50 protein-coding genes and 2 pseudogenes (1 of these 52 cut by a window edge) are annotated in these 55,924 nt (G+C 75.4%); 27 read left to right on the top strand and 25 right to left on the bottom strand.

All coding sequences use genetic code 11. The features are described 5' to 3' along the window. Window positions 1-91: 91 nt before the first annotated feature. The 3 genes from AB0D01_RS23885 to nadE all read right to left on the bottom strand — a co-directional run bounded on the left by AB0D01_RS23885 (window position 92) and on the right by nadE (window position 3,311). Window positions 92-1,609 (bottom strand): carotenoid oxygenase family protein, encoded by a 1,518-nt coding sequence (locus AB0D01_RS23885; protein WP_363058444.1) that lies wholly within the window; start codon window positions 1,607-1,609, stop codon window positions 92-94. A 146-nt stretch (window positions 1,610-1,755) separates the two neighbouring features. Then, a complete protein-coding gene (locus AB0D01_RS23890) occupies window positions 1,756-2,301 on the bottom strand; it encodes a DUF4232 domain-containing protein (protein ID WP_363058446.1) in 546 nt (181 codons plus the stop codon). 179 nt (window positions 2,302-2,480) lie between these two features. Next, window positions 2,481-3,311 (bottom strand): ammonia-dependent NAD(+) synthetase, encoded by an 831-nt coding sequence (nadE, locus tag AB0D01_RS23895; RefSeq protein WP_363058448.1) that lies wholly within the window; start codon window positions 3,309-3,311, stop codon window positions 2,481-2,483. Window positions 3,312-3,572: 261 nt separating this feature from the next. Between nadE and AB0D01_RS23900 the strand changes: the two genes are divergently transcribed. Next, entirely contained in the window at window positions 3,573-4,613 is a 1,041-nt protein-coding gene (locus tag AB0D01_RS23900) for an alcohol dehydrogenase catalytic domain-containing protein (RefSeq protein ID WP_363058450.1), read from the top strand. Between the two features lie 99 nt (window positions 4,614-4,712). Here AB0D01_RS23900 and AB0D01_RS23905 read toward each other — a convergent pair whose 3' ends face one another. Next, window positions 4,713-5,627 (bottom strand): LysR family transcriptional regulator, encoded by a 915-nt coding sequence (locus tag AB0D01_RS23905; RefSeq protein ID WP_363058452.1) that lies wholly within the window; start codon window positions 5,625-5,627, stop codon window positions 4,713-4,715. 171 nt (window positions 5,628-5,798) lie between these two features. Between AB0D01_RS23905 and AB0D01_RS23910 the strand changes: the two genes are divergently transcribed. From AB0D01_RS23910 to AB0D01_RS23920, 3 genes are read left to right on the top strand one after another with little or no spacing between them, the layout of a single operon-like run. After that, window positions 5,799-6,698, top strand: coding sequence for an NAD-dependent epimerase/dehydratase family protein (locus tag AB0D01_RS23910; protein ID WP_363058454.1), 900 nt, complete (start codon window positions 5,799-5,801; stop codon window positions 6,696-6,698). Then, entirely contained in the window at window positions 6,695-7,609 is a 915-nt protein-coding gene (locus tag AB0D01_RS23915; RefSeq protein ID WP_363058456.1) for an aldo/keto reductase, read from the top strand. Before AB0D01_RS23910 ends, AB0D01_RS23915 begins: the two co-directional genes overlap by 4 nt. 57 nt (window positions 7,610-7,666) lie before the next feature. Further along, window positions 7,667-8,326, top strand: coding sequence for a maleylpyruvate isomerase N-terminal domain-containing protein (locus tag AB0D01_RS23920; protein WP_363058677.1), 660 nt, complete (start codon window positions 7,667-7,669; stop codon window positions 8,324-8,326). A gap of 27 nt (window positions 8,327-8,353) precedes the next feature. Here the strand turns inward: AB0D01_RS23920 and AB0D01_RS23925 are convergent, their stop codons facing one another. From AB0D01_RS23925 to AB0D01_RS23940, 4 genes and pseudogenes are all read right to left on the bottom strand, one after another. Continuing rightward, on the bottom strand, window positions 8,354-8,929 hold the full coding sequence (locus AB0D01_RS23925) for a hypothetical protein (protein WP_363058458.1): 576 nt from the start codon (window positions 8,927-8,929) through the stop codon (window positions 8,354-8,356). Window positions 8,930-9,045: 116 nt separating this feature from the next. Beyond that, window positions 9,046-9,324: pseudogene (locus AB0D01_RS23930) on the bottom strand (hypothetical protein); the annotation flags it as partial. Between the two features lie 158 nt (window positions 9,325-9,482). Next, window positions 9,483-9,743: pseudogene (locus AB0D01_RS23935) on the bottom strand (hypothetical protein); the annotation flags it as partial. Next, on the bottom strand, window positions 9,740-10,402 hold the full coding sequence (locus AB0D01_RS23940) for a TetR/AcrR family transcriptional regulator (protein ID WP_363058460.1): 663 nt from the start codon (window positions 10,400-10,402) through the stop codon (window positions 9,740-9,742). The pseudogene AB0D01_RS23935 and the gene AB0D01_RS23940, both read right to left, overlap by 4 nt. A 49-nt stretch (window positions 10,403-10,451) precedes the next feature. Between AB0D01_RS23940 and AB0D01_RS23945 the strand changes: the two genes are divergently transcribed. Then, window positions 10,452-11,018, top strand: a complete 567-nt coding sequence (locus tag AB0D01_RS23945; protein WP_363058462.1) for a GNAT family protein — start codon at window positions 10,452-10,454, stop codon at window positions 11,016-11,018. A 68-nt stretch (window positions 11,019-11,086) separates the two neighbouring features. Then, window positions 11,087-12,271, top strand: a complete 1,185-nt coding sequence (locus AB0D01_RS23950) for an alpha/beta hydrolase (RefSeq protein ID WP_363058464.1) — start codon at window positions 11,087-11,089, stop codon at window positions 12,269-12,271. A 526-nt stretch (window positions 12,272-12,797) separates the two neighbouring features. Here AB0D01_RS23950 and AB0D01_RS23955 read toward each other — a convergent pair. After that, window positions 12,798-13,604, bottom strand: a complete 807-nt coding sequence (locus tag AB0D01_RS23955; protein WP_363058466.1) for a TIGR04222 domain-containing membrane protein — start codon at window positions 13,602-13,604, stop codon at window positions 12,798-12,800. Window positions 13,605-13,762: 158 nt separating this feature from the next. Here AB0D01_RS23955 and AB0D01_RS23960 point away from each other — a divergent pair, with 158 nt between their 5' ends. Both AB0D01_RS23960 and AB0D01_RS23965 read left to right on the top strand, forming a co-directional pair. Beyond that, window positions 13,763-14,995, top strand: a complete 1,233-nt coding sequence (locus AB0D01_RS23960) for an FAD-dependent oxidoreductase (protein ID WP_363058468.1) — start codon at window positions 13,763-13,765, stop codon at window positions 14,993-14,995. Between the two features lie 152 nt (window positions 14,996-15,147). Beyond that, window positions 15,148-16,389, top strand: a complete 1,242-nt coding sequence (locus AB0D01_RS23965) for a cytochrome P450 (protein WP_363058470.1) — start codon at window positions 15,148-15,150, stop codon at window positions 16,387-16,389. An 80-nt stretch (window positions 16,390-16,469) separates the two neighbouring features. Here AB0D01_RS23965 and AB0D01_RS23970 read toward each other — a convergent pair whose 3' ends face one another. After that, on the bottom strand, window positions 16,470-16,841 hold the full coding sequence (locus AB0D01_RS23970) for a hypothetical protein (RefSeq protein ID WP_363058472.1): 372 nt from the start codon (window positions 16,839-16,841) through the stop codon (window positions 16,470-16,472). A gap of 55 nt (window positions 16,842-16,896) precedes the next feature. Continuing rightward, the gene (locus AB0D01_RS23975) at window positions 16,897-17,280 is read right to left on the bottom strand and encodes a hypothetical protein (protein ID WP_363058474.1); all 384 of its coding nucleotides are present in this window, start codon (window positions 17,278-17,280) and stop codon (window positions 16,897-16,899) included. 223 nt (window positions 17,281-17,503) lie between these two features. Here AB0D01_RS23975 and AB0D01_RS23980 point away from each other — a divergent pair, with 223 nt between their 5' ends. Further along, complete coding sequence (locus tag AB0D01_RS23980) at window positions 17,504-17,911, top strand: MarR family winged helix-turn-helix transcriptional regulator (protein WP_363058679.1); 408 nt, start codon at window positions 17,504-17,506, stop codon at window positions 17,909-17,911. Window positions 17,912-18,497: 586 nt separating this feature from the next. Then, window positions 18,498-20,429 (top strand): ABC transporter ATP-binding protein, encoded by a 1,932-nt coding sequence (locus AB0D01_RS23985; RefSeq protein ID WP_363058476.1) that lies wholly within the window; start codon window positions 18,498-18,500, stop codon window positions 20,427-20,429. A 72-nt stretch (window positions 20,430-20,501) separates the two neighbouring features. On the opposite strand, the gene AB0D01_RS23990 is transcribed toward AB0D01_RS23985, so the two are convergent. After that, window positions 20,502-21,767 carry a phytase gene (locus AB0D01_RS23990; RefSeq protein WP_363058681.1) on the bottom strand — a complete coding sequence of 422 codons (1,266 nt, stop codon included), beginning with the start codon at window positions 21,765-21,767 and terminating at the stop codon, window positions 20,502-20,504. Between the two features lie 456 nt (window positions 21,768-22,223). After that, a complete protein-coding gene (locus tag AB0D01_RS23995) occupies window positions 22,224-23,453 on the bottom strand; it encodes a saccharopine dehydrogenase C-terminal domain-containing protein (protein WP_363058478.1) in 1,230 nt (409 codons plus the stop codon). A gap of 113 nt (window positions 23,454-23,566) precedes the next feature. Here AB0D01_RS23995 and AB0D01_RS24000 point away from each other — a divergent pair, with 113 nt between their 5' ends. Both AB0D01_RS24000 and AB0D01_RS24005 read left to right on the top strand, forming a co-directional pair. Next, window positions 23,567-24,277: a TetR/AcrR family transcriptional regulator gene (locus AB0D01_RS24000; protein WP_363058480.1), complete on the top strand. Its 711-nt coding sequence runs from the start codon at window positions 23,567-23,569 to the stop codon at window positions 24,275-24,277. A 142-nt stretch (window positions 24,278-24,419) separates the two neighbouring features. After that, window positions 24,420-25,982, top strand: a complete 1,563-nt coding sequence (locus AB0D01_RS24005; RefSeq protein ID WP_363058482.1) for an APC family permease — start codon at window positions 24,420-24,422, stop codon at window positions 25,980-25,982. 54 nt (window positions 25,983-26,036) lie between these two features. Here the strand turns inward: AB0D01_RS24005 and AB0D01_RS24010 are convergent, their stop codons facing one another. Then, on the bottom strand, window positions 26,037-27,029 hold the full coding sequence (locus AB0D01_RS24010) for an NAD(P)-dependent alcohol dehydrogenase (RefSeq protein ID WP_363058683.1): 993 nt from the start codon (window positions 27,027-27,029) through the stop codon (window positions 26,037-26,039). Between the two features lie 132 nt (window positions 27,030-27,161). On the opposite strand from AB0D01_RS24010, the gene AB0D01_RS24015 reads away from it, so the two are divergent. Beyond that, complete coding sequence (locus AB0D01_RS24015) at window positions 27,162-27,815, top strand: TetR/AcrR family transcriptional regulator (protein WP_363058484.1); 654 nt, start codon at window positions 27,162-27,164, stop codon at window positions 27,813-27,815. A 28-nt stretch (window positions 27,816-27,843) separates the two neighbouring features. On the opposite strand, the gene AB0D01_RS24020 is transcribed toward AB0D01_RS24015, so the two are convergent. Then, complete coding sequence (locus tag AB0D01_RS24020; RefSeq protein WP_363058486.1) at window positions 27,844-28,461, bottom strand: TOPRIM nucleotidyl transferase/hydrolase domain-containing protein; 618 nt, start codon at window positions 28,459-28,461, stop codon at window positions 27,844-27,846. Between the two features lie 204 nt (window positions 28,462-28,665). On the opposite strand from AB0D01_RS24020, the gene AB0D01_RS24025 reads away from it, so the two are divergent. Next, the gene (locus AB0D01_RS24025) at window positions 28,666-30,381 is read left to right on the top strand and encodes a WG repeat-containing protein (RefSeq protein WP_363058488.1); all 1,716 of its coding nucleotides are present in this window, start codon (window positions 28,666-28,668) and stop codon (window positions 30,379-30,381) included. 101 nt (window positions 30,382-30,482) lie between these two features. On the opposite strand, the gene AB0D01_RS24030 is transcribed toward AB0D01_RS24025, so the two are convergent. Beyond that, window positions 30,483-31,019 carry an NUDIX hydrolase family protein gene (locus AB0D01_RS24030; RefSeq protein WP_363058490.1) on the bottom strand — a complete coding sequence of 179 codons (537 nt, stop codon included), beginning with the start codon at window positions 31,017-31,019 and terminating at the stop codon, window positions 30,483-30,485. Window positions 31,020-31,188: 169 nt separating this feature from the next. Here AB0D01_RS24030 and AB0D01_RS24035 point away from each other — a divergent pair, with 169 nt between their 5' ends. The 4 genes from AB0D01_RS24035 (at window position 31,189) to AB0D01_RS24050 (ending at window position 35,912) form a co-directional block, all read left to right on the top strand. After that, a complete protein-coding gene (locus AB0D01_RS24035) occupies window positions 31,189-31,533 on the top strand; it encodes a hypothetical protein (RefSeq protein WP_363058492.1) in 345 nt (114 codons plus the stop codon). A 229-nt stretch (window positions 31,534-31,762) separates the two neighbouring features. Beyond that, a complete protein-coding gene (locus tag AB0D01_RS24040; protein WP_363058494.1) occupies window positions 31,763-33,802 on the top strand; it encodes a calcium-binding protein in 2,040 nt (679 codons plus the stop codon). Between the two features lie 275 nt (window positions 33,803-34,077). Then, on the top strand, window positions 34,078-34,359 hold the full coding sequence (locus tag AB0D01_RS24045) for a hypothetical protein (protein WP_363058496.1): 282 nt from the start codon (window positions 34,078-34,080) through the stop codon (window positions 34,357-34,359). A 92-nt stretch (window positions 34,360-34,451) separates the two neighbouring features. Then, window positions 34,452-35,912: an MFS transporter gene (locus AB0D01_RS24050; RefSeq protein ID WP_363058498.1), complete on the top strand. Its 1,461-nt coding sequence runs from the start codon at window positions 34,452-34,454 to the stop codon at window positions 35,910-35,912. Window positions 35,913-35,947: 35 nt separating this feature from the next. Here the strand turns inward: AB0D01_RS24050 and AB0D01_RS24055 are convergent, their stop codons facing one another. Beyond that, the gene (locus AB0D01_RS24055; protein ID WP_363058500.1) at window positions 35,948-36,355 is read right to left on the bottom strand and encodes a DUF3224 domain-containing protein; all 408 of its coding nucleotides are present in this window, start codon (window positions 36,353-36,355) and stop codon (window positions 35,948-35,950) included. A 106-nt stretch (window positions 36,356-36,461) separates the two neighbouring features. Between AB0D01_RS24055 and AB0D01_RS24060 the strand changes: the two genes are divergently transcribed. Beyond that, a complete protein-coding gene (locus AB0D01_RS24060; RefSeq protein ID WP_363058502.1) occupies window positions 36,462-37,439 on the top strand; it encodes a WYL domain-containing protein in 978 nt (325 codons plus the stop codon). A 102-nt stretch (window positions 37,440-37,541) separates the two neighbouring features. Here AB0D01_RS24060 and AB0D01_RS24065 read toward each other — a convergent pair whose 3' ends face one another. Together AB0D01_RS24065 and AB0D01_RS24070 are read right to left on the bottom strand one after the other, a co-directional pair. Then, window positions 37,542-38,195 carry a sigma-70 family RNA polymerase sigma factor gene (locus AB0D01_RS24065; protein WP_363058504.1) on the bottom strand — a complete coding sequence of 218 codons (654 nt, stop codon included), beginning with the start codon at window positions 38,193-38,195 and terminating at the stop codon, window positions 37,542-37,544. Window positions 38,196-38,353: 158 nt separating this feature from the next. Next, window positions 38,354-39,232 carry a hypothetical protein gene (locus AB0D01_RS24070; protein WP_363058506.1) on the bottom strand — a complete coding sequence of 293 codons (879 nt, stop codon included), beginning with the start codon at window positions 39,230-39,232 and terminating at the stop codon, window positions 38,354-38,356. 262 nt (window positions 39,233-39,494) lie between these two features. Here AB0D01_RS24070 and AB0D01_RS24075 point away from each other — a divergent pair, with 262 nt between their 5' ends. Together AB0D01_RS24075 and AB0D01_RS24080 are read left to right on the top strand one after the other, a co-directional pair. Further along, window positions 39,495-40,625, top strand: a complete 1,131-nt coding sequence (locus tag AB0D01_RS24075; protein WP_363058685.1) for an MFS transporter — start codon at window positions 39,495-39,497, stop codon at window positions 40,623-40,625. After that, window positions 40,622-41,698, top strand: a complete 1,077-nt coding sequence (locus AB0D01_RS24080; RefSeq protein WP_363058508.1) for a sugar ABC transporter permease — start codon at window positions 40,622-40,624, stop codon at window positions 41,696-41,698. The genes AB0D01_RS24075 and AB0D01_RS24080 overlap by 4 nt, the downstream gene beginning before the upstream one ends. 79 nt (window positions 41,699-41,777) lie before the next feature. Here AB0D01_RS24080 and AB0D01_RS24085 read toward each other — a convergent pair whose 3' ends face one another. Further along, window positions 41,778-42,986, bottom strand: coding sequence for an acyl-CoA dehydrogenase family protein (locus tag AB0D01_RS24085; RefSeq protein WP_363058510.1), 1,209 nt, complete (start codon window positions 42,984-42,986; stop codon window positions 41,778-41,780). A 148-nt stretch (window positions 42,987-43,134) separates the two neighbouring features. Here AB0D01_RS24085 and AB0D01_RS24090 point away from each other — a divergent pair, with 148 nt between their 5' ends. After that, window positions 43,135-45,024, top strand: a complete 1,890-nt coding sequence (locus AB0D01_RS24090) for a CoA transferase (RefSeq protein WP_363058512.1) — start codon at window positions 43,135-43,137, stop codon at window positions 45,022-45,024. Further along, window positions 45,021-46,709, top strand: coding sequence for a class I adenylate-forming enzyme family protein (locus AB0D01_RS24095; protein ID WP_363058514.1), 1,689 nt, complete (start codon window positions 45,021-45,023; stop codon window positions 46,707-46,709). The genes AB0D01_RS24090 and AB0D01_RS24095 overlap by 4 nt, the downstream gene beginning before the upstream one ends. A 79-nt stretch (window positions 46,710-46,788) precedes the next feature. Here AB0D01_RS24095 and AB0D01_RS24100 read toward each other — a convergent pair whose 3' ends face one another. From AB0D01_RS24100 to AB0D01_RS24110, 3 genes are read right to left on the bottom strand one after another with little or no spacing between them, the layout of a single operon-like run. Beyond that, window positions 46,789-47,601 carry a zinc ABC transporter substrate-binding protein gene (locus tag AB0D01_RS24100; protein WP_363058516.1) on the bottom strand — a complete coding sequence of 271 codons (813 nt, stop codon included), beginning with the start codon at window positions 47,599-47,601 and terminating at the stop codon, window positions 46,789-46,791. Continuing rightward, window positions 47,559-48,425, bottom strand: coding sequence for a metal ABC transporter permease (locus tag AB0D01_RS24105; RefSeq protein WP_363058518.1), 867 nt, complete (start codon window positions 48,423-48,425; stop codon window positions 47,559-47,561). Before AB0D01_RS24105 ends, AB0D01_RS24100 begins: the two co-directional genes overlap by 43 nt. Next, window positions 48,422-49,057, bottom strand: coding sequence for an ABC transporter ATP-binding protein (locus tag AB0D01_RS24110; protein WP_363058520.1), 636 nt, complete (start codon window positions 49,055-49,057; stop codon window positions 48,422-48,424). Before AB0D01_RS24110 ends, AB0D01_RS24105 begins: the two co-directional genes overlap by 4 nt. A 220-nt stretch (window positions 49,058-49,277) precedes the next feature. On the opposite strand from AB0D01_RS24110, the gene AB0D01_RS24115 reads away from it, so the two are divergent. From AB0D01_RS24115 to AB0D01_RS24130, 4 genes are all read left to right on the top strand, one after another. Beyond that, a complete protein-coding gene (locus AB0D01_RS24115; protein WP_363058522.1) occupies window positions 49,278-49,955 on the top strand; it encodes a DedA family protein in 678 nt (225 codons plus the stop codon). 173 nt (window positions 49,956-50,128) lie between these two features. Beyond that, on the top strand, window positions 50,129-51,361 hold the full coding sequence (locus AB0D01_RS24120) for a histidine kinase (RefSeq protein ID WP_363058524.1): 1,233 nt from the start codon (window positions 50,129-50,131) through the stop codon (window positions 51,359-51,361). Beyond that, a complete protein-coding gene (locus tag AB0D01_RS24125) occupies window positions 51,352-51,996 on the top strand; it encodes a response regulator transcription factor (protein WP_363058526.1) in 645 nt (214 codons plus the stop codon). Before AB0D01_RS24120 ends, AB0D01_RS24125 begins: the two co-directional genes overlap by 10 nt. Before the next feature lie 39 nt (window positions 51,997-52,035). Next, the gene (locus AB0D01_RS24130; RefSeq protein WP_363058528.1) at window positions 52,036-53,142 is read left to right on the top strand and encodes a hypothetical protein; all 1,107 of its coding nucleotides are present in this window, start codon (window positions 52,036-52,038) and stop codon (window positions 53,140-53,142) included. Window positions 53,143-53,158: 16 nt separating this feature from the next. Here AB0D01_RS24130 and AB0D01_RS24135 read toward each other — a convergent pair whose 3' ends face one another. Further along, window positions 53,159-54,766, bottom strand: coding sequence for an alpha/beta hydrolase (locus AB0D01_RS24135; RefSeq protein WP_363058530.1), 1,608 nt, complete (start codon window positions 54,764-54,766; stop codon window positions 53,159-53,161). Between the two features lie 272 nt (window positions 54,767-55,038). Beyond that, on the bottom strand, window positions 55,039-55,924 hold the 3' portion of the coding sequence (gene puuE, locus AB0D01_RS24140) for an allantoinase PuuE (RefSeq protein WP_363058532.1). It continues 23 nt past the right edge of the window; 886 of the gene's 909 nt are visible here — the last part of the coding sequence; its start codon lies beyond the right edge, outside the window; the stop codon is at window positions 55,039-55,041.

Below are 55,924 nucleotides of genomic sequence, written 5' to 3' on the forward strand. Positions count from 1 at the left end.
GCACGTGTACCGGTCGTACTCGGTCTTTCGCCCGGTGCGGCGAGAGCGCGTGCCAGGCGTCGCGGGGCAGGCAGGAGTTTGACGACAGGCCCTAGACCGCGCTCGGTTCCTCGGTCGGCAGCCAGGCGCCGTGCAGGCCCAGCGGCACCCGGACCGGGATCCGGACGCGGGCCTGGGGGCCGGCGGCCGGGTCCTCGTCCGGCAGGACCAGGAGCCAGCTGGTGCCGTCCGTACGGTCGGTGGCGAAGGTGAGCCAGTGCCCCTCGCCGTCGGCCCCGCCCGGGGTCGGCGCGTACACCGGTTCCCCCACCGACAGGTCCCCGGCCTCCCACAGCACGCTGCCGCCGCCCTGGACGTCGTACCAGCGCAGGGCGTCGTACTCGCCCGGCAGCAGGTCCGCCGTGCCCGCGCCGGCCGCCGCCGCGAGGCGCCGGTGGCGGCGCCCGACCAGCCGGTCGTCCACGCGCGGCAGCTCGATCCGGGCGTCGTCCAGGCGGGTGCGGCGCATGCTGCCCGCCTCCGGACTGATGACGGCGCGCGCCAGGCCGCCCGGGTTGGGGCCGGCGCCGGAGGGGCCGAGCGACAGGTGGTCCCACTGGACGTAGTCGAGGACGACGTCGTAGCCCCGTCCGCCGGCGACGCGCCCTCCGCCGTCCGGGCCGTCGGCCGCGGGCTCGTCCTCGCCCAGGTCGTAGGCGTTGACCGTGTGCCACATCCAGTAGGCGTCGTCGGAGGCTTCCCGCACCGGGCCGCCGTCGCGCGGGATCAGCAGGATCCGGGTGCCGCGCTCCGGCCGCCAGGCGATCAGCGAGCCCGTGCCGGACAGCGCCGCCTCGATGTCGAAGAACGCCGGTGCCAGGACGAGGACGACGAAACGGGTGGTGAGGGCCATGTCGTGGATCATCATCGGCTCGTCGACGCCCTCGACGGGCGTGGGCCCGCGCACCACCGAGCCCGTCGGGCCGATGACCGACCAGGTAAGGAAGGGCGGTTCGAGGCCGTAGCAGAACACCACCATCTCCCCGGTGCGCGGATCGATCTTCGGGTGCGCCGTGATCCCCGCGGGAAGCGCGCCGTCGAAGGTCTCGCGGCCCAGGGTGTCCAGCTCCGGCGACAGCCGGAAGGGGCAGGCGGCCTCCGCGAGCGCCAGCAGCCGGCCCGCGTGCCGCACCACGTTGATGTCCGGCAGGTCCTTGAAGGTGCCGGCGAGGTCGGCCGGTACGTCCGGCTCCCGGGGGGTCACCATGGACTGCAAGCCGCCCCACAGGGCCCGCCCGGCCCGCTCCTCGGCCAGGACTCCGGGCGTGCGCACGAACCGGTTGCGGTAACGGGCCCTGCCGTCGGACAGCCACACGCCGTGCACCATGCCGTCGCCGTCGATGGGGTAGAGGTACGAGCCGATCGGGCTGAAGCGGGGGTTCGGCCCGTTGCGCAGGTACGTTCCGTCCAGCCCGTCGGGCAGCCGCCCCTCCACCCGCAGGTCGGCCTCGTCGACCTCCTCGGTCACGGGGGCGAAGGCCCCGGAGAGGTGGGCGACCCGGGTCGGGTCGAACGGTGCGGGCGGTGCGGACGCGGACGTGCTGTGCGCGGTGGACGCGTGCGTGCTCATGACGGCCTCCGGAGCGCGCCGGGCGACGGGAGGTCACCCCGCGCACCACCTCCCAGTCAAGCCCGACCCCGCGGGCCCGGCAACGCGGGCGGACGGGCCGCGGGGACGGCCGGTACACGGCCGCCCGCACGGCCCGGTCGGGGAGCTCAGCGGAAGGCGGAGGCGGTCACCGCGGTGCCGCACAGCGCGAAGTCGCCGCCGTCGGCCGGTGCCAACTGGAGCGCGCCGCCCCCGACCCCCACGACCATCGACGGCGCCACGGTCGGCTCGGCGCCCGAGGGGCAGTAGCCGCCGGCCTCGCCCATGACCGGCTTGAAGCCGATCACCGTCGAGGCCCTGCCGCCGACCGGCAGGTCCACGGGCCGGGCCTGTCCCCGGCGGGAGACGGACAGCGGCAGGTTCTTGTCGGGCGATCCCTGCCCGGCCAGGGCCACGGTCGGGAAGCCCTGGAGCACGCACGCCTTCGGCCCGTCGTTGATCACCGTCACCCGGACCCCGGTGGCGCCGACCCGCTGCGCGCTGTCGGCGATCAGCTGGGTGTGCCGACAGGGGGCGGCCGGCGCGGTCGGGGCGGCCGCGGAACGGTCGGCCCGTACGTCGGCGAAGGCCGTGCCGGCCGCCGGCCCTCCGGCCAGGACGACCGCCGTCAGCAGCAGGGCCGGGGCCGCGCCACGGCTCCTCGTACGCCTCATACGCTTCGTGGGCCTCGTGCGTTCCATGCCTTCTCCAACCCCCGGTCGGGGCGGGGCGCCGGTGCACACCGGTGCGTCCCGCGCGGGACGGCACTGCCCCCTCCACCACCATCCCAACGGCGCGCGCGCCGCGCGACCGGACCCCGGCGGCCCGCGATCGGGACCGCCGGGGAGGGAAGTCACGGGGCGATCGGCAGCCGGCGCTTGTGGTCGGTGAGCCGGTAGCGGCGCACGATCGTCGCGAAGGCCTCCTCGGCGACGGGCTTGCCCTCCAGGAAGTCGTCGATGTCGTCGTACGTGACACCGAGCGCGTCCTCGTCGGCCTTGCCCGGGGCGAGGGTCTCCAGGTCCGCCGTGGGCGTCTTCCACACCAGCTCGGTCGGGGCGCCCAGGGCGTCCGCGACCGCGCGCACCCGGCGCTTGGTCAGACCCGTCAGCGGCACGACGTCCGCGGCGCCGTCGCCGAACTTCGTGAAGAAGCCGGAGACCGCCTCGGCCGCGTGGTCGGTGCCCACCACCAGGCCGTCGTGGGCGCCCGCCACCGCGTACTGGACGATCATGCGCTGACGGGCCTTGATGTTGCCCTGCACGAAGTCCTGGTGGTGGGCGTCGCGGAACACGGTGCCGCCGGCCACGCAGGCCTGGAGGGCGGCGTCGCTCGCCGGCTTCACGTCCACCGTGAGCACGCTGTCCGCGTCGATGAAACCGAGGGCGAGCTGCGCGTCGTGCTCGTCGGCCTGGACGCCGTAGGGCAGCCGCATGGCGTGGAACGTCGCCTCGTGCCCGGCCGCCCGGACCCGCTCCACCGCGAGCTGGCAGAGCCGGCCGGCCGTGGTGGAGTCCACGCCGCCGCTGATCCCGAGGACCAGGGAGCGCAGACCGGTGGAGGTGAGGCGCTCGGCGAGGAACGCCACCCGGCGCTCGATCTCCAGGGCGGCGTCGAAGCTCTCCGACACCTCCAGTTCCCGGGCGATCTCTTGCTGCAGGGTGATGGACCCGGGCGGGTTCACGGGCTGCTCCTCGTGCTCGTGCGGGGTACGCGGCGGTGCGCGCTGACCCTCCGACCTTAGTCCAAGCCCCGGCGGGCCCCGCCGGGGGCGGGGGAGCGCCGAACCGCCCGCCCGCCGCCGGAGGTGCGTGCGGCCCACACCGGTGGTGTGCTGGTCGAGGGCCGTGCCCACGGCCGGCGGGCCGGGCGGCGGGCGCCGGGGCGGGGTGGGCCCGCGGGCGGGGCAGCGTGATTTCGGCGAGCGAAAGGCGACGGCTTCCTCATGCGAGCGACACTGATCTACGGCGCCGGCGACGTCCGCGTCGAGGAAGTCCCGGACCCGACCGTCCGGGAACCCACCGACGCGGTGGTGCGCGTCCTGCGCGCGTGCGTGTGCGGCAGCGACCTGTGGCCCTACGGGTCCATGGCCGCGCAGGGGCACGGGGACCGGATCGGCCACGAGTTCCTCGGCGTCGTCGAGGACACCGGCCCCCGGGTGAACGGCCTGAAGCGCGGCGACGTCGTGGTGGCCCCCTTCGTCTGGGCGGACAACACCTGCGACTTCTGCCGCGAGGGCCTGCACACCTCCTGCCGCCACGGCGGGTTCTGGGGCGCGGACGGGGTGGACGGCGGCCAGGGCGAGGCCGTGCGCGTCCCGCAGGCCGAGGGCACCCTCGTCAGACTCCCCGTCGGGGAGGACTCCGAGCTGCTGCCCTCCCTGCTGACCCTCTCCGACGTGTTCCCCACCGGCCACCACTGCGCGGTCACCGCCGGGGTCGACGCGCGCACCACGGTCACCGTCATCGGGGACGGGGCCGTGGGCCTGTGCGCCGTCCTGGCCGCCGCCCGCCTCGGGGCGGAGCGGATCATCCTCATGGGCCGCCACCGGGACCGCACCGATCTGGGCCGCGACTTCGGCGCCACCGACGTCGTCCCCGAACGCGGGGCGGAGGGCGTCGAGAGGGTGCGCGAGCTGACGGGCGGCGACGGCACCCACACCGTGCTGGAGTGCGTGGGCCTGGAGCCCGCCATCGACACCGCCTTCGGCGTCGTGCGGTCCGGCGGCACGGTCTCGCGCGTCGGCGCGCCCCAGTACCCGACCGTGCGGATGGACTTCTCCCTCTTCTTCCGGAACATCACCCTCACCGGCGGTGTGGCACCGGCCCGCGCCTACATCGAGGAGCTGCTGCCCGACATCCTGGAGGGCCGGGTGCGGCCCGGCCGCGTCTTCGACCGCGCCGTCGGTCTCGACGGCGTGCCCGCCGGGTACCGGGCCATGGCCGACCGCGAGGCCCTGAAGGTCATGATCGACCCGTCCCGGTGAGCCGCCCGAGCCGGTGAGCGGCCCGTCCCGGTGAGCCGCCGTTTCCGTCGCGCCCGTCGGGGGCCACCCCGCCTGCTCCGCTGACCCCCCGGCCCCGCTTTACTGTTCCCGTGCCGTGAGCCGGGCCGCGAGGTCCTCGGCCAGGACGGCCGACGCGCCGCGCCGGCGGCGCGACAGCGCCAGCCCGAGCAGGCGGCGCGGACTCGGCGCGGCCGGCCGCAGCGAGAGCAGCTCCGGGTGCCGGCTCAGGCCGATCTCGGGGATCAGCGCGATCCCGACGCCGGCCCGCACGAGCGCCTGGGCGAACCCGTAGTCCGTCGCCGTACACGAGATCCGCAGTTCCACACCGGCCAGTTCGGCGTGGCGGGCGAGCTGGTCCGCCGACTTGCGGCAGCCCAGGATCCACCGCTCGTCCGCGAGTTCGGCCAGGTGCGGGGGCTCCGGCCGGTCGCGGAAGAGGGCCGCGGCCGGGTGGTCGCGCCGCAGGACCACGTGGAGCGGATCCGCGCCGAGGGGGGTCCAGTCCAGGCCGGACCGGTCGCCGGGCCGCGCGGGCGGCGGCCCGTCGAAGTGGTAGGCCAGCGCGAGGTCGGCCCTCCCCTCGCGGACGGCGGGCAGGCTCTCCTCCGGCTCCGCCTCCAGGATCGTCAACTCCACCTCGGGATGGTCCTCGACGAAGCCGGCCAGCGCGGGGGGCAACAGCCGCCGGCCCGCGCTGGCGAACGTCGCCACCGTGAGCGACGTCCGCCGCGCCGCCAGCGCGTCGATGCGCCGCTGGGCGTCGGCCAGCTCGGCGGCGATGGCGTCCGCGGCCTCCACCAGCAGGCGGCCCGCCCGCGTCAACGTCACGCCCCGCGTGGAGCGTTCGACCGCCGGCGACCCGAGCGCGCGCTCCAACGCCGCGATCTGCTGCGAGACGGCCGAGGGGGTGCAGCGCAGCGCCGACGCCGCGCGGTTGAAGCTGCCGTGGCGGGCGACCTCGCGCAACACGGCCAGACGTTGGACGTCGATCAACAGTTCTCCTTGTGACGAGGTGCGGTGATCGACACTACCGCTACCGACCAGGGCCGCCGAGACTGATCACCGAGGCCCTCCCGGAGCGGACCGGGCCGAAGGGGCCGTCACCGGGCCGCGAGGGCCGACGGCGGAAGACGAACAGCGATCCGAAGGAACGGGGTACGCGCCATGGACGTGTGTGTGATCGGGGGCAGCCGCTACTTCGGGCGCCGGCTGATCGAGGACCTGAGGGACGCGGGGGCGCGCGTGACGGTCCTCAACCGGGGCTCCACACCGGCCCCGCCGGGCGTGACCCACCTGCGCGCCGACCGCGACGACGAGGACGCGCTGCGCGCGGTCCTCGCGGGCCGCTCGTTCGACGTCGTCATCGACCAGGTCTGCTACTCGCCGCGCCAGGCGGCCGTCGCCGCCCGCGTCTTCGCCGGGCGCACCCGCCGTTACGTGATGACCTCCACCGTCGAGGTCTACGCGGCGCTCGCCCGGCCGGGGGCGACCGGGGGCCCCGCCTTCGCGGAGGAGGCCGTCGACCCGGCCGCCGTCCCGGTGGACCCGCACCTGCCCTGGACGGACGCCGCCTTCCTCGACGAGCACTACGGCGAGGGCAAGCGCCAGGCCGAAGCCGTGTTCACCCGGCGGGAGGCCTTCGACTTCGCCGCCGTCCGCACCGCGCACGTCCTGGGCGGCGACGACTTCACCGGGCGCCTCGCCCACTACGTCGAACGGATCGAACGCGGCCTGCCGATCGTCGTCCACGCCGCGCCGCGCCCCGCCTCCTTCGTCCACGAGCCGGAGATCGCCCGCTTCCTCGCCTGGACCGCCGCCGCCTCGTTCACCGGTCCCGTCAACGCGGCCTCGCGCGGGACGCTGGACGTCCACGAGCTGAGCGCCGAGATCGGCCGCGCCGCGGGCAGGGCGCCGCAGACCGTCGTACGGCCGGGCGAGCCCGTCTCCCCGTACTCCTTCGACCGCGGCTACGCGATGGACACCGGCCGGGCCGCCCGCCTGGGCTTCCCGTTCTCCTCGGTGACCGACTGGCTGCCCCGCGTCGTACGGGAGGCCCGCCGATGACGCACGACCCGACGGCCCGTGCCCGTACCGTCGGCCCCGTCACCGTGGGCCCGGTGGGCCTCGGCGCGATGCCGCTCTCCGTGGAGGGCCGCCCGGACACCGGGCAGGCCCTCGCCACGCTCCACGCGGCGCTCGACGCGGGAGTACGACTGATCGACACCGCCGACTGCTACCAGTGGCACGCCGACGAACGCGGCCACAACGAACGGCTGATCGCCCGCGCCCTCGCCGGCCACCCCGCCGCCGACGAGGTCCTGGTGGCGACCAAGGGCGGCCGGGGCCGGCCCGGCGACGGCTCGTGGACCGTCGACGGCGACCCGCGCCGGCTGCGCCGCGCGGCCGAGGACTCGGCGGCCCGGCTCGGCGTGGAGGCGATCGGCCTCTACCAGCTGCACAAGCCGGACCCGGCCGTCCCCTTCGCCGAATCGGTCGGCGCCCTGCGGGACCTGGCCGACGCCGGGACGATCCGGATGGTCGGCCTGTCCAACGTGGACACGGCGCGGATCCGTACGGCGCACGAGATCCTCGGCTCCCGCCTGGTGTCGGTGCAGAACCGGTTCTCTCCCGCCCACCCCTCCACCCGCGACACCCTCGACCTGTGCACCGAACTGGGCCTGGCCTTCCTGCCGTGGAGCCCGCTCGGCGGCCTCTCGCCCAGCGCCGTCGACGACCCGGACGACCCCGTACCAGCGGTCGGCGGCCCCTTCCGCGCCCTGGCCCGGGCCCGCGGCGTCAGCCCGCAACGGGTCTGCCTGGCCTGGCACCTGGCCCAGTCGCCCGTGGTCGTCCCGATCCCCGGCGCCCGTCGCCCGGCCTCCGTGCGCGACTCGGCGGCGGCGGGCACGCTCACCCTGTCACCGGCGGAGCTCGCGGCACTGGGCGGCACGGACACGCCGGCCCGCTCCGGTTGACCGTGCTTGTCCGCCGCGCCGGCGCCGCACTACGGTGCCGAGGTGGACCCTGCCGAGGTGGACCTCTTCTCCCGCTCCTGGACGGCGCTGCGCACGGCGGTCGCCGAGCTCCCGGACCCGGACTTCGCCCGGCCGTCGGGCTGCGCGGGCTGGCTCGTCCGGGACCTCGTGTGCCACCTGGTCATCGACGCCCAGGACGTCCTGATCACCCTGGCCACCCCCGCGTCGACGGAACCCACCGTCGACGCGGTGGGCTACTGGCACGTCGAGGACCGGCCCCCGACCGGCGAGGACCCGCTCGACGCCCTCACCGTCCGGCTGGCCGCCGCGTACGGGGACCCCCACCTGCTCCGGTTCCACCTCGACGACGTCGGCTCCGCCGCCGGGCGCGCCGCCGAACTCGCCGATCCGCGGGCCCGGGTGGCCACCCGCGACGAGGTCCTCACCGCGGGGGACTACCTCGGCGCCTACGTCCTGGAATGGACGCTGCACCACCTCGACCTGATCGCCCACCTCCCCGAAGCGCCGATCCGGCCGCCGGCGGAGGGCCTGGCCCGCGCCCGCGCCCTGCTGGAGCGGATCGGCGGGGCGGCCTTCCCCCCGTCGTTCACCGACCGGGACGCGCTCCTGGTCGGCACCGGACGGGCCGCGCCCACCGACGCCCAGCGGGCCGAACTGCGCGACGCGCGAGTGCGTTTCCCGCTCTTCCTGGGGTGAGCCGGGCGGCCCGGCCCGCCCCGCCGCTCAGGAGCCGTAGCGGCTCAGCCGGCTGCGGGCCGCGCCGGGGCTGATCCCGAGGCCCGTGGCCACCCGCTCGACCGGCACCTCGTCCTGGCCCAGGTAGTGCGCGGCCGTCCCCGCGACGCGGGCGCCCGTGCGCTCCAGCGCGGCGACGGCCCGCAGCGCCGCGAGGGGACCCGTGTCGGCGAGGGCCTCCAGCTCCGCGGTGACCCGTTCCAGCAGGTCCCGTACGTGTTCCGGCAGCGGTACCGCCCGGGCCTCGACCCCGGCGACGTGCTCCCGCCACTCGCCGAGCGGGCCGTCCGTGTCGAACGAGAAGGGCAGCGGCAGGTCGTTGCCGACCCGAGCCCAGTCGACGGCGTGGAGCCGTTCGCCGCGCCACCCGCAGGAACAGGCCGCCCGCACGCTCGCGGCGAGGGGCGTGCCGTGCGCGCCGTCGTAGTCCCACCAGTCGGTGCTCGTGTCGAAGTCGGCCCCGCTGCCCAGGTCGAAGAGCAGCGGCTTCGGTTCGCTCCCGTCGGCCAGGACCGCCGCCGGCCGTCCTTCGTGCTCGCCCGCGAACTCGCTGGTCTGCCACATCGGATGCTCCCAGGGGTACGTAGCGCCGTGGTCCTCCGCTGCGACGATGCCCCGCGCCCGCACCCCGAAACCGGCGGCCCCCGTTCGCACGACCGCTCGAACGGGCGGCCCGGGTGTCAGCCGAGCCCCTCCAACCAGGCGCCCACCACCGCGAAGTCGCCCTCGGTCAGCCCGCGCACGGGGTCGACGCGGTGCAGCAGGGCGGCCCCCGGATGGTGCGCCGCGACCCAGGCCCGGTCGGTGTCGGTGACCTCGTCGTCCACCCAGACGAACGGCGTCCCCGCGGCCCACCCGACGAGGGTGCGCGTCTTCCAGTGCAGCCCCGCCCGCTGGTCCCGGGCCTCGGCCTCGGGATCGTCCGGCCAGTGCACGACGGCCAGGGGTGGCAGGCCTAGGTCGTCTCTTTCGGATCTTGCCGGTTAAGCCCGCGTCGTTCGGTGCCGTGGATCGCAAGGCGGAGAGGCTCCCGATTACTGGACGTACTCGGGTGCCTCGACAACGCGGCGAGGCGCGGTGCCGGGCGGCGCGGGCCAGGCAAGATCCGGAAGAGACGGCCTAGGCGGGGCGCGACGCACGCGTTGGCGTCGGCCATCCACGTCGTGGCCCAGACCACCTCGCACGGCAGGGCCGCCAGGCGGGGCCCGTGGGCCGGATCGATCCTGCTCAACAGGGGGTTGGCGGGCGGGTCGAGGACATCGCCCGGCAGGCGGTGGGTCGGGTACGTCCCGGAGGGCGCGCCGAAGGGGATGAGGGGCCCGTCCACGTCGAGGAAGAGCCGGGGGAGGCGGCACGGGGGCGGTACGGAACCGGTCATCGGGTCACCCCGCGCGCGGCGCCGGCGTCCGCCCCGTCTCCGTTCGCGTCCGCCCCCTCGCGGTCCGCGGGCCGGTGGGCGGCCAGGGCCGCGAGGTGGTCGTCCAGGAGCCGCGCCTGACGCGCCGGGGGAAAGGCCGCGGGATCGAAGAGGGCCTGCACCGTCAGGCCCAGGACGAACGCCTGCGCGCCGGCGGCCACGTCTTCCGGATCGCCGGCCGGCAGTTCGCCGAGCCGCTGCGCCTCGGCGACCAGGTCGCGCAGCCCGGACCGGGCGCGCCCGTACTTGCGGGCGTGGTCCGCGCTCACCGCCGGGTCGGCCAGCGCCGTGTCCCAGGAGGAGACCCAGATGCGGTTGACGGCGCGGGCCTCGTCGGTCGTCGGGAGCACCGCGAGCAGGGCGGCCCGCAGGGCGGCGAGGCCCTGCCCGCCCGAGGGGCGGGGGCGGGCGGCGGTGCGTTCCGTCAGCAGGTCGAGGGCGTACGCGACCAGGTCGCGCTTGGTGGGGAAGTAGTGGGTGACCAGCCCGGTGGTGGCGCCGAGCTCGGCGGCGACGGCGCGCAGCGTCAGCCCGCCGAAGCCGTGCGCGGCGAGCACCCGCCAGACCGCCTCGGAGACGTCGCGGCGGCGGGCTTCGTGGTCTCCCTTGGTACGTGGCATGCTGCTACGGTACATAACCGTAACGCTTGTTGTGTGAATGGTGGGTCCGATGTTCTCCCTCCCCCTGCGCGGCGGGGCCCTGCTCCGCCCGCTCGAAGTCCGGCACGCCGAGGAGTTCGCCGCCCACATGGACCGGGCCCGCGAGCACATCCGCCCGTGGGTCGGAGCCGGTTTCGTGACCGAGGGCGTCGAAGGGGCGCGGGGCACGCTGAGCCGCTACGCCGAGCGCCAGGCCGCGGACGGCGCCCGGCTGTACGGGATCTGGCTCGCCGACGGCACGCTCGTCGGCGGTGTGATGTTCACCGACTTCGACGCGGCCGCGGGCACCTGCGAGGTCGGCTGCTGGACGGAGCCGGCCGGCGAAGGGCGCGGCCTGGTCACGCAGGCCTGCGGCGTGTTGTTGGACTGGGCGTTCGGTGAGCGGGCCGTGCACCGCGCGGAGTGGCACTGTCGCGCGGACAACGAGCGGAGCGCGGCGGTCGCCGGGCGGCTGGGCATGACGCTCGAAGGCGTGCGGCGCGAGGCGTGGACCGTCGGCGGGGTCCGCCACGACGCGCAGGCCTGGGCGGTCCTCGCCCCCGAGTGGCGGGCCCTGGCGGGGCGCCGGGAGTGGTGAGCCGGCGGTTTCCGGCCATTCGGATATTGATTAGGTGAGGCTAACCTAACGTGCCTTAAGGTGCGTTCATGAAGAAGATCATCCGCATGGCCGCGGGCCTGGCGGCCGGCCTGGTGCTGGCGGGCGGCCAGGTCGCCGTCGCCGCGCCGCCGGCCGCCCAGGTCGGCGCCGAGGGCACCCCCGGCAGCGCCGTACGCCTCGAACTCCCGCGCCCGACCGGGCCCTTCGGCGTCGGCCGCGACACCCTGCACCTGGTCGACCCGGCCCGCAAGGACCCGTGGGTGCCGACCGCCGACCGCGAACTGATGGTGTCCCTCTACTATCCGGCGGTGGCGGGCACCGGAACCCCGGCGCCCTACACCACCCTCGACGAGGCCAGGGCGCTCCTGGTCGACCGGGGTGAACTCGGCCGGCACGTGACGCCCGAACAGGTCGCCGCGACCCGGACCCACGCCCGCGAGGGCGCGGTACCGCGCCGGGCGCGCGCACCCTACCCGCTGATCGTCCTCTCGCCCGGGTTCACCCTGCCCCGCTCCTCCCTGAGCACGCTCGCCGAGGACCTGACCTCGCGCGGGTACGTGGTGGCCGCCCTCGACCACGCCTACGAGTCCGACGGCACCACCTTCCCCGGCGGGCGGCTTCTCGGCTGCTCGGCCTGCACCCAGGTCTTCCCCGACCGTTCGATCGGCAGGGTCTCCGACGCCCGCGCCCTCGACGTGACGTTCCTGCTGGACCGGCTCACGGGCGACCGACCCGCCTGGCGCCACTCCCGGATCATCGACGCCCGCAAGGTGGGCATGGCCGGCCACTCCATCGGCGGGGCCTCGGCCGCTGCGGCCATGGCCGCCGACCGGAGGGTCGACGCCGGCGTCAACATGGACGGCACCTTCTTCACCCCGCTCCCGGAGACCGGACTCGGCGGGCGGCCCTTCCTGCTCCTCGGCGGCGACCCGGCCCTGCTGCCTCCCGACCTGGAGGACGACAGCTGGGCGAAGGCCTGGCCCCGGATGGACGGGTGGAAGCGGTGGCTGACCGTCACCGGCATGGGGCACCCCGGCTTCACGGACTGGCCCGTCCTCGGTGACCAGGTCGGCTACGCGCACCCCGAGACCCCGCTGTCGGGCACCCGCTCCGAGCGGATCACGCGCGCGTACACCGGGGACTTCTTCGACCGGCACCTGAAGGGGCTGCCCGCGCCCCGCCTGGACGGCCCGACCGCCGCCGACCCCGAGGTCGTCTTCGAGCGGCGCTGAGCCGACGGCGCTGAGTCCACGACGCCGAATCGACGGTGCCCCGGTTTTGACGGCCGCCCCCGCCCCGTGCCGCCCCGGTTCGACGGCCGCCCCCGCCCGCTTCCCGCGCTCCCAGTACGCGCACCCGACCCGACGGGCTTCGGAGCCGGGGGAGCGGGAGGGGCAGGGGGTGGGGTCGGGGGCGGAGCCCTGCGGCGTACCGCGTTCCCAACGGGCGCGCGAATCAGGGGAGTTCGCCGCGTCCGAGGAGTTCTCCAGGGCGAGCGTGGCCCCGCCCGAGACCAGGACGAGCCCCACCCAGCCGACCGCCACCCGTCGCCGGATCGATCCCGACACGCCCCTCACCCGTTCCCGCTCGTCACTCCGGGCGCTCACGCCACCCCGATGACATTCTCGGGCTCGAAAGCCGCGATTCCTCGCGCGATACGAACATGTGTCCGAAAAGTGGGGCGCTGTCGACCGATCCCGCACGTTCGCGCGCCCGCCACCCGCCTGCCTTCACCCGCCCCGGCCGCGCCGGACGGGTTCAGCCGCCGCACCCGCCGCAGTTCGCCGACGCGTCCCCCGAGCCGCCTCCCCGGTCCGGTGCCCGCCTCGGCGGACGGGTCAGCAGTCCGCTCTCCTCGGTGAAGCGGGGCAGCCCGGCACGCAGCGCCGGGGCGCCGAACAGGGCCACCCGCAGCAGCAGTTCGTCCGCTCCCGCCCCGGCCGGCGCCCGTACGCCGGGCCGCTCGCGGCGCATCCGCGCGAGGAGGCGCGCACCGCGCCACGTCCGCCGCGACCCCACCCACAACACCGCCGCGGCGGCGTCGGCGAGCAGCGCGAGACAGAGCGCCGCCGCCGTGACGGCGCCCGCGCACGCCCCGGTCGTCGCCGCGCCGAACACCCCGATCAGCAGGGCCCGTACGGTCCACGTCCGCCCGGCGGACACCATCAGCCCCGCCCGCTCCAGCTCCCGCCGCAGGCCCCGGACGGCCCCCTCCACTCGATCGGCGCGCCGGAGTGCTCCCGGGTGCCGTTCGCCGTACAGCACGCGGTGCTGCGCGCGGGCCACCTCGGAACACCCCGCCGGCGGGTGGGAGGTGACGCAGCGTACGGTCCGGCGCCACCCGGGCTCCACCGCCCCGGCCAGGTACAGCTCGACCCACGCGGTCCGCGTCGCCCCGAGCGGGCCCCCGCGCAGCAACCCCACCGCGACCGGGGACGGCGTCCCGCCGAGCGGCCCCGCCCCCGCCGACCGGGCGCCCCGTACGCGCAGGGCCGCCGCGAGCGCCAACAGCAGCCACGCGACCGCGATCGACACCGACCCGCCCGCCCCACCGGCCCCGCCCATGTGGACCCCTCCCTCCCCGGCCGCCCAGATTGCCCCGAACGGCCCCCCGCCACAAGGCGATCGCCCGCCGCGTGTCGTCGCGGTTGCCCCCCTTCGCCGCGCGCGGTGCGGTATACGTCCTCGGGGGAGTGCCCGACGTCGCGAAGGGAGTGGTCGCCGTGGAACGAACGGCCTGCTGTGTGGTGGGAGGCGGGCCCGCCGGCATGGTGTTGGCCCTGCTGCTGGCCCGGGCCGGGGTGGAGGTGACCGTACTGGAGAAGCACGGGGACTTCCTGCGCGACTTCCGCGGCGACACCGTCCACCCCTCCACCCTGTCGCTGCTGGACACCATCGGCCTCGCGGAACGCTTCGCGCGCCTGCCCCAGCGGCGGGTGACCTCCGTACAGCTGCCCATCGGCCCGGACCGGTCCCTCGTCACCGTCGGGAACATCGGGGCGCTGCGCGGTCCGTACAACTACATCGCGATGGTCCCCCAGTGGGACCTGCTCGACCTGCTCGCCGACGAGGCCGCCCGCGAGCCGTCCTTCAGCCTGCGCATGAACACCGAGGCGACGTCCTTCCTGATCGAACGCGGCAGGGTCACCGGCGTGCGCTACCGCACCGCCGACGGCGACACGGGCGAGATCCGCGCCGCGCTGACCGTGGCCTGCGACGGCCGCGGCTCCCTGGCGCGCGCCCTGCCCGGACTGGGGCTGGAGAGCTTCCCCTGCCCCATGGACGCCTGGTGGTTTCGGATCCCGCGCCACGAGGACGACCCCAGCGGGCTCGTGGGAGGCCTGGGGGAGCGTTTCTTCGCCGCCCTCATCGACCGGGGCGACTACTGGCAGTGCGCGGGCCTCATCCCCAAGGGGACCGACGTCGAGCGGCGGGCCGAGGGCCTGGACCGCTTCACGGCCCAGTTCGCCGACGCCGTCCCCTGGCTCGCCGACCGGACCCACGCCCTCACCTCCTGGGACGAGGTCAAACTCCTCGACGTACGACTCGACCGGTTGCGCCGCTGGCACCGACCCGGGCTGCTGTGCATCGGCGACGCCGCCCACGCCATGTCGCCGGTCTTCGGCATCGGCATCAACCTGGCCGTGCAGGACGCGGTGGCGGCGGCCCGCCACCTCGTGCGCCCGCTCCTCGCCGGCACCGTGGGGCTGCGCGACGTACGCCGCGTGCAGCACCGTCGTCTCCCCACGACCGTGGCCACCCAGGGCCTCCAGCGTCTGGCGCACACCCAGGTCATCGAGCCGCTGCTGGCCGGCCGCGTCGCCTTCGACGATCCGGCGCGGGCCAAACGGCTGACCGAGCTCATCACCGAGTCGCGGTGGCTGAACCGGGTGCCCGCCTACTTCCTCGCCTACGGCGCCCTGCGCGAGCGCCCCCCGAAGGAATCGCTGCGCTGACCAGGGCGTCCCCGGGCCCGGGACCGGACAATGGAACCGGACAAGCGAAACGGACAAGGGAACCGGGCGAGGGAGACGGGCGAGGGAGACGGACGAGCGAACCGAATCCACGCGCCCGTCCCCACCGGGGACGCTCCACTCCGGGAGGCCACATGAGCGAGCAGCCGACCGTCCTGCCCTACGCCGACCGGGCCTTCGTCGCCGACCCGTTCCCGCTCTACGAACGCCTGCGCGAGGAGGGCCCGGTCCGCCGGGTCGTCCTCGCGGGCGGCCTGGAGGCCTGGCTCGTCACCCGCTACGAGGACGGACTCGCGGCCCTCTCCGACACCCGCCTCAGCAGCGACGTACGGGACGCCTCCGACCCCCGGCTCCTGGCACAGCTGCCCGCGTCGGAACGCGCGTCGATGCTGAGCAACATGCTCCGCAGTGACCCGCCCGACCACACCCGCCTGCGCCGCCTGGTCGCGAAGGCCTTCACCGCCCGCCGGGTGGCCGACCTGGCACCCCGGATCCGGGCCATCGCCGACGGGCTGCTCGACGCGGTCGTCCCGACCGGCCGCGCCGACCTCGTCGCGGACTTCGCCCTGCCGCTCCCGATCACGGTGATCGGCGAACTGCTCGGCGTCCCCGCGGACGACCGCCACGCGTTCGGACGCTGGACCAACCGCATGCTCATGCGCGGCGCCGAGCCCCCCGACCCCGCCGTGGTCGACGAGGCGTGGCGGCACATGCGCGCCTACATCACCGACCTCATCGGCGCCAAGCGGGCCCACCCCGGAGACGACCTGCTGAGCGACCTCATCGCCGCCCGGGACGAGGAGGCGCGCCTGTCCGAGGACGAACTCGTCGCCATGGTGTTCCTGCTGCTGGTCGCCGGCCACGTCACCACCGTCAACCTGATCGGCGGCGGCATCGCCCTGTTGCTCGCCCACCCCGACCAGCTCGCCCTGCTGCGCCGTGACCCCGAGCTGATGCCGGGGGCGATCGAGGAGTTCCTGCGCTACGACGGCCCCGTCAGCCCCGGGATCGCCCGCTTCGCGCGCGAGGACGTCGAGATCGCCGGCGTACGTGTCCCGCGCGGTGCGACCGTACTGATCGGAGCGGCCCTCGCCGACCGCGACCCGGCACGCTTCCCCGAACCCGACCGGCTGGACATCACCCGGCGGGACAACGCCCACCTCGCGTTCGGGCACGGGATCCACTACTGCCTGGGCGCCCCGCTGGCCCGGCTGGAGGGGCGGATCGCCATCGACGCCGCCCTGCGCCGGCTCCCCGGGCTCGCCCTCGCGGTGCCGGAGCGGGAGATCCCGCACCGCGCCGGCGGGCTGCGCGGCCCCGAGAGCCTGCCGGTGACCTTCACCCCGGGGGGGCGGGACGCCGCGCCCGCCGACTGACGCCGTCACGGGGAAGTCGCCCCGCCAAAGTGGCGGGGCGACTGGCGGTCGTGGGGTCGTGGGTGTGTGGGGCCGTGGGGTCAGATCGTCACGCAGATGCCGTCCTCGATCACCCGGCCGTCACGCTCCAGGCCGCCGCAGACGAGCTTGGCCCCGGACTGCTCGTAGCCGACCGCCCACCGGTGGCTCGCCGCCCGCACCTTCGAGGAGTGGAAGTCGCCCCAGTAGGAGCGCAGCGTCCCGGGGAGGCCGTCCTTGGTCTGGACGGTGATGTCCTGCACGAACCGGTTGTGGTGCGCGGTCATGACACAGATGTACCGGCCGCACTGGCTGTGGACCTCGGCGAACGCGGGCGCGGCGGCGAAGAGGGTGACCGCACAGGCGGCGATCAGGAGGGCGGGCTTCTTCAGGTCGAACTTCTTGATGTCGATCATGACCTGCTGAACGATCAAGACCCCCGTCGGTCACCCCGCTCCGGGGGCCGCTTCCGCCCGCGACCGACGCCGGCTAGGCCACCGCGCCGGCGACCCCGGTGCGGCCGTCGGGGACGCCGACGATCGTCACGATCACCTGCCCGCGGACGGCCTCGCCGAGCACGCCGGCCAGTGCGTCGGTGGTGGCGCCGATCAGCCGGGCGGGAGCGTCCGGGACCTCGGGCACGTGGTACGCGGCCTCGCGCATGCTGAGGGTCACGAGAGGGGCGTCGCCGTCGGCCGGGACGCCGCCGACGCCCCGGCGGTGCCGCGGGATGCCGATCAGGTCCACCCCGACGAGACGGCGGAACCCCTCGCCGTAGACGGCGCCGACCGCATCGGCCAGGGCCCTGATCAGCTTCGGCTCCACTGTCCCGTCGAGGGCTTCCTCCCGGATGTGCACGCTGAAGTGGGGCATGGTGGCGACTCCGTTCACGTCGGTGCGTACGATGGGGAACAGCTCACTTTGCAATCAAAGCAAAACACCTTTGAAGGCAAAGGTAAATAGGGAGGGGTGTGCGATGTCGAGGTCCGAGGCGCGCGACGCCGCACAGGACGCCGGGCGCGAAGGCGGCGGCAGCGGCGGTGACAACGGCGGTGACAACGGGGCCGACGACATCGTCAGGTCCCTGCTGCTGCTCATGCCGCGCATGGTGGCCCAGGTCAAGAAGATCCCCGTGCCCGAGGCCCTGCGGTCCTTTGCGCTCGCGCCGCGCCACCTCTCGCTGCTCGCCTACCTGCTCTTCGACGGGCCGATGACCGTCAACGAGCTGGCCGCCCGACTGAAGGTCGCCCCGACGACGGTGAGCCTGCTGATCGGCGACCTGAGCCGCAAGGGCATCCTGGAACGGCGCGAGGACGAAGCCGACCGGCGCCGCCGGATCATCGCCATCGCGGCCGACCAGCAACCCGCGATCACCGCCTGGCTCGCCCCGGGCGCCGCCGCCTGGCGCACGGCACTGGCCCCCCTGACCCCGGATCAGCGGCGGCTGTTCGTCGACACCTTGCTCGCGTACGAGGCCGCGGTCACCGGCGAGGACCGTAGCTAGGGCCTGTCGTCAAACTCCCGTCTGCCCTCCGGGCGACGACAGGAGTTTGACGACCCCTGGCCCGCTTCCGCGGCCGCGGACCCCGGCGCCCACTTTTGCTCGGCCGTTTCTAAAACCCCCCGCCCCCCCCCCGGGCGACGACAGGAGTTTGACGACAGGCCCTAGCGCCCTGACCGCGGCGACCGGAGGTTCTCCTCGCGGTCCGAGTCCCAAACCCGCGCCGGCGCAACGGTGTTGTGGACGCGGGCCGGCGTCGCGCGCCGCGTCGGATCCGGACCGTGACGCGGGGCCGCAAGTGCTTTGTCGCCGACCGACCCCCGCACCGGCCGGTTTCGGCCAACCTCGCCCTCTCCCCGGCCCATGGGCCCGGCGTCCCCCGAACACGATCAGCGGCCGCCCCGGGGGAGGCGTCGTCGCGAGGTCGACCAGATCCCGCTGCTCCGGCCACCGCACTGCGCTCTACTCACTCCTCCGGTTCCCGCGACCACGCGCCGGCCCCTCCGCACCCGCGGAGCCGGGCCTCTCCACCCTGCGCGCACGAGCGTCGAACCGGCCTCCACGACGAACCGGTTGAAGGAGAAGACGCGTGTCCGAGCCACAGCACACGAAAGAGCGATCCCCCGAACAGGACCCCGCCGAAGACGGATCCGCCGCACCGTCCGCCGCCCCGTCCGCCCCGACGCTCCCCGAGTTCACCTACGCCCGGGGGCGGCACAACGACACCATGGAGACCCTGTCGCTCGGGCAGATGGCCCGGCGCGTCCCCTCCGCCCTCCGGCAGACCGCGCGGCTCGCCCTCGCCGTCAACCGCACCGCGTTCCGCGTGCTGGTCGCCGCCCAGATCCTCGGCGGCGTCTGCACCGCCGCCGGCCTGGCGGCGATCTCCCAGGCGATGGTCCCCCTCCTGACCGGCGACGGCGTCCGCGAACGCCTCTGGGCCGCCGCCTGGCCCCTGGCCCTCGCCGCCGCGATGACCGCGCTCGGCGCCCTGGCCTCCCTCGCGTCCGGCAGCGCCGCGCGCCGCCTCAACCCCGGCATGGCCACCCTCGCCGACCTCGCCATGGTCGACGCCCACATGGACGTCGAGCTCGCCGCCTACGACGCCCCCGACTTCTCCGAACGCTCCGAGGCCGCCGAGACCGGCTCCGCCCGTTCCGCGATGCTCCTCCAGGACGCGCTCGGCCTCACCGGCGGGCTGATCGACATGGTCGCCGTCGCCTCCGTCCTCACCGTCGTCCACCCCGCCCTGCTGCCGCTGCTCCTGCTGTCCGTGGTCCCCCGGGGCCTCGGCTCCGTGTACGCGGCCCGCCTCGACCACCGCCTCCACAACGAGACCGTCGCCTCCCGCAACATCAAGCACATGATGCGCTGGCACCTGACGACCCCGAAGCTCGCCGACGAGCTGCGCGGCAACGGCATGCGGCCCTACGCCCACCACTGGTACGCGGCCGTCTGCGAGCGCGTCGACTCCAGGATGGTCGCCTCGGCGCCCCGCTACCTCGCGGTCCACCTCGTCGCCACCACCGCCTCCGGGTTCTTCGTCGTCGCCACCTACGGGGCCCTCGCGGGGCTGGTCCTCGGCGGGTCCATGGCCCTCGCCGCCGCCGGCACCGCGATCGTCGCCATGCGCACCTCCACCGCCGCCCTGTCGCAACTCGTCGTCTACGGGGCGGCCATGTTCCAGCACGCCCTCTACCTCGGCGACTACACCGCCTTCGTCGAGGACGCCGCCGCGAAGTCCGGCCCACGCGGCCCGCAGGTGATGGAGAACCCGCCGGAGAAGATCCGGCTGGAGGAGGCCGGCTACACCTACCCCGGCAAGGACACGCCCGCGCTCGGACCGATCTCCCTCACCCTGGCGCGCGGCGAGGTCGTCGCCGTCATCGGGGAGAACGGCGCCGGGAAGTCCACCCTGATCCGGCTGTTGACCTCGCTCACGGCCCCCACCCTCGGCACCGTCACCTGGGACGGCGTGCCGACCTCCGACGCCGACCAGCGCACCGCCTGGCGGCACGTCGGCCTCGTCACCCAGTCCTACGGGTACTGGCCCTTCTCGGCGCGGGAGAACATCACGCTCGGCCGGCCCGACCCGCGCGGGGAGGAAGCCGTGTGGGAGGCGCTGGACGCGGTGGGCATGCGGACGGCCGTACGGGAGTTCCCCGACGGTCTGGACACCCTGCTGGCCCGCACGGTCTGGGGCGGTCACGAACCCTCCGGCGGCCAGTGGCAACGCCTGGCCTGCGGACGCGCCTTCCACCGCCGGCCCGGGCTGCTGGTCATGGACGAGCCCACCTCGGCCATGGACCCGCGCGGGGAACACATGGTCTTCTCGGGCCTGCGGGACATGAAGCAGGACCGGATCACGGTGATCGTCACGCACCGGATGGAGAACTGCCGCCTCGCCGACAGGATCATCGTCCTCGACTCCGGACGCATCGCCGAACAGGGCACCTACGAGGAACTGGTGGCGCTCAACGGCTCCTTCGCCGAGCTGGTCCGCCTCTCCCAGGACCGCTGACCCGCCACCACCCCGCGGGGGCGCACCGGTCCGATCCGGTACGCCCCCGCGGCCGGCCTGCCGGTCGGGGGGTCAGTCGTCCAGGGCGTCCAGGACCCGGCCCAGGTCCACGAACTTGAAGCCCGTCGCGGTGCGCGGTCCGTCCTCGGGAGCGTCGTGGCCGTCCTGGACCACGAGGAGGCCGCGGGGGAAGGCGCGCCCGAGCGGCCGGTTCAGGGCGGCGGCCCCGTCGCACTCCTCGGAGCCGTCGAGCTCCCGCGAACGGGCGGTGATCCGTACGCCGCCCTCGTACGCGTTGCCTTCCTCGCGGTCGCGGTCGCGGTCGTAGAAGGCGAAGGTGTCGTCGCCCTGGCTCGACACCATCAGCCGGCCCTTGCCGCGGCCCTCGTCGACGATGGTCAGCCCCTCGACGTCCGCGGACAGCCGGCGCCCGCCGAAGCCCGGGTCGGCGCCGGGCACGCACTCCTCGCGGGCCTCGTCGTAGACGGCCGGGACCCCGTACGCGCGAACCCGGTCGACGAGCACCGGCTTCGAGGTCAGATCGGCCCGCACCCGCCAGACGCCGACGTCCTCCTGGCCGGCGTAGAGGGTGCCGTCGGCGGGGTCGACGACCATGCCCTCGACCTGCGGGCCCTCGCCGGGCTCGCCGCAGGGGGTCCAGGAGGAGCCGTTCGGCAGCCGGAAGGAGGAGGGCAGGTCCAGGGTCCGCACCGGGCGGTAGTCGACCGTGCCGCCGGGCGCGGCGATCAGTTCGAGCAGGGCGATCCGGGTCTCGTGACGCCGGCTGACCAGCGCCCAGGAGCGGCCGGTGGCCCGGTCCGTCCAGGTCGCCAGGCCGTACGCGGTGCGCTGCCCGTCGATCTCCGCCTGGGAGGCGGAGAACACCGGGGCGGCGGTCGGCGCGGTGACGTCCGTCAGCGGGCCGCCGGGACGGTCGCGATCGATGCGGTAGAAGCGGAGCCGGTCGTTGCCCCGGTCGGTGACGACGGCGAGGTCCGCCCGACCGGTCGACAGGCGCATCCGGTGGACCAGGTCGACGTTGTTGAACCGGCCCGGCGCGTGGTCGGGACCCGGCGCCGCCGGTGCGGGAAGCGCCTGCACCTGGCGCGCGGCCAGGTCGTAGACCCGCAGCCCGCCCTCCTTGGCCGTGGCGACGACCAGGCTGCGGTCGGGGTCGGCGTCGTCACGCCAGATGGCGGGGTCGTCGGCGTTGGCGTTGCCGCCCTCGGGGTCGTCGAACAGCGTGGCGGTCTCCGCCACCGGGGTGACGGCGGGCAACCGGTCGCCCCGGGGCCCCTGGGCCGCGGCGGGGGCGGCACCGACGAGGCCGGCGAGCACCGCGAACGCCGCCGTCAGGGCGAGGGCGGCCGCGACGGGGCGAGCGGGGCGAGACGGGTGATCGGGACGATGAGGGTCCACCAGGAGTCTCCAGCGATCGGTCGGACACGGGTGCGGCAATGGCGGCTGAAGACTCGACCCCCCGCGTGAAGGGCTCACCGTCGCCGGGCGACGGACAGCCGTGCACGACGTGAACACGCCGTGCCCTCAACCCGATCGCGGCGTCCCGCCCTCCCTCCCGAGCCAGTACAGCGCGGTGTCGACATCCCGCACCGTCCACCCGAGCGAGCGTTCCCCCGACCCGCTCGCGCGGGCCCGGGGCCTCGGGGGTGGAGCGGCGGATCCCGGTGTGTGTCCACGCACCCATGATGCCCGGGTGGGGCGTCGGGCGGTACGCGGGACGGGCCGGGGCCTCCGGGGCGGGGGCGCCGGCCCGGGGGCGGGCGAGGGGGAGGGTCAGCCCTGTTCGCGCAGGCCCCAGGGGGATTCGTAGGCGGTCAGGAGGTCCAGGAACGGGCGCGGCGGAAGGGCCTCCGGGCCGAGCACGCCCGATCCCGCCCACACCCCGCCGGCCATCAGTTCGAGCGCCACGACCGGGTTGACCGCGGTCTGCCACACCACGGCCTGCGAACCGTATTCGCGCATCGACCACCCGTTGTCCACCACGTGGTACAGGTACACCTCGCGCGGCCGGCCGTCCTTGGTGCCCTTCACCCAGGTCCCCGCGCAGGTCTTGCCCGACATCCGGTCGCCCAGCGTGGCCGGGTCGGGCAGGCACGCGGCGACCACGTCGCGCGGGGAGACCCGTACCGGGGTGCCGTCCGCGCCGCGCACCGTGACCGGCTCGGTGGAGTCCAGACCCAGCGCGTGCAGGGTCTTCAGCTTGCCGATGAAGTCCTCGCCCAGGCCGTACTTGAAGGTGACCCGGTCGGCGTCCACCCAGCGCGGGACGAGCAGCACCTCCTCGTGCTCGACGTTCACGCACTCGACCGGTCCGATGCCCTCCGGGAAGTCGAAGACCTCCGGCTCGCTGAACGGCTCGGTGGTGAACCAGCCCCGGTCGCGCTCGTGGACGACCGGCGGGTTCAGACACTCCTCGATCGTGGTCCAGATGTTGAAGGACGGGGCGAACTCGTGTCCCTCGACCGTCAGGTTGGCCCCGTCGCGGATGCCGATCTCCTCGATCGTGTCGAAGAGTTCGTCGGCCGCGTACCGGGCGAAGACGTCGGACAGGCCCGGCTCCACGCCCATGCCGACCAGGGCCAGCCGGCCCGACTTCTCCCACGCGTCGGCCCGCTCGAACTGCTCGTCGCCGAGCTTGACCCCGCACCGCGCGTAGGGCAGCTCCGGGTGGGGCCGCGACAGCGACATCGCCATGTCCACGTAGTGGCTGCCCGCCGCGAGCGCCGCCTCGAACAGCGGCATCACGAAGCGCGGGTCGGTGGCGTTCAGCAGCACGTCGCACTCCTCCTCGGTGAGGAGCGCGACCACCGCCGCCTCGTCCGAGGCGTCGACGCGACGGGCCCGGAACCGACCGCCGCCCGCCTCGCCGAGCGCGGCCACGGCGGCCTCGGCGCGGGCCAGGTCGTAGTCGGCGACCACGAAGCCGTCGAAGAACTCCCGGCGGGCCGCGATCCGGGTGATCGCGGTACCGACGCCACCGGCGCCCACAAGCAGAACACGCATGACGAAAACCCTCTCTCGACGAGGTCCGCGGAGATCCGCGCCTCATGGGAGGGATGAAAGCCGGGGCCGCGAGATAAGGTCAATGGTGTTGGCATAAGGGAGGAAGGCACCTGATGGCGAAGCCCGTGGTCCCCGAGGAAGCCCGCCGGCGGCGGCGACCCACCCGACAGGGCACCGTCCTGTCCGAGCGACTGATCGTCGACACCGCCCTGCGCATGCTGCGCGAACACGGCAGCGCCGGCCTGTCCGCGCGCCGGCTCGGCGCCGCCCTCGGCGCGGATCCCAGCACCCTCTACCGGTACTTCGACGGCATGGACGGCCTCACCCTCGCCATCGGCGAGGAGCTGATCGGCCGGGCCCTCGACGGCTGGGAGGCCACCGGCCGTTGGCGCCACGACCTGAGGGAACTCGGGTTGCGCATCCACGGCGCCTACCTCTCCCACCCCCAGGCGGCCGTGCTGACCGCGGGGCGCGTCACCGGCCGGCCTCGCGAGATCGCCGCCGACGAGGCGGTCCTCGGCATCCTGCGCACCGCGGGCTTCCCCGACCCGGAGGCGGTCCTGATCTACCACGCCTTCATCGACCAGAGCCTCGCCTTCGCGGCCCTCGACGCCGGCTCCCTCGCCCTGGCCGAACCCTCCCGCTCCTCCGACGAGGGCCAGTGGGAATCGACCTACGCCCACCTCCCGGCCGACGAGTACCCGCACATCGCCGCGACCAAGAGGCTGCTCGCGGCCCGGATGAACCACAGCGCCTACCCCGTCGCCCTGGACATGCTGCTCGCGAGCGCGGAGGCCCGGCTCCAGGGCCCGCGGACCCGCTGACCGGCCCCGCCGTCCGGACCCTTACGCCAACACCATTGACCCCTTGGCGCCCGCGCGGGTTTCCTCTTCGCAGTTCACGCCCTGTTCACACCGCGCCCGCCACGGCGCGGCCCGCACACCGCACCCAGCACAGCGAGGGACGATGGCCGCAGACACCCCGCCGGAGACGACCCCCCGAGCCGCCACGGCCACGGTTACGGCCACGGCCGCACCGGCCGATCCGGGCGCCACGACCGTCACCGCCGCCCCCACAGCCCCGGCGGGCACCCTCAAACCCGACGCGATCGGCTTCCTCGACGCCCTCGCCATCGGCCTCAACGCCACCTCGCCCGCCTACTCGCTGGCCGCCGTCATCGGACCCCTCGTCGCCCTGGTCGGCGTACACGCCCCCGGGGTGATGCTCGCGTCCTTCGTCCCGATGCTGCTCATCGCCTCAGCCTTCCACTTCCTCAACCGGGCCGACCCCGACTGCGGCACGACCTTCTCCTGGGTCACCCGCGCCCTCGGCCCCACCACCGGCTGGCTGGGCGGCTGGGCCATCGCGATGACCGGAGTGCTCGTCGTCGGCTCCCTCGCCGACGTGGCCGTCGGCTTCGGCCTGCTCGCCGTCGGGGCCGACGGCCTGGCCGAGGACCCGTGGGTCCGCGAGGCCCTCACCGTCGCGCTGATCCTGCTCATGTCCTGGCTGTGCGTACGCGGCACCGAGGTGTCCGCCCGCGTCCAGAACGTGCTCGTCCTCCTCCAGGTCGTCTGCCTCGTCGTGTTCGCCGCCGTCGCCGTCCACCGCGTGTACGCCGGTACGGGCTCCCTGGACGCCGTCCGCCCGTCCGTCGACTGGCTCGACCCCTTCGGGGCGGGCGGATCCGCCCTCACCGGAGGCCTGTTGCTCGGCGTCTTCGCGTACTGGGGCTGGGAATCCGCCGTCAACCTGACGGAGGAGACCAAGGACTCCGCCAACGCCCCCGGCCGGGCCGGCATCTGGTCGACCGTGGTCCTGCTCGTCACCTACCTGGCCGTGGCCTTCGCCGTCGTCGCCTACGCGGGCACCGCCTACCTCGCCGGACAGGCCGACGCCGAGGAGGACGTCTTCGCCGCCCTCGCCCGCGAGGTGCTCGGCGCCTGGGACTGGGTCCTGCTCCTCGCCGTCGCCACGTCCGCCCTGGCCTCGACGCAGACGACCATCATCCCGGCCTCCCGTACCGCCCTCTCCATGGCCCGCCGCCGGGCCCTGCCCGCCGCGTTCGCCCGCGTGGACGCCCGCCGGGGCACGCCCGGCACCGGCACCTGGTGGGTCGCCGCCGCCGCGACCGTCTGGTACGTCGTCATCCACCGGATCAGCGAGAACGCCCTCGCCGACTCCCTCACCGCGCTGTCGCTGCTCATCGCCTTCTACTACGCCCTCACCGGCATCGCCTGCGCCGTCTGGTACCGGCGTCGACTGCTGCGCGGCCCGGGCCCCTTCCTGCTGCTCGGCGCGGGCCCGCTGCTCGGCTCGGCCCTGCTGCTCTGGCTGCTGGTGGAGTCCGTCGCCGACATGGCCGACCCCGGCAACGCCTCCAGCGCGACCGCCTGGTTCGGCCTCGGCGCCCCGCTGGTCATCGCGCTCTTCCTGACCGGCGCCGGCGTGGTCCTGATGCTGGTGCGCCGAGCGACGTCCGGGGCGTTCTGGCGCGAACGCCCCGGCGTGGCCCCCGAGGTGCCGTAGGCCCCGTCGTCGAAGTGGCGCCGGCCGGGCGGCGCGGCGGGGGAGCGGGTCCCGTCAGACGGTGATGGCGATCTTGCCGCGCGCCCCGCCGTCGGTCAGCAGGGCCAGTGCGTCCGGGACCCGCTCCAGGGGGAACACCGCCCCCACGACCGGGGCGCACGAGCCCGCCTCGATCAGGGCCGCCAGGTCGTCGAGGCCGGCCCGGCTCTGTCGGCTCATCAGCATGGTGAGCCGCTGCCGGGTGAACGGCGACAGGGCGAGCGCCCGGAACTGCCGGCCGAGGCCCAGCCAGTCGCCGTCGTCCTCGCCGCCCGCCACGACCAGCGTGCCGTCCGGCTCCAACACCCGGCGCAGCCGGGCGACCGGCGTGCTCCCCGCGAGGTCCAGGATCAGGTCGAAGCGCCGGCCGCCGGCGGTGACGTCCTCGCGGGTGTAGTCGATGACGTGGTCGGCGCCCAACGAGCGCACCAGGTCCGCCTTGGCCGGGCCGCAGACCCCGGTCACCTCCGCCCCGAAGGCCTTGGCCAGTTGCACGGCGTACGTGCCCACCCCGCCGGAGGCGCCCGTCACCAGGACCCGCTGCCCCGCCCGCACCCGCCCCGCGTCGCGCAGTCCCTGGAGCGCGGTGAGCCCGGACACGGCGACCACGGCCGCCTCCTCGAAGCCCAGCCGGGCCGGCTTCGGCGCGATCCGGTCGGCGCGGGCCGCGACGTACTCGGAGAACGCCCCGCGCGCCGTGCCGAACACCGCGTCGCCGACGGAGAACCCGGACACCCCCGGGCCCAGCGCGACCACCTCGCCCGCCACGTCCAGCCCCGTCGCCGGCACGCGCGGGCGGCGCGGGCCCAGCGCCGCCCGTACCGCGTACGGGCGGCCCGCCATGAGGTGCCAGGTGCCCCGGTCCACTCCCGCCGCCCGCACCCGCAGCAGCACCCGGCCGGGGCCCGCCTCGGGTCGGGGGACCTCGGTGGGCACCAGCACCTCCGGGCCCCCGTAACCCACCTGCACGACCGCTCTCATCATCGCGCCGCCCGTCGCGCCGCCCATCGCCACCACCCGATCCTCACTGTCCGCCCCGGCCGCCCGGGTCGGCGTCGATCTCTACCGTACTAAGTACGACTTACTTAGTACGGTACCCTGGGGCCGGAAGTCAACCCACCCCCGACGGGACGGAGAGCAGTGAGCGCGCAGGTTCCCCTCAGCCGCGACCGGGTCCTGGAGACGGCGGTCGCGCTCGCGGACGAGGGCGGCGTCGCCGCACTGACGATCAGGGCCCTGGCGGCGCGCCTCGGCGTGAAGCCGATGTCCCTTTACCACCACGTCCCGAACAAGGAGGCGATCCTCGACGGCATCGTCGACGCCGTCTTCGCCGAGATCGAGCTGCCGCCGGAGGGCCCCGACTGGCGCGCCGCGCTGAGCCGGCGCGCGCACAGCGCCCGCGCCGTGCTGGCCCGCCACCCCTGGGCCACCGCCGTGCTGGAATCGCGCGCGCACCCGGGCCCGGCCACCCTTCGCCACCACGACGCGGTCCTCGGCGTGCTGAAGCGCGGCGGATTCCCGTACGCCCTCGCGGCGCACGCGTACTCCCTGCTGGACAGCTACGTCTACGGGTTCGCCCTGACGGAGGCGGCGCTGCCGTTCGCCCCGCAGGACGTGGAGGAGGCCGTCGGGGAGCTCCTGGAGGGCTTCCCCGCGGGGGAGTACCCGCACCTGGTGGAGTTCACCGAACACCACGTGCTGCGCCCGGGATACGAGTACGGGGCCGAGTTCGGCTACGGCCTGGAGCTGATCCTCGACGGGCTCGCGGCCCGCCTCGCGGAAGCCGGCCGCTGACACCCCGTCATGCGGGCGCGGCCGGCGGTCACAGGGTCGCCAGGAGGCCGTCGAGCGGAGCCGGCACCCGGGCCGGGTCGAGGGCCTCCACCATCAGCCGGCCGTAGCGGATCTTGCGCCCCTTCTTCGTGCCGAGGAAACGCCGCAACCGCCCGTCCCGGGACAGGCCCCGGTGCGCGGGCTGGCGCAGGAGGGTCTGCCAGGCGCGCAGGTCGCCCTCGGCGCGGAAGATCTCCTCGACCGCGTCCGCGCCCAGCGCGCGGACGAGTTCGTCCTCCAGGTCCGCCTCGCACACGAAGACGCCCGTGCGCGGGGCGCCGGCCCGTTCCAGACCGCGCTCGTAGTACGGCAGTTCGCGCACGTCGCACAGTCCGGTCAGGCGCAGGCCCAGACCGGGCGGGCCGAGCAGGCCCGCGTAGCGGCCGACGTTCATCGCGCCGCCCATCGACAGGACGCACACCCCCTCGGCCGCGAGGTCCCGGCCGCGCGCGGCGGCCAGTGCCTCGACGGCCGCCAGGTCGCTCAGCCCCTCCAGCAGGACCGCCGTCCGCAGCCCCAGCCGCACCGCCAGGTCCCGCGCCCGCGCGTCGGGGCCGCCGGCCGCCCAGTCCCCGACGGCTTCCCTGAACGCCCACATGTCCGCCATGCCGTGAGTCTGCCCCCTCGCCGCCCGGCGCGGCACCGAATATCCGCCGCACCGGGGCGTACCCCGCCGCGTTCCGCAGCACCTCGCCGCACTCCACCCGCTGTCGGACCCCTCGCGCACAATGGGCCGCGTACCCCTCGGTCGGGGCCCGCGCCGCGCCGGCGGACGGGCGCCCCGCCCACCCGCACGACCCCGGGAGCCCCCGTGACCCCGCCGCGCCCCGCGCCGCCCGCGCCGTACGCCGTCCCCGTGGACGGCCGCGACCCGTTCGGCAGGAGGTGGGCGCTCGTCGACGGATCGGGAGCGCTGATACGCCCGCCCGACCTCGGCCACGTCGGACCCTTCCACCCGGACGGCCGGGGCGGCTTCGTCGCCCCCGCCGCCGATCTGACGGGGCGGTGGGGTTACCTCGACGCCTCGGGCCGCCCGCTCGCCGCGTTCGACCTCGACTGGGCCGGCCCCTTCGACGGGGAGGGCCTCTCCCGGTTCCTGACGGCGGGCCTGTGGGGGTACGCCGACACCGCGGGCGCCCACGTCGTCCCGGCCCGGTTCACCGACGCGCAACCCTTCCACCACGGGCTGGCCGTCGTCACCACCGAGGAGGGCGCGGGCTACGTCGACCCGACGGGCCGCCTCGTCATCGCCCCCGGCTTCCGGGCCGCCGGCCCCTTCGGCCCGCTCGGCACGGCGGGCGTACGCCTCGCCGACGGCGGGCGCTGCGGCTACGTCGACCGCGAGGGGAACCTCGTCGTCGAGGCCCGGTTCGACGGGGCGCGCCCCTACGGCGCCGGCGGCGCGGCCCCCGTGCGGATCGACGAGCTGTGGGGGCTGGTGGACGTCCGCGGCGAGTGGATCGTCGAGCCGTCCTTCCGGATGCTGGAGCCGTTCGACGAGAACGGCCTCGCGTACGTCATCGGCGGCCGGATCGGCGCCTCGTTCTCCGGCTTCGTCGACAGCCGGGGCGAGTTGGTCATCCGGTCCGCCAACGAGATGGACCGACACCTGGGTTGCGGCCTGCTCAAGGTGGGCGACGGCTACACCCGCGGCTACCTCGACGCCACCGGGGCGGAGGCGATCGAGCGGGGCTACAGCTGGACCGAGGCCTTCTCCCGCGGCGGCGCGGCCGTCGCCCGCGACGACGCGTCGCAGCGCTGGGGAGTGCTGCGCACGGACGGCTCGTTCACGCCCTGCGACCATCGCGAGCCGCTCACCGACGACGACGCCTGGGTCGTCGGCTTCGACGAGGTCCACGGGCTCGCGCCGTTCGTCACCGACGACGGGGCCGTCGTCCACGTGGACCGCGACGGCCGCGACGTGTGCCGCGTGGTGCCCGGCGAGGCGGGCGCCGCCGTGTCGCTGCGCGACGCGGCGGGCCGGACCACGTGGGAGGGCGCGGCCGGGCCGGACACCTTCCCGCGCGCCTGGCCCTACCTCGCCCCCGACGCCGACCTGTACGTGGACCACGGCCCGTCCTGGCGGGGGGACACCGCCGCCGTCGCCCGGGAACTCCTGGCGCGGCCGGAACGCTCCTTCCGGCCCCGTTCCCTCATCTTCGACCGCACCGAGGACCCCTACGACATCGAGGCCCTCGACGAGGACGAGCGGGACGACGTGCGGCAGGGCGCGATGCACCGCGTCGCGAGCGCCTTCCTCCGGGCGGAGGTCCTGGCGGAGTACCCCTGGCTCCAGGACCGGGCGGAGGCCTGCTTCGAGGAGGTGTTCGAGACCCTCACGGCCCGCCTCACCGACCGTTACGGGCCCGCCCTGCCGCCGATCGAGGCCGAGTACCTCCGCTGCGGCGACGGGGAACGGTCCTCGACCTGGCGCGTCGGCGAGCGACTGGTGGTCCTCCAGGAGTACGTCCTCGTCGGCGACGGCGACGTGGAGCTCCAGATCTGGTTGGCCGCGACGCGCTCCTGACCGACGGCCGACGGCCGACGACCGATCGCCCCCGGCCCTGGATCCCGTGGCGGGACCCGGGGCCGGGGGCGGGGGCGGCCGGCGCCGGATCGGACGAGGCGTCAGTAGGTGTGTCCCACGTGCGCGAGCGCCTGCTTCAGCAGGACCCCGTGCCCGCCCGGCATCTCGCTGTGCACGGCGGGGGAGGCCGCCTCCTGCGGGCTGAACCACACCAGGTCGAGGGCGTCCTGACGGGGACGGCAGTCACCGCTCACCGGCACGATGTAGGCGAGGGACACGGCGTGCTGGCGCGGGTCGTGGTACGAGGTGACGCCCGCGGTGGGGAAGTACTCGGCGACGGTGAAGGGCTGGAGCGCGGCCGGCACCCGGGGCAGCGCCACCGGGCCGAGGTCCTTCTCCAGGTGGCGCAACAGCGCGTCGCGGACCCGCTCGTGGTACAGGACCCGGCCGGACACGAGGGTCCGGTTGACCGTTCCGTCCGGGCCGATGCGCAGCAGCAGCCCGATGCTGGTGACTTCGCCGCTGTCGTCGACGCGTACGGGCACGGCTTCCACGTACAGGATCGGCATCCGGGCCCGGGCGGTTTCGAGCTCGTCGTCGGTGAGCCAGCCGGGTGAGGTCTCGGTCGTGTCAGACATTGCTTGAGCATACTTACCTGGTGGGGCGCCCCGCAGGATTCGGGGGACGGTTCGGGGGCGGGACTTCGTGCGGTGGGTCGCCCGGAGCGGTCTCCCGCGCGGGCGCGGGCGGATTTCGAGAAGCGGAGGCGCGGCGGTGTGGGCGGTACCGGTCCGGGGCGTAAGCGTGTTGTCGCCGCAGAGCCGCGGCAACTGCGCGCCGACCTACGGGCGGGTGGAGCTGGACTTCGAGCCGGCCGGTGAAGGCGAGCCCGCGTCCGTGGAGTTCGACGCGACCGTGTGGCGGCCGGAGTACGACGAGGGCTACGAGAGGGCCCTGACGCGGGGGGTGCTCGCCGGGCTGGGCGCCGCCCGCGCGCGGGCGGTCGTACGGCTGGTGGCCTGGCACCGGACGGACTCCTCGGACCCGGTGTTCGAGCACCTCGGCACCCTCGCGGCGCGCCACGCGAGGGGCTGCGCGGAGCGCGGAACGGACCCGGAGCCGTTGATCGACCGCGGCGTGCGGATCTACTGACGCCCCGCGCCGGCGACCGATCCGCCCCGCACAGGCGCCCCGTCCGCCCCCGCGCCACCGACGCCCCCGCGCGGCCGGTGGCCCGCGCGGCGGCGCGCGCTCCTCCGCCGGGGTGGTTCCCGTGCGCCCGGCGGGCCTCGTACGGCACGGCTCCGGGAACGGCGGCGGGCGACGGTACGAAGCTGTGCGCTGCCCCCCGTACCCCGCCCAGCCGGAGGTTCGTACGCCCATGACCCACGCACACACCGGACCCGCCGAGCGGCGCCGAAGGCCGGGCCGTACGGCCGGGGCGCTGACCGCGCTCGGCCTGACGCTGGCGCTCGCCCTGCCCGGCACCGCCCTGGCCGCCCCCGGGGACCTGGACCCGACCTTCGACACCGACGGCCGGGTGACCACGCCGTTCGGCGCCTACGCGGAGGGCCACGACATCGCACGGCAGGCCGACGGCAAGCTGGTCGTCGTGGGCCTGGGCGAGGCCGGTTTCGCCCTCGCCCGCTACACGCCGGGCGGGGCCCTCGACCCCGGCTTCTCCGGGGACGGCAAGGCGAGCGACGACTTCGGCGGCGGCAGCCACACGGCCAACGCGGTCGCGATCCAGCCGTCGGACGGGAAGATCGTCGTCGCGGGCACCACCGAGGTGATCGCGGAGGAGGGCGGTGGCTGCTGCTTCTTCTCCGTGGCCCGCTACCTGCCCGACGGCACCCTCGACACGGGCTTCGGCGACGGCGGCCTGGTGCGGGTCCAGGAGTTCGGCGGCTCCGCCGACGGCGCGGACGTGGCCGTCCAGCCCGACGGCAGGATCGTCGCCGCGGGCAAGGGCCCCGGCGGGGGCTTCGCGCTGGTCCGGCTCGAAGCCGACGGCGACCTCGACCCGAGCCTCGGCGGTGACGGCGCGGTGGTCGCGGGGTTCACGCCCACCTCGCCCCAGGACGTCGGCGGCATCGCCCGGGGCCTCGCCCTCCAACCGGACGGGAAGATCGTCGCGGTCGGCTACGTCGGCAACACCGCCTTCGACATCGGCGTCGCCCGCTACCTGCCCGACGGCACCCTCGACACCGGCTTCAGCGGCGACGGCACGGTGACCGCCAACTTCGGCGGCACCGAGTTCGGCAACGCCGTGGCCGTCCAGCCCGACGGCCGGATCCTCGCCGCGGGCTCCGGCGGCGCCGGGCTCGCCCTCCTGCGCTACAACGCCGACGGCGGCCCCGACGCCTCCTTCGGCACCGGCGGCCGCACCACCGTCAACTTCCCCGGCGACGGCGGAACCGCCAACGCCATGGCCCTCCAGCCGAACGGCAAGATCGTCCTCGCCGGTCGCGCCGACGACCCCAACGGCTCCGAGGCCAACGACTTCGGCCTGGCCCGCTTCCACGCCAACGGCACCCTGGACACCGGCTTCGGCGGCGACGGCTTCGTGATCACCGGTTTCGGGGACTTCGACGAGGCCCGAGGGGTCCTCGTACAGCCGGACGGCAAGATCGTCGCGGCGGGCTACGGGGCCGGCTTCTCCTTCGCCCTCGCCCGCTACGAGGGCGGCGACGGCACCCCGCCGCCCACGCCGACCGCCGACCTGGCCGTGACGAAGACGGGCACGACCACCGTGAGCATCGGCGACCGCGCCACCTACACGGTGACGGTCTCCAACTCCGCCGCCTCCACCGCCGGCGCGACCGGCGTCACGCTGACGGACACCCTCGCCGGAGCCGGGGCGACCGTGGTCTCGGCGGTGCCCTCGCAGGGCACCTGCACGACCACCGCCACGACGGCCGGCTGCGCCCTGGGCTCCCTGGCCCCGGGCGCGAGCGCCACCGTCACCGTGACGGCCGAGCCGCGGGCCGTCGGCACGATCACCGACACCGCCGAGGCGGTCGCCGCCCAGCAGGACCCGGTGACCTCGAACAACCGGGCCACGGCGAGCACTTCGGTGAACAACTCCCGCGGCTGCACCCTCATCGGCACCAGCGGCGCGGACACGCTGAACGGCGGCTTCTCCAACGACGTGATCTGCGGCCTCGGCGGCAACGACACCGTCAACGCGAGCTACGGCAACGACACCGTCCACGGCGGCTTCGGCAACGACAACCTCGACGGCGGCTTCGGAGACGACACCCTGAACGGCGGCCCGGGCAACGACACCCTGACCGGCTCCTACGGCAACGACCGCCTCACCACCACCGACGCCGTCTCCGGCAACGACACCGCCAACGGCGGATCCGGCACCGACACCTGCACCACCGACCCCGGCGACCTCCGCGTCAGCTGCCCCTGACCGGCCCCGCCCGCTCCCGTACCCCCGCCCCCGTCCGTCGGGGCGGGGGTACGACGCGTCCGGCTCCGGTACGGCGTCCGGGCGAAGGTCCAGCGGGTGCGCGGGGCAGGGGGCTGCTCTAGCGTCGACGGTAGGAGGGGAAGACCTGCCGAGCCGGTCCCGGGCGGGGCCCGGGCCCGACGACCGCGCGCCGGCCGCCCGCGCTCGGCGCCGTTCCCACGCGGTCCGGCCCCCGTGCCGCCCCGCGCCACGACCCCGGAGAGCAGGTGCGTCCCATGCGCACGTCGACCCGCACGTCGACCCGTATCGCAGGTGTCCTCACCGGCCTGACGCTCGCCGTCGGCGGCCTCGCCTTCACGGCCCCCGCCGCGCAGGCGGACGTCTCGGCCTGCATCAACCAGGTCGAGCGCGAACTCATGGGCGGCGAGGTGCCCGTCTCGATCCGCACGGCCTGCACCACGGGGTCGGGCGGCGAACACGAGCAGTGCGTCTCCGGCCTCACCGCGGGCGGCGTCACCAACGGCACCGCCGTGACGGCCTGCCGACTGGCGCCGTAACGCATCCCGTCCGGCCGGCGGGCCGGGCCCTCGTCGGCCCGCCACCCGGACGGCTCCGTTTGCGGCCCGGTGGGTCGGGCATGCGCGACCGCATGGCTGATCTGTCGGAGCGGGAGACGGGGACCCTCACCACGAAGGTCCCGGCACGGCTGGACCGGCTGCCCTGGTCGCGGTGGCACTGGATGATCGTGATCGGGCTGGGCACCGTCTGGATCCTGGACGGCCTGGAAGTCACCATCGTCGGCAACATCGCGGGGCGGCTCTCCGAGGAGGGCAGCGGGCTCGACATCACCGACGCCCAGGTGACCGGCCTCGCGGCGGCCCTCTACGTGGCCGGAGCCTGCGCCGGAGCCCTGTTCTTCGGCCGGTTGACCGACCTCTACGGCCGCAAGAAGCTGTTCCTCGTCACCCTCGGCGTGTACCTGGCGGCGACCGCGCTGACCGCCGTCTCCTTCTCGTCCTGGTGGTTCTTCCTCTTCCGCTTCCTGACCGGCTTCGGCATCGGCGGCGAGTACGCGGCCATCAACTCGGCGATCGACGAACTCATCCCGAGCAAGTACCGGGGACGCGTCGACCTCGTCATCAACGGCAGCTTCTGGTTGGGGGCGGTCGCCGGGGCCCTGCTGTCGGTCCTGGCCCTCGACACCGACCTCTTCCCGCAGTGGCTCGGCTGGCGACTGACGTTCGCCCTCGGGGTGGTGCTGGGCCTGGTGATCCTGCTGGTGCGCCGCAACGTGCCCGAGAGCCCACGCTGGATGTTCATCCACGGCCGGTCGCAGGAGGCCGACCGGCTCGTCGGCGACGTCGAACGGCAGGTGGAGGAGGAGAAGGGCGTACGGCTGGTGGAGCCCGAGGAGTCCATCACCGTCACCCGGCGCGGCGCCGTCGGCTTCGGCCTGATCGCGAAGACCGTCTTCCGCTCCTACCCCCGCCGCGCCGTCCTCGGCCTCTCGCTCTTCATCGGGCAGGCCTTCCTCTACAACGCCATCACCTTCGGCTTCGGCAGCATCCTCATCCGGTTCTTCGACGTCCCCAGCGGGGCCACCGGCTACTACTTCGCCGTCATCGCCTTCGGGAACCTGCTGGGCCCCCTCCTGCTCGGCCGACTGTTCGACACCCTGGGCCGCCGTCCCATGATCGCCGGTACGTACGTGGTGTCCGGGCTGCTGCTGTTCGCCACCGCCTGGCTCTTCGACGCCGGCGTGCTGAACGCCGTCACCATGACCGCCTGTTGGTGCGTGGTCCTGTTCTTCGCCTCCGCCGGGGCGAGCTCCGCCTACCTGACGGTCAGCGAGATCTTCCCGATGGAGACCCGGGCCATGGCGATCGCCTTCTTCTACGCCATCGGCACGGCGGCCGGCGGCATCTCCGGCCCGCTGATCTTCGCCGAACTCACCTCCAGCGGGGTCGTCGGCGACACCGTGCTCGCCTTCTGCATCGGCGCCGCGCTGATGGTCGCCGCCGGCATCGTCGCCTTCTTCTACGCGGTGGCCGCCGAGGGCCGCTCCCTGGAACAGATCGCGACCCCGCTGTCGGCCACCCCGCCCCGCTGAGGGGCCGCCCGCGAGGGGCGGCCCGCCGGCCCGCGTCAGTCCAGGTCGTAGGCGAAGGAGTAGGCGACCGTCGGTTCGCCGTGCCGGGCGGTGAAGCCGCCGCTTCCGCGCAGCCCCGTCAGTTCGCCGCTGCCCGACCCCGGGACGACCTCGAAGGCGCAGCGCACGGTGCCGTCCGCGTCGAACGAGCCCCGCTCCTCGACCGCGAAGGAGCCCGCACGACCGTCGAGGGTGCCGGTCAGCACCTCCATGCCCGCGAAGGTCCCGGTCAGGTCGGTGACGTAGGCGATCGTGTACGCGCAGGCGGTGTCGGCGGCCTCGATCCCGCCGGTGAAGGTGTTCGCGACGCGGGCGTGCGCGAGCCTCGGGTTCGCGGTGCCCGGGCTGAGCGCCGTCTCCTTCCAGTCGGCGGAGGTGAAGTGGCCGTCGGTCTTTACGGGCATGGGCGCGCGTCCTGTCGGATGGGCCGCGCGGTCTGCTCCGCGCGGGACGGGACCAGCCTGTCCTCCGTACCTGACACCTTCTGTCAGGTACGGCGACAATGGCGCCATGCGCGCCGACCGGCTCCTCCGCCTGCTCCTGCTGCTCCAGAACCGCGGCCGGATGACCGCCCCCGAGCTCGCCGCCGAGCTGGAGGTCTCCGTCCGCACCGTCTACCGGGACGTCGAGGCGCTCGGCGCCTCCGGCGTCCCCGTGGTGGCCGACCGCGGGCCGGCCGGCGGCTACCGCCTGATGGAGGGGTACCGGACGCGACTGACCGGGCTGACGGACGCGGAGGCCGGCTCGCTCTTCCTGGTCGGGGCACCGGGGCCGGCGCGGGACCTGGGACTCGGCGCGGTGTCGGCGACCGCCCGCCTGAAGCTGTCGGCCGCGCTCCCGGCCCCACTGGCCGAGCGGGCGGGCAGCGTCCGGGACCGCTTCCACCTGGACACGCCGGCCTGGTTCCGGGAGGCGGACCCCGTCCCCCACCTGGAGGCCGTCGCCCGGGCCGTGTGGGAACAGCGCGTGCTGCGCGCCCACTACCGGCGGTGGAGCGGTGAGGTGCACCGGGAACTGCATCCCCTGGGCCTCGTCCTCAAAGCGGGCATCTGGTACGTGGTGGCGCGGGCGGAGGAGACCGTACGGACCTACCGGGTCTCGCGGTTCCTCGCGGTGGACGTGCCGGGAGCGACCTTCGAGCGGCCCGCTGGCTTCGACCTGGCCGGCTACTGGGAGGAGTCCTCCCGGCGCATGGAGGCCGCGACGCGGCAGGGCACCGCCCGGCTGCGGATCTCGCCCCGCGCGCGAAAGCTCCTCCCCATGCGCTTCGGCGCGGCGGGCACCCGGGCCGTCGAGGGCGCGGGCCCGCCGGACGGGGACGGCTGGGTGCGGGTCGAACTGGCCGTGGAGGCGGGGTCCGTGGCGGTGGGTGACCTGCTCGCGCTCGGCGCGGAGGCCGAGGTGCTCGACCCTCCTGCACTGCGCGAGGCCCTCGCCCGGACGGTGGCCCTCCTCGCGGACCGCTACGGGAGGCCGGACGCCCCGTGAGGCGCGCGGCAAGTCCAACGGTGAGGTGCAGGGTGAGGGTCGGGGCGGGAGGGGCGGGGGAGGCCTGCGCCCCCGCCCCGCCTCGCCGGACGCGACGGACCGTCAGGCGGCCACGCCGGCGCGGTGGTTCCCGTCGGCGCGGCGCCGCTCGCTCTCGGCGTCCGCGATGAGCTCCATGAGCGAGCTGCGGGCCCGGGCCACGCGGGAGCGGATGGTGCCGATCGGGCAGCCGAGGGCGGTCGCGGCCTCGGCGTAAGGCAGGCCCAGGACCTGGGTGAGGACGAAGACGTCCCGGCGTTCGGCCGGGATCGTCGCCAGCAGGTCGGCCAGCGCGATGCCGTCCTCGAAGCCCGGCAGGTCACGCGGTTGGGTCTGCTCGGCGGCGGCCTGCCAGTCGTCCCGGTCGGAGATCCGGGGCCGCGCGGCCTTGTGGCGGAGGCTGTCGATCACGGTGCGCCGGGCGATCGAGAGCAGCCAGGTACGGGCCGAGGAACGGCCCTCGAAGCGGTGCAGGCTCCCCAGGGCGCGCAGGAACGTCTCCTGCGTGAGGTCGTCGGCGGACTGCGGGTCGGCGCTGAGGTAGGCGACGTAGCGCCGGACGTCGCGGTGCAGGGCGCGTACGAAGCGGTCCACCGCGTCGGGATCGCCGTCGCGGGCGGCGAGCGCCAACAGGGTGGTCGACTCGTCGGGGCCGTCGGTGTGGCGTGGGGGTGCCGTCTCGGGGACGGTCGGACGGGGAAGCAGGGCAGGGGTCATCGCCTGATGTCCTTCTGGGAATCCGGGATCCGGGATCCGGCGCCGCGCACGCGGTGTGGGCGTGGCGTGCGGCCGGTGGGCGGTACGGCCTGCCGAACGGCATGGCCGATGACCGAGGCGCGGGGGCGGTGTGCCGGTGCGCGTCGGTGAGCCGGCTGTCAGATGACAGCGGTCCCGGGGGGCGGACCCCGTGAGGTGATGGCGTGGACGATCAGCAGCCCGCGCATCGAGCGGCGCCGACGGTCGCGGCGGGCGCGCAGGCGCGGGCGGTCGGGGGGTGTCGGGAGGCGGAGGAGCGGGCGCAGCGGTACGAGGAGCAGCCCCGCGAGGGCGCGCAGGACGCGGAAGGCGCCCTGTTCCCCGTAGGCGAGCCAGAGCCCGCACAGGAGGGCGGCGAGCAGGTGCGCGGCCAGCATGCCGGTGGGCGACATGCCGCCCATGTCGTGGCCGGCGGGCATCGGTACGGACGCGAGCGTGGACGTCGACGCGGTCGCGGTTGCGGACGCGGCCAGGTCCCCCGCGCCCGCGCCGCCGTCCGGCATCGCGTGGACGGCGTGCGAGGCGTGCGAGGCGTGCGCGGAGGAGGCGGCGGACGCGACGTGGTGCGCGTGCCCGGCGGTGGGCGGGGGCGACGGGAGCGCGCCCCCGGGTCCGCCCCCGGCGACGACGCGTACGGCTTCGGAAGGCGGCGGCGCGGCGGCGTCCGCCGGGCCGCACAGCAGGTACCGGGCCCACCGGCGGGCCAAGGAGCCGCCGCCCGCCGCCGTGGCGGAGTGGCCGGCGACCGCCTGCGCCAGGGAGAACCCCGCGTGCAGGGCCGCCTGGACGGCGACCGTGGCGGAGGTGACGGCGAAGAGGCCGCGCTCGCGGTCCGCGAGGGCCCAGGCGAGCGCCCCGGTGACCGCGACGGCCGGCGCGACGGCCCACCAGGGGACCGCCCGGCCCGACATCAGGACGTGGCCCAGGGACGCGAGCAGCACGCAGGTGGCCGCGAACATGGCGGCCCTGAGCGCGCGGCAACATCGACCGGGAGTCATGGCGGGCTCATGGTCGCATCCTCCCGGTGGTGCTCCCAGAGGGGCGTCGGAAATTGGCGTCACCTGACAAAACCACGTGTGGCGTACGCCACAACAGCCCCCGGGAACCTGCTCGTTGGCCGATCCGACTCCTGTCCTGGACCCGAATGACGGCGACGCGGCGAGCGCGGGGAACGGAGTGGCGGTGGGGGAACGGACGTCCTCGGCGAAGGCCGCCGGGGCAGGGGCGGACGGCCGGCTGACGGCCCTGCTCACCAGCGCCATGGCCTTCTCGATGGTGCAGCTGTTCCTGCTCGGCGCGCTCGGCCCGAGGCTGGTGGACGAGCTGGGCGTTCCGGTGACGGTGCTCGGGCTGACGACGACGATCGGCTTCGGATCGGCCGCCGTCCTGTCGCCGTTCGGCGGGCGGTTGGTGGACCGGATCGGACCCCGGCGCTCGCTCGTCGCCCTGCTGTCGGTGTCCGCGCTCGCGCTCGCCCTGATCGGCGCCGCGCCCGGTCCGGGGTTCCTCCTCGCCGCCGTCGCGCTGGGCGGCCTGCCGCAGGCCCTGGCCAACCCGGCGACCAACCAGGCGATCCTCGCGGCCGTCGCGCCCGCCCGGCGCGGGGCGGTCACCGGGATGAAGCAGTCGGGCGTCCAGTGGGGGGCGTTCGCGGCGGGCCTGCCCCTGGCCGCCCTCGCGGGCGCCGTCGGCTGGCGCGGGGCGGTGTGGACGGCCTCCGCCGCCGCCCTGCTCGCCGCGGTGTGGGCCCGGGGCGCCCTGCCCGCCGACCCGCCGGCGCCCCCTCCGCCGCCGCGCTCCTCCCCATCACCGCGCGGCGCCGTCGCCCGACTGGCGGTCTTCTCCGTCTTCCTGGGCTGCGGGATCGCCTCGATCAACACGTACGTGGCGCTCTTCGGCGCCCGCGAGCTCGGCATGGGACCCGGCGCGGCGGCCGCCCTGGTGGCCGTCCTGGGCGTCGCGGGCATCGCCGGGCGGATCGGGTGGTCCAAGGCGGCCCGCCCGGGACGCGCCGAGTGGCTGCCGGGAGGGCTCGCCGCCGGCGCGGTCGTGGCCGCCGTCCTGCTGGCCGCCGCGCCGCACCTGAGGCCGCTCGTCTGGGTGGCCGCCGTGGCGGTCGGGGTGTTCGCCGTCTCGGCGAACGCCGTCTCGATGGTGCTGGTGATGCAGCGGGCGGCCCCCGGCCGGGCCGGGCAGGACTCGGGGCTCGTGGCCGCCGGGTTCTTCACCGGCTTCGCCGTCGGACCGCCGCTGTTCGGACTCCTGGCGCAGGCCGACCGGTACGCGGCGGGCTGGCTGCTGGTGGCCGCCGAGTTCGCCGCGGCCTGCGCCGTGGCCACCACCTGGGCGGCCGGCGAACGGCGCCGCCCGGCCACGAAGGCCCCGGCGTGAGCGCCGCGACCGGCGCGCTCGCCGCGGACCGGGCGCGGCGCGCCCTCGGTGAGCTCCTCGACCGGGTCGCCGTCACCCGCGCCGAGGTCGGCGACCGCTTCCCGCTGTACGCCGACCCGCGGACCGGCCGTTGGGTGACCACCGGCCGCGGTTCCTGGACCGGCGGCTTCTGGGCCGGGCTGCTGTGGCTGCGGGCCCGCCGCACCGGACTCCCCGACGACCGCGCGGCAGCCGCCGCGTGCACGGCCCGGCTGGCCGGCTGGGTGGAGGCCGACACCTCCACGCGCGGCCTGATCCTCTGGTACGCGACGGCCCTGGCCGCCCCGGACGCCGCGGCGCGGGAGCTGCGCACCCGCGCCGCCCGGGCCGCGCTGTCCGCGCTGGACCCCCGACTGGGGCTCGTCCCCTGGGGGTCGGCCTTCGGCGGTCCCCGGCTGCTGGCCCGGGTGGACGGGGTGCCCGGCATGGTGCCGCTGCTCGCCGCCGCCGGACCGCGGGGCGCCGAGGCGGCGGCCTCGCACCTCCACCGACACCTCGACCTGTGCCTGCGCGAGGACGGCGCCCTCGTCCCCGCCCGGCTCTTCACGGACGGCGCGGGATGGCGACCGTACGAGGATCCGCCGGCCGGCTGGAGCCGCGGCCGGGCCTGGTTGCTGCTCGCGGCGGCCGACGCCCTGCACCGCCCCGCCGTCCCCCGCGGGACCCCGGACGGCCTGTACGGGGCGGCCGAACGGCTGGCCGCGCCGTGGACGTACCCCCGCGCGCCCCTGGTCCCCCCGGCCGACGAGACGCGGCCCGACGGCCCGCTGGACACCTCCGCCGCCGCGATCACGGCGCTCGCCCTGCTGAAACTCGCCCGCGTACCGGGCCCCCGGGCCCCGGAGCACGCGCGGCGCGCGGCCGCGATCCTGGAGCGCCTGGTGGGCGCGCACCTGAGCCGGGGGCGGCTGCTGGACGGCTGCTACGACGCGCGGAAGGGCGTCGCCGTACGGCACGAGTCGGTGTGGGGCGACTTCTTCCTGGCCCTCGCGCTGGCCGGGCTGACGGGCCTGGTGGACGTCCGCGAGGTGTGACGCCCGGCGCCCCGCGCCTGGCCCGTCCCGCGCCCGTCCGCCCCGCGCCGTCCCCGCCCCGCACCACCCCGTCAGCTGCTCACCCGCTCACCCGCTCGCCGTCCGCACGGGCGCGCAGGACCCGGCGCGCCACCGAGGTCACGTGCAGTTCGTCCGGGCCGTCGAGGATGCGGGCCGCCCGACCCGTGCGCAACAGCGCCGGCAAGGCGGTGTCGGGGCCGAGCCCGGCCGCGCCGTGGACCTGGATGGCCGCGTCCGCGACCTGCTGGAGCATGCGGGCCGCGGCGACCTTGGCGAGCCCCACCTCGACGCGCGCGTCGAGCCCGGCCGCGACCCGGTCCGCCGCCTCGTGGACCAGCGGCCGGGTCGTGCGCAGGGCGAGCAGGGCCTCGAAGACGTGCTGCTGGACCAGCTGGTGGCCGGCGAGCGGACCGCTCGACCCCGTACGGGAGTTGGCGCGCTCGCACATGAGGTCGAAGGCGCGCTGCGCCTGCCCGAGCCAGCGCAGGCAACGCAGCGTGCGGCCCCATCGCAGCCGCTCGCCCGCGACGGCCAGGGCCCCGCCGCGCGCGCCGACGAGATGGTCGGCGGGCACGGTGACCCGGTCGAACTCGATCTCCCACTGGCCCGAGGCCCCGAACAGGGGCAGTTCGCGTACGACGCGGAAGCCCGGGGCGTCGGTGGGGACCAGCAGGAGCGAGAGCCCGGTGCGCTCGCCCGGCTCCCCGTCCGTACGGGCGAGCACGGTGACCAGGTCGGCCCCGGCGGCGCCCGAGGTGAACCACTTGCGGCCGGTGACGGTCCAGTCGCCGCCCGGTCCCCGCTCGGCGCGGGTCGCGGTGAGGAAGGGATCGGTGCCCGGGGTGTCGGGCTCGGTCATCGCGTAGCAGGCGCGCAGCTCCCCGGAGACCAGTCGGCGGGCGTACAGCGAGCGGACCCGTTCGCCGCCGTGGTCGCCCAGCATCGTGACGTCCAGCAGGGGCGCGGAGCCCAGCGCCGCCGGACCGTGGTCGCTGGCGCCCTCGGCCTCGGCGAGCCGGACGTACCGCGCCAGGGGGAGTCCCTGGCCGCCCAGTTCCACGGGCAGCGGCAGCGCCCACAGGCCGGCCCGCCGCGCCTGCTCCTGCACCGCGCGCAGGGCGGCGGTCGCGGCGGGGCCCCCGGCGTCGAGCACGGGCTCCAGGGGCACGACCCGGCTCCGCACGAACGCGGCGACGCGATCCGCCAACCCCTCGTCCTCCAGGGCCGGTTCGGGCCGCCCGCCGCCCGGTTCCGCTCGGTCGTCCACCACTTTCCTCCAGTCCGTCGGGAACCCGTGGGAACGACTGTCCGACTGTCTCCCCGAGGAACTGGTCGGGGCCGAACCCGACCTGGTTCCCGCGTCGCGCACATCCGCGGCGCGGGCCACCGCCACGCGCCAGGAGAAGAGGAGGGGCATGGCGTCACCAGCCATCACCCAGACCGTCCGACCGCTCGAAGGGCTACGGCTCTCCGCCTCGGGTCCCCCCGAGTTGACCGACCTGGCCGCCGCCCATCTGCGGCTCCTCGGCGCGGACCCGAGGACGGACCCGAGGACGGAGCCCAGGACGGACCCGAGGACGGAGCCGGCCCGCGCGGACGACCGCGCGGCGCGCCTCGCCCTGTCGGGCGCCGACCACACCGACGTGCGGGCGTCGTTGGACTGGGCCGCGGATCCGGCGAGCGGCCTGCTCGACGAGGCCACCGTCCAGGCCGCCACCGGCATCGCCGCCGTCCACGGGCGCCGGGACGGCGCCCCGCACGGCCTCGCCCTCGACTACGCCGCCACCGCGGCGGGCGTCCTCGCCGTGCAGGGTCTGCTCGCCGCCCTGGTCGGTCGGGCCCGGGGCGCCTCCGCCGGCCGTACGGGGCCGAGCCGGGTGGCGACGAGCGTCGACCGCGCGGGCCTGCTGGCGGTGTCCCAGTACCTGGCCGCGGCCGGCGCCGACGAGCCCGAGGCCACCGAACTCGCCCCGGGCGGGCCCCCGTTCACCACCGCCGACGGCACCCCTTTCGAGCTGGAGACCCTGGACCCCGGGGCCTGGGCGGCGTTCTGGCGGGCCCTGGAGGCCCCCGCCGACGCCGTCCGATCCGGCTGGCGCCCCTTCCAGTTCCGCTACGCCACCGCCTGCGCGCCCCTGCCCGAGGCCCTGCACACCACCGCCCGCGCCCACACCTGGCGGCGGGTGCGGGAGGCCGCCGCGCTCTCCGGCGCCGAGGTCTGCCGGCTGTGGACCCTGGCCGAGCGCGCCGCCGAGCACGACGGCGCGGCGCCCTGGGACCTGGCCGCGTACGGCGCCGGACACCGCACCGCGCGGACCACGTCCACCACGTCCACCACGTCCACCACGTCCACCAGGCCCATCACGCCCATCACGCCCACCGTCGAACGCCCGCTGGCCGGGCTGACCGTCCTGGAGGCCGGCCGCCGCATCCAGGCCCCCCTGGCCGCGCACCTGCTGGGGCTGCTCGGCGCCGACGTCGTGCGGATCGAGCCCCCCGGCGGGGATCCGCTGCGCGCGATGCCCCCCGCCTGCTCGGGCACCTCCGCCCGCTGGCTCGCGCTCAACCGGGGCAAGCGGGCCGTCGAGGTCGACATCAAGTCCCCCGCCGACCGGCGCCGCCTCCTCGACCTGGCCGCCGAAGCCGACGTGTTCCTGCACAACTGGGCCCCCGGCAAGGCCGCCCAACTGGGCCTCGACCACGAGGACCTGGCCACCGCGAACCCCTCCCTCGTCTACGCCTACACCGGCGGCTGGGGCACGGGCCGCATCGACGACGCGCCGATGGGCACCGACTTCATGGTGCAGGCCCGCACCGGCGTCGGCGAGGCCGCCCGCCCGCGGGGCACCACACCCGCGCCCTCCCTCATGACCCTCCTCGACGTCATGGGCGGGCTCGTCGGCGCGGAGGCCGTCCTGGCCGGACTGCTGGCGCGCGAGCGCACCGGAGGGGGCGTACGCGTGGACTCCTCCCTGTTGGGCGCCTCCGACGTCCTCCTCGGGCCCGCGCTCGGCCGGGCGCGCCGCGGCGAGGACCCCCGCCGGCCGGCGGGCTTCCGGCGGCCCCTGCCCACCGCCGACGGATCGATCGCCCCCACCGACGCGTGCGCGGCGGCCGCCGCCGCGTACGACCTGACGGCCCTGTCCACCCCCGAGGCGCTCGCCCTGCTGCACGCGCACGGCCTCGCCGCGACCCCGGTCACCACCGACCTGTCCGACCTGCCGCACGACCCGCGCTTCACCGGCTCGATCGGCCGCGACGCGCACGGGGCCCCCGCCGTTCCCGACCCCTGGAGCTTCACGTGACCGTCGCCCTGCACGACCTGCTGCCCGCCGATCTGCGCCGCTCGTGGGTGGCCGACGGCACCTGCCCCGACCTCGACCTCTACAGTCTCTTCCGGGCCCGCCAGATCGCCGACCTGCACGCCACCGCCGTCATCGACGCCAAGGGCGCGCTCTGCTACACGGCGCTGGACCGCAAGGTCCGATGTCTGGCCACCGGCCTGCGCGACCTCGGCATAGGCCCCGGTGACGTGGTCGGCGTCCAACTGCCCAACGCACGCGAGGCCGTGATCGCCGACCTGGCCCTCGCCGCACTCGGCGCGGTGGCCCTGCCGTTCCCGGTCGGCCGGGGCGGCGAGGAGGCGCGGGGGCTGCTGCGGCGGGCCGAGGCCGTCGCCGTCATCGCCTCCGTCGAACACCGCGGCCACCACCACGCCGCCGACCTGCTGGCCCTCGCCCCGACCCTGCCGGCCCTGCGCCACGTGATCGCCGCCGGCCGCGCCGGCAGCGCGCCCGAAGGGACCGTCGCCCTCCACGCGTTGCTGCGCACCGACGCCTCCGCCTTCGTCCCCGCCCGCCCCGACCCCGACGGCGCCGCCCGCATCCTGGTGTCCTCCGGCTCGGAGGCGGAGCCGAAGATGGTCGCGTACTCGCACAACGCCCTCGCCGGCGGGCGCGGCAACTTCCTCGCCTCGCTGATGCCCGACCGGACGCCCCCGCGGTGCCTGTTCCTCGTACCGCTCGCGTCCGCGTTCGGCTCCAACGGCACGGCCGTCACCCTCGCCCGGCACGGCGGAACCCTCGTCCTGCTCGACCACTTCACCCCCGAGGCCGCCCTCGCGGCCGTCCGCGCCCACGAGCCCACGCACGTCCTGGGCGTCCCCACGATGGTGCGCATGATGCTCGAACGGCTCGACGCGGACGGCGGCACCCTCCCGTCACCCACCGCCCTGGTCCTCGGCGGGTCCGCCCTCGACGAGACGACGGCGGAACACGCGGGCCGGGCCTTCGGCTGCCCCGTCGTGAACCTCTACGGGTCCGCCGACGGCGTCAACTGCCATACCGGGCTGGGCCACGAGGTCCCGGAGGCGGACGGGAGCGGGGTCGTCGCCGGCCGACCCGATCCGCGCGTCGCCGACATCCGGATCACCGACCCGGGGACGCGCGAGAGGCTGCCGGACGGGGAGATCGGCGAGATCGTCGCACGGGGCCCCATGACCCCCATGTGCTACGTCGCCGCCCCGGACCTGGACGCCCGCTACCGCACCCCCGACGGCTGGGTCCGCACGGGAGACCTCGGCCTGATCGACAAGGACGGCGTCCTGCACGTCGTCGGCCGGCTCAAGGACATCGTGATCCGGGGCGGGGCCAACATCAGCCCCGCCGAGGTCGAACGGGAACTGGCCTCGCACCCGCGGGTCCGGGACGTGGTGTGCGTCGGCGTACCGGACGAGCTGATGGGCGAACGCCTCGCGGCCTGCGTGGTGCCGCGCGGCCCCGAGGCCCCCACGTTGGAGTCGCTGGGCGAGCACCTCACCCACCGGGGGCTCGATCGGCGCAAACATCCCGAAAGGCTGCTGGTGTTGACGCGGCTCCCGCTGACCCCGGCGGGCAAGCCCGACCGCGCGGCCCTGCGCGCCCGGCTGGCCCCGACCGCACCGCCCGCCCCGGCGGCCGGGGACAGACCGCCGCTCGCCCACGCGGGCTGACGGATCGGGCCGCCGACGCGCGGAGGGCGGGAAGGCGCTCCCGGCGCCCTCCCACCCTCCGCGCGCGCGGCGCCGTGCGTCAGGAGCCGGCCAGCGCCTTCTTCACCTCGGCCGCCGCGGCGCGGTAGACCGGCAGCAGGTCGAGGTCCGCGCCCGGGTAGTTGACGATCTTCACCTGCCGGGCGCCCGCATCCGGCAGGACCGTCCCCGTCGACATGTGGGCGTTGTCCAGGACCAGGGCCGGCTTCTTGGCGGAGAGCTCGGCGAGCCGCGCCGGGGTGACGGCCTCGGGCCCGTACGTACCCACGGTGGTGGCGCCGGCCAGCTTCGCCGACCAGGTGGTGAACACCTGGGCGACCACCGTGGGGCTCTTGCCCCCGGGCCAGGCCCCCCGCACGCCCTCGGCGAGCGCCGCGTACTCGGTGTCGAAGGCGGCCGACCACTTCGCGGCCGCCGCCTCGGTACCGAACAGCGCGCCCAGGCGGGCCACTTCCGCCTTGACCTTGTCGGCGTCGTTGTCGAGGTCGACCTCGACCAGCTTCGCCTTCGAGCCGGCCGCCTCCTTGATCTTCGCCGCGTACGGCTCGAACGGCGCGTACAGCACGAAGTCGGCCTTGCCGACGGCGGCGAGGTCGGACGGCTTGGGGTCGTAGTCCGGGGCGTGGTGCACGGACTGCGGGACGATGACCTTCACGTCCTCGGCGCCGGCGGCCTTCGCGAAGGCGCCCTCCCAGGTCGTGGTGACCACCACGACCGGCTTCCCGGCCCGGCCGGAAGCGCCGTCCTTCGAGGGGGTCGATGCGGTGTCGCCGCCGCTCCCGCAGCCGGTGACGAGGGCCAGTGCCGCGCTCAGTGCGAGGAGGGAAGCGAATCGGACGCGGGTGCGCGCCATGTGCGGATGCTCCGTTCGGGGAGGAGATGGACCGCGAGGACGACCGCCCCCGCGGTGAGGACGAGGACCGGGCCGGGAGGCCAGTCCAGCCGCAGGGCGACGAGGAACCCGATCAGGTTCACCGCCACCCCGATGCCGACCGCCCAGAGGGTGATCGACCGCAGCGAGGTGCCCAGCCGGCGCGCCGCGAGGGCCGGCAGCAGGGTGAGGGCGTCGACCAGCAACGCCCCGGTGAGCTTGATGGCCCCGGCCACCGCCACCGCGACCAGCACGAGCAGGGCCGTGGTCAACAGCCGGACCGGTACGCCGCAGCACAGGGCCAGCTCCCGGTCGTACAGCAGCAGCGCCACGTCGCGGCGCCGCCACAGGAAGAGGGCGGGTACGAGGACGGCGAGGGCGGCGAGCACCACCAGATCGGCGGTGCCGACGGACAGGATCGAACCCCACAACAGGGCGAACGCGCCCGAGGCGTTCACCCCGGAGACGGCCAGCACGAGCAGGGCGGCGGCGATGGCCAGGCTCATCAGCAGCCCCATCGCCCCCGACAGCCCGTCCGGCGTGCGCGCGAGCGGAGCCACCCCCGCGCCGGCCAGGGCGCAGGCCACCAGCGCGCACAGCATCGGGTCGAGGCCGGTCAGCAGGCCGACGGCGATGCCGAGCAGGGCGACGTGCATCATCGCGAAGCGCACCGGCATGATGTCGAGGCCCACGATGATCACCCCGATCACCGGCAGGCCGATCGCCGCCAACAGCAGCGCGATGCCCGCCCGTTGCACCGGCAGCAGTTGCAGCAGTTCGCCGAGGTCGGCGCCCGCGAGGATCACCGGACCTCCCGCAGGCGGCCCGCGGCCATCTCCAGCACCCGGTCGCAGCGCTCCGCGAGCGCCCGGTCGTGCGTGACGACGACGAGCGTCACGGGCAGCGTGACCAGGACCCCGGCGGCCTCTTCCTGCCCCTCGAAGTCGAGGGCGGCGGTCGGTTCGTCGGCCAGCAGCACCTCGGCGCCGGCGGCCACCGCGCCCATGGCCCGGGCCAGGTACACGCGTTGCAACTGGCCGCCCGAGAGGGTGTGCAGCGGCCGTCCGAGCAGCGGGCCGACGCCGAGCCCCTGCGCGGCGTCGACGGCCTCCCGCGGGGCTCCGCTCGCCGCCAGCAACTCGGCGCCGAGCAGCGGGAACCGGCCGGTCGCGGGCTTCTGCGGGATCCAGGCGCAGGCCCGCCGCCGCCAAGCCCACTCGGCGGCCGAACCCGTACCGCGACCGCCGACCAGGATGCTCCCGGACACCTGACGGTGCAGTCCGAGGACGGCGCGCAACAGGGTGGTCTTGCCCGAGCCGTTGGTCCCGGTCAGCGCGACGCGCTCGCCCGCCCCGATCTCCAGGTCGACGTCGGCGACCGCCTCGATTCGACCGTGGCGGCAGACGACCCCCCGCATGCGTACGTCCAGCCCGCCCATCCCTCGCCCTTCCGCAGCGCCGCGCCCGTTTCACGCAGGTGGTCGCACGAGGACCGCCCCCGGTTCCCGCAAGTGCGGTTTCCCGCAGGAAGGGCCCTGCGGACCACCGCAGCCGGTCGGACGGCAAACCCCATACCGGCGCGGAGCGGTGGTTTCGAGGATGGAGGCGTACCCGGGACGGCCGTTCCGGGCGATCGACGCCGACACCCGGAGGCACCCCGTGCAGCTCGTCCACCTCGCCCGAACCACCCACGCGGCGCTGCCGCGGGAGCCCGCCGGGGGATTCGCCGGCTGGGCCGCCGACCTCGTCGACACGATGGGCGGCCCGGGGGCCGGCCTGGCCATCGCGCTGGAGAACCTCTTCCCCCCGCTGCCCAGCGAGGTGATCCTGCCGCTGACCGGCTTCGCCGCGGGACAGGGAGTGATCAGCCTCGCCTCGGCCCTGTTCTGGACCACGCTCGGATCGGTGGTGGGCGCCGTCGCCCTGTACTGGATCGGCATGCTCTTCGGCCGCGAACGCGTCCACGCGATCTGGGCCAGGCTGCCGCTGGTGAAGACCTCGGATCTGGACCGGACCGAGCGGTGGTTCGCCCGGCACGGCACCAAGGCCGTCTTCCTCGGCAGGATGGTGCCGATCTTCCGCAGCCTGATCTCCGTACCGGCCGGCGTGGAGCGCATGTCGATGCCGGTCTTCCTCTCGTTGACGGCGGCCGGCAGCCTCCTTTGGAACAGCGTGCTGGTGATGGCGGGTTACTGGCTGGGCGACCGGTGGGACGTCGTGGAGACCTACGTCGGCGTCCTGTCGAAGGTCGTCCTGGTGCTCGTCGTGATCGCCCTGGTCTGCTACGTCGCCGTACGGCTGCGCGGGCGCACCGCCCGGCACCGTCGCACTTCGTGACCGGCGGGACCCGCCCGCGGCGCCCCCCGCACCCGCGACGATCTTGCCCGGGTCGGATCCCCGGACTAGGGTCGGACCCCGTGCCAGGGGAATCGGCGGAAGCGGCGTCGGCGACGGACCGTCGGCGTCCTGCCGAGCCCGCGGGCCCGCGACGCGCAGCGGATCCGGCGGACGTGCCATGCGGCGCGCCACCGGCCGGCGACGGCCCGGCCCACGACCGCCTCGCCCACGACCGCCTCGCCGACGACCGCCTCGCCGACGGGCCCGACGGGACGCCCACCGCGTGGCCCCGGCGCGCCCTCGGCGCCCTGCTCGGTTGCGCCACCGCCCCGCTCGGCGCCGGACACCTCCTCCTCGCGGGCGCCGCCCTCGGCCCGTTCCTGCTGTGGCAGCGCACCCGCCCCGACGCCCTGCGCGCCCTGGCGGCCGGAGCCCGCCGGCTCGCCACCCTGGAACGCACCCGCCGGCGCGTCTTCTTCGGCGACCGCTTCCCGCGCTCCTACGAGGCCTCGGACGCGAAGATCCTGCGCTACCTCGCCCGGCGCAGCGCCACGGGACTGCTGTGCGCGGTCGTGATCGGCCTGCTGGGCTTCGGCGCGGTCCTGGCCGGCCTGCTGATCGCGTCGGCCGCCCGGGGCACGCTCGGCTGGAGCGAACTGCTGACCCAGGTGTCGTTGGGCGGCGTCCTGCTCTTCCTCGACCTCCAGGGCCTGTACTCGCTGGCCGCCCTGGACGCGCGGATCGCCCGGGAGTGCTTCGGCCCCTCCGAACGGGAGCTGCTGAGGCGGCGGATCGAGGAGTTGGCCACCAGCCGCGCCGCGGTCGTCCGGGCCGTGGACGCGGAACGCCGACGCATCGAACGGGACCTGCACGACGGCGTCCAACAACGCCTGGTGGCGCTCGCCGTGGTGCTCGGCCGCGGCCGCCGCGCCCGCGCCCCCGAACAGGCGAGGGCCCTGCTGCTCCAGGCGCACCAGGACTCCCAGGACATGCTGACCGAACTGCGCGAAGTGGCCTGGCGGGTCTACCCGTCGGCCCTGGACAGCCTCGGTCTGCACGAGGCGCTGGGCGGGGTCGCCGAACGGTGTGGCCTGCCGCTGCGCATCGCGTTCGAGGTCGAGGGACCCCTGCCCGGCCCCGTGGAGACCGCCGCCTACTTCGTCGTCTCCGAGGCCGTGACGAACGCGACCAAGCACTCCGGGGCCACCGCCCTGTCCGTCCGCGTGACGCGGCGCGGGGACCTCCTCGTGGTGCGCGTCGAGGACGACGGCAAGGGCGGCGCCGACCCGACCGGCGGCGGACTGACGGGGCTCGGCGGCCGGGTGGCCGCACTGGACGGGACCCTGCGCATCGACAGCCCCCTCGGGGGACCGACCACCCTCACCGCGGAGCTGCCGTGCGCGTGATCCTGGCCGAAGACTCCACCCTCCTGCGGGAGGGCCTGGTCCGCCTGCTGGTCGAGGAGGGCCACGAGGTCGTGGCCGCGCTCGGCGATGCCCGGTCGCTGATCGAGGAGGTCGACGCGCGGCGCCCGGACATCGTCGTCGTCGACATCAGGATGCCCCCGACCCACACCGACGAGGGACTGCGCGCCGCGGTGGACATCCGCGAACGGTGGCCCGACGTCGGCGTCCTGGTCCTCTCCCAACACATCGAGCGCAACTACGCCGCCCGGCTGCTGGCGGTCAACGCCGAGCGGGTCGGCTACCTCCTCAAGGACAGGGTGGCCCAGGTCGACGACTTCCTGGACGCGCTGGAACGGATCCGCTCCGGCGGGGCGGTGATCGACCCCGAGGTCGTACGCCGCCTCGTGGTGCGCACCACGCACGGCGACCCGTTGGCCCGGCTCACGCCGCGCGAGCGGAGCGTGCTGGAGGCCTTGGCCGAGGGGCACACGAACACGGCGATCGGACAGAAGCTGCACATCTCCCTGAGCGCGGTGGAGAAGAACCTCAACGCGGTCTTCGACAAGCTGGAGCTGACCCGCGCCACCGGCTACAGCCGACGCGTCCTGGCGGTGCTGAGGTACCTGGAGTCGTAGCCGACGGCGCTGTCGGTGGCGGGGGCTACGGTCGGGGTCATGAAGACGATCTCCGTACACCTGCTCGGTTCGGTCCCCCTGGTCGGCGGGGGTGAACTGATCGACGGGTTCGCCCTGGAGGCCCGGGGCGGCACCAGCCGGCGCGCACTGCTGCGCTCCGGAGACGACCTGCTGGTGTACGACCTGGACGACGACCGGTACGAACTGGACGACCTGGGGAAGGGCGGCCCGCCGGCCCCCGTCGCCGCCTTCCCCCTGCCGTGGCCGGGATGGCGCCTGGGGGAGCATTCGGTGGCGCCGGACGCCGGTTTCGCCGCCTTCTCCGGGCAGCGCTCCGTCCGCGCCGTCGCGGCGGACGGCGCCACCCTGTGGGAGTACCGCCACGGCTGCTGGGACCAGCGGTTCGGACACGAGCACACCGGTGACGAGGGGCAGGTCTGCGGCGGCAACGAGTCCGGCTCCTGCCGGGTCTCCGACGACGGCGCCCTGGTGTGGGCGCACGTCGTCGCCCCGCACACTCCCGAGGAGCCCGACGCCTACGACGAGTGCTGGGTGGTCCTCGACGCCCGCGACGGCGCCGAACTCGCCCGGATCCCGCTCACCAGCGTGACCTCCGGCTCGAACCACCTCTCGCACCCGGACGGCGTCCACATGGGCCTGGGCATCGGCATGGGGCAGGACGGCATCCTGCTGCACTGGGCCCGCTGGGACGGCTCCGAGGTCACCACGTGGGACGTCAACGAGACCGAGGACCGCATCCTCATGGACGTCCACCCGGCCCACGCGGGCTTCCTGACGGTCGAGCACTACGGCGAGGACGTGCGGCTGCACGCCCTGGACGGCAGCGTCCTGGCCACCGGGCCGGCGCCGGCCGCCGAGGGCGGCGACGAGGCGGACGACTGCCGCCCGTGGGACTACGCCTGCGGCTTCGTCGACGCCGACACCGTCATCGCGACCACCACCGAGTACGACGAGGACCCCGATCTCCCCGCCCACTGGCTGCTGGACTCCCGGACGCTCACGGTCCGCGGCACCGTCGACTACCCGCGCCCCGTCGAGGGTCTCGTCCGGCCGCTCGGCGACGGCACCTGGCTCACCCACGACGCGGAGGCGGGGCTCCTGCACCGCTGGGCCGTCACGCGCTGAGCCCCGGCGCCGGGGCTCAGCGCGGGAAGGGGATCACGTCGCGCGTCTCGTCGACCTCGACGCCCGGGACACGGAGGCCGACCGGCTCCGGGGGAGCCTCGTCCGCGCAGACGGTGCCCCGCGCGGGCAGCGCCAGCGTGGCGAGGTAGTCCGTGACCAGGGCGCTGACGCACGCGCTCCGGTTGTACGCGGTGTGTCCCTCGGCGGCGAAGGTCAGCAGCCGACCGTTCTCCAGCGTCCCGGCGAGGGCCACCGCGTCCCGGTACGGGGTGTCCGGGTCCCCGGTGGTGCCGAGGACCAGGATGGGGGCGGAGCCGGCCGCCCGGTAGGAGCCCTCGAACCGGCTGGGGCGCGGGGCCGACCACTGGGCGCAGGTCGGCGCGTGGTTGTGGTCGTAGGTGGGCGGACCGAGCCCGATCGGGGGACCCAACAGCGGGGAGAGGGCGACGTTCGCGCTCACCACCGTGCCCGCGAGCGGCCGGCCGGTCGGATAGGCGCGGTCGACGCACTCGACGGCCAGGTTGACGTTGAGGAAGTCGAAGGTCCCGGGGGAGGGCGGTGACAACAGGAACGAACTGCGCCGTTCCCGGGCCGACTTCAGGGCCTGCCCCAGGTAGGGCCAGACGACCCTGCCCGAGTTGATGTTGAACATGAGCCGGTAGGCGAGGGTGTGGCCGCTCGCCGGGCGCCCGCTCGGGGTGATCACGGGGTCGGCGTCCAGGTCCCGCTTGAGCCGCTCGAAGGCCTGACGGGGCCGGCCCTCCCCGAACCCGCAGAGCTCGGCCTCGGCGGCGCACCAGTCCAGGAAGCGGCCCACCGCCGCGTCGAGGGCGACGAACTGGGCGGTGTCGTAGGCGTACGGCAGGTCCGCGTAGAGATGGGGGTCGTAGGCCCCGTCGAGGGCCATGGCGCGCACGCGCCGAGGGAACAGGGAGGCGTACACGGTGCCGACGTAGCTGCCGAAGGAACGGCCGTAGAAGGAGAGCGTCTCCTCGCCCAGGGCCCGGCGCAGCAGGTCGAGGTCCCGGGCGTTGGACGCCGTACCGATGAACGGCACCAGTTCGCCGGCGCGTTCCCGGCAGGCGTCGGCGAAGTCGCGGCCCTGCGCCAGCGCGGTCCGCAGTGCTCCGGGGCCCGGTACGCCCCGCGCGGCGTCGACGGCGGCGGTGTACCGCGCGTCGTTCCAACACTCCACCTGTCCGCTGCGCCCCACGCCCCGCATGTCGTACCCGACGACGTCGAAGGAGTCGCGCAGGGCGGCGGGGAGGGCGTCGTGGCTGCCGCGGGCGAAGTCCACGCCGGAGTTGCCGGGGCCGCCGGGGTGCAGGACCAGGACGCCGGTGCGTCGGGCCGGATCGGCCGCGGGGCGCCGGGTGACCGCGAGCGGGATCGTGCGCCCGGTGGGTGCGTGGTGGTCCAGCGGCACGCGGGCGGTCGCGCACTCGAAACCGTCCGCCGGTCCGTCGCAGGGACCCCAGGACAGGACGGGCACGGGTGGGTCGGCGAGGGGCGTCGCCGCGCCGGCCCCGGGCGCCCCGCCCAGCAACGCGGTGGCGGCGATCAGCGCGAGGGACGTGCACAGGGCGAGGCGTCCGCGCGGTGCGCCGGTCGAAGGGGTCTGCATGCGCGGTCCTCCGTCATGGTGGGCGGATCGTGCGAGGACGACGGGGTGGCCGGCCCGTGCCGCGGGTCCGCCAACGGCAGTCGACTCCTGCTTACCACCGGGCGGGGAGCCCCGCCCGCCCCCGGCGCGAACGCGCGCCCCGTGGGAAGGCGTACGGGGCGCCGGGCGGCGGGGCCGGACGGGTGAGCGGGTGACGGCGGACGGCCCCCCACGGCGGGCCGTTCCCCGGCGGGGCCCGCGCCCGCGCCGACGTCGGGGCCCGAGCCGCCGGTTCAGTCCCGGGGCGGGTGCGTGGCGAGCCAGTGGCGCGCGATCTGCTCGCGCGTGGCCACCCAGGCTCCGCCGAGCTGGGCGACGTGCCGCAGGAACCCGTCGAGCGCGCGGACGCGGCCGGGCCGGCCGAGGATCCGGGCGTGCATGCCGACGCTCATCATGCGCGGGCGGTCGGCCCCCTCGGCGTGCAGGGTGTCGTACGTGTCGACGAGGTAGGAGAGCATGTCGTCGGCGGTCGTGAAGCCGTGGACGAGCAGGAACTTGAAGTCGTTGGCGTCGAGGCTGTAGGGGACGACGAGGTGCGGCCGGCCGGCCGTCTCGACGTAGAAGGGCAGGTCGTCCGAGTAGTCGTCGGAGTCGTAGAGGAAGCCGCCCTCCTCGACGACGAGGCGTCGGGTGGCGGCGCTGGTCCGGCCGGTGTACCAGCCGACGGGCCGGCGGCCGACGAGCCGCTCGATCGTCGCGAGGGTGCTCGCGACGTCGGCGCGCTCGATGTCCTCGGGGACCTCGCGGTAGTCGATCCAGCGGCGGCCGTGGCCGGCCACCTCCCAGCCGGCGGCGCCCATCGCCCGCGCCGCCTGCGGGTTGCGTTCGAGGGCCTGCCCCACGGCGTGGACGGTGACCGGCGCGTGGTGGGCGGCCAGCGTGCGGTGGAGGCGCCAGAACCCGGCGCGCGCACCATAGGCGAACATGGATTCGACGTTCAGGTCGCGTCCGCCGATCACGGGCGGCGCGCCGACGATCTCGTGGAGGAAGGCCTCGGAGGCGGGATCGCCCTCCAGGACGTTCCGCTCGCCGCCCTCCTCGTAGTTGAGGACGAGGCTGACGGCGACGCGGGCGCCGCCGGGCCAGGCGGGGTGCGGAGGCTCGGCGCCGTGGCCGACG

This window comes from Streptomyces sp. NPDC048606 (genome assembly GCF_040650855.1).
Lineage (GTDB): Bacteria > Actinomycetota > Actinomycetes > Streptomycetales > Streptomycetaceae > Streptomyces.

Bases quoted from the DNA above. Each gene is read 5' to 3' on its own strand.
- AB0D01_RS23885 (WP_363058444.1), bottom strand. From the start codon at position 1,609: ATGAGCACGCACGCGTCCACCGCGCACAGCACGTCCGCGTCCGCACCG.
- AB0D01_RS23890 (WP_363058446.1), bottom strand. From the start codon at position 2,301: ATGAGGCGTACGAGGAGCCGTGGCGCGGCCCCGGCCCTGCTGCTGACG.
- AB0D01_RS23900 (WP_363058450.1), top strand. From the start codon at position 3,573: ATGCGAGCGACACTGATCTACGGCGCCGGCGACGTCCGCGTCGAGGAA.
- AB0D01_RS23910 (WP_363058454.1), top strand. From the start codon at position 5,799: ATGGACGTGTGTGTGATCGGGGGCAGCCGCTACTTCGGGCGCCGGCTG.
- AB0D01_RS23915 (WP_363058456.1), top strand. From the start codon at position 6,695: ATGACGCACGACCCGACGGCCCGTGCCCGTACCGTCGGCCCCGTCACC.
- AB0D01_RS23925 (WP_363058458.1), bottom strand. From the start codon at position 8,929: ATGTGGCAGACCAGCGAGTTCGCGGGCGAGCACGAAGGACGGCCGGCG.
- AB0D01_RS23940 (WP_363058460.1), bottom strand. From the start codon at position 10,402: ATGCCACGTACCAAGGGAGACCACGAAGCCCGCCGCCGCGACGTCTCC.
- AB0D01_RS23945 (WP_363058462.1), top strand. From the start codon at position 10,452: ATGTTCTCCCTCCCCCTGCGCGGCGGGGCCCTGCTCCGCCCGCTCGAA.
- AB0D01_RS23950 (WP_363058464.1), top strand. From the start codon at position 11,087: ATGAAGAAGATCATCCGCATGGCCGCGGGCCTGGCGGCCGGCCTGGTG.
- AB0D01_RS23955 (WP_363058466.1), bottom strand. From the start codon at position 13,604: ATGGGCGGGGCCGGTGGGGCGGGCGGGTCGGTGTCGATCGCGGTCGCG.
- AB0D01_RS23965 (WP_363058470.1), top strand. From the start codon at position 15,148: ATGAGCGAGCAGCCGACCGTCCTGCCCTACGCCGACCGGGCCTTCGTC.
- AB0D01_RS23975 (WP_363058474.1), bottom strand. From the start codon at position 17,280: ATGCCCCACTTCAGCGTGCACATCCGGGAGGAAGCCCTCGACGGGACA.
- AB0D01_RS23980 (WP_363058679.1), top strand. From the start codon at position 17,504: ATGCCGCGCATGGTGGCCCAGGTCAAGAAGATCCCCGTGCCCGAGGCC.
- AB0D01_RS23995 (WP_363058478.1), bottom strand. From the start codon at position 23,453: ATGCGTGTTCTGCTTGTGGGCGCCGGTGGCGTCGGTACCGCGATCACC.
- AB0D01_RS24000 (WP_363058480.1), top strand. From the start codon at position 23,567: ATGGCGAAGCCCGTGGTCCCCGAGGAAGCCCGCCGGCGGCGGCGACCC.
- AB0D01_RS24005 (WP_363058482.1), top strand. From the start codon at position 24,420: ATGGCCGCAGACACCCCGCCGGAGACGACCCCCCGAGCCGCCACGGCC.
- AB0D01_RS24010 (WP_363058683.1), bottom strand. From the start codon at position 27,029: ATGGGCGGCGCGACGGGCGGCGCGATGATGAGAGCGGTCGTGCAGGTG.
- AB0D01_RS24020 (WP_363058486.1), bottom strand. From the start codon at position 28,461: ATGGCGGACATGTGGGCGTTCAGGGAAGCCGTCGGGGACTGGGCGGCC.
- AB0D01_RS24030 (WP_363058490.1), bottom strand. From the start codon at position 31,019: ATGTCTGACACGACCGAGACCTCACCCGGCTGGCTCACCGACGACGAG.
- AB0D01_RS24040 (WP_363058494.1), top strand. From the start codon at position 31,763: ATGACCCACGCACACACCGGACCCGCCGAGCGGCGCCGAAGGCCGGGC.
- AB0D01_RS24045 (WP_363058496.1), top strand. From the start codon at position 34,078: ATGCGCACGTCGACCCGCACGTCGACCCGTATCGCAGGTGTCCTCACC.
- AB0D01_RS24050 (WP_363058498.1), top strand. From the start codon at position 34,452: ATGGCTGATCTGTCGGAGCGGGAGACGGGGACCCTCACCACGAAGGTC.
- AB0D01_RS24055 (WP_363058500.1), bottom strand. From the start codon at position 36,355: ATGCCCGTAAAGACCGACGGCCACTTCACCTCCGCCGACTGGAAGGAG.
- AB0D01_RS24060 (WP_363058502.1), top strand. From the start codon at position 36,462: ATGCGCGCCGACCGGCTCCTCCGCCTGCTCCTGCTGCTCCAGAACCGC.
- AB0D01_RS24065 (WP_363058504.1), bottom strand. From the start codon at position 38,195: ATGACCCCTGCCCTGCTTCCCCGTCCGACCGTCCCCGAGACGGCACCC.
- AB0D01_RS24070 (WP_363058506.1), bottom strand. From the start codon at position 39,232: ATGACTCCCGGTCGATGTTGCCGCGCGCTCAGGGCCGCCATGTTCGCG.
- AB0D01_RS24075 (WP_363058685.1), top strand. From the start codon at position 39,495: ATGGCCTTCTCGATGGTGCAGCTGTTCCTGCTCGGCGCGCTCGGCCCG.
- AB0D01_RS24090 (WP_363058512.1), top strand. From the start codon at position 43,135: ATGGCGTCACCAGCCATCACCCAGACCGTCCGACCGCTCGAAGGGCTA.
- AB0D01_RS24100 (WP_363058516.1), bottom strand. From the start codon at position 47,601: ATGGCGCGCACCCGCGTCCGATTCGCTTCCCTCCTCGCACTGAGCGCG.
- AB0D01_RS24110 (WP_363058520.1), bottom strand. From the start codon at position 49,057: ATGGGCGGGCTGGACGTACGCATGCGGGGGGTCGTCTGCCGCCACGGT.
- AB0D01_RS24130 (WP_363058528.1), top strand. From the start codon at position 52,036: ATGAAGACGATCTCCGTACACCTGCTCGGTTCGGTCCCCCTGGTCGGC.
- AB0D01_RS24135 (WP_363058530.1), bottom strand. From the start codon at position 54,766: ATGCAGACCCCTTCGACCGGCGCACCGCGCGGACGCCTCGCCCTGTGC.